This is a genomic window from Mesorhizobium sp. dw_380 (assembly GCF_018588885.1).
Classification (GTDB): domain Bacteria; phylum Pseudomonadota; class Alphaproteobacteria; order Rhizobiales; family Rhizobiaceae; genus Mesorhizobium.
Map to the genome: position 1 here is coordinate 170,704 of NZ_JAFFIW010000008.1, position 57,526 is coordinate 228,229.

Below are 57,526 nucleotides of genomic sequence, written 5' to 3' on the forward strand. Positions count from 1 at the left end.
GCATGCTGGCCGAGGGCCTGCTCAACAAGCAGATCGCCTATGAGCTCGGCGTCTCCGAGGCGACGATCAAGGCGCATGTCTCGGCCATCCTGCAGAAGCTCGGCGTCGATAGCCGCACCCAAGCGGTGATCCTTTTGTCCAAGATTGGCAGCGACCCGTTGCAGCCGGCGAGCTGAGTACCCGTTCCCCGGCCTTTTCGGCTATTCAGTTACCGGGCTCGACGAGCAGGTCATTGGACTCCGCCTTAAGCGCTTCCGGGCCAGTGCCGCGATTGGAAGCCCCTGCACTTGAGGCCCGCCGCGCGCGGCCGATGGCAGCGCCAAGGCCGAGCGATGCAATCGCCACCAGCGGAATGCCGGCTATCCAGGGCAGGCGCGGTGCCAGCGCGTAAAGCGCCGTGCCGATCGAGGGCCCAAGCGAGTCCTTGAGGTCGACTGCTACCGAGGAAGCGGCCATGTAGGAAGCCCGCCGCGCGGGTGGCGCCAGCGCATTGACGGCGGTCGGCACCAGCGGCCCGACCAGCATCTGGCCAATCGAGCACAGGCTGACGGCTCCGACCAGCATCATCATCGCAGGCGAGGCGGCCAGCAGCGCGAAGGCGAGTATCGTCGCAAGGCCGGCACCAACCGTCAGCCACAGAGCGGACCGTGCCTCAACCACGCGGCTGACCAGCATCTGCAGGCCGACCGTCAAGGCGGCGGCATAGGCGAACAGCGCGCCCACGCCTGATGGTGTCAGCGTCCCGGCATCATGCGCATAGAGTGGGATGACGGCCTCGATCCAGTTGCCGGCGACCTCGAACAGCACGACCCACAGCAGCAGCTTCGCCAGCCGGCCGTCGCGAAACGCCGGCAGCAGCGCGGACAGGCCCTCTTCCTCGGCTTCCTCGTCCTCAGCGTCGTGGCGATCGTCGCCGGTGGCGCGGCCGACGCCGATCGTCTCGTCCAGGGCGAGCAGCATCACCATCCCGCCCAGCACAAGCACCGTGCCGCCGGCGAGAAAGACGCTGCGCAGCGACAGCAGCGCCAACAGGGCGCCGCAGGCCGGTCCCAGGATCTGCCCAGCGCTTGAACTTACGCGCGCCAGGCCGAACCAGCGGGGATGGGCCGATGGCGACGTCACATCGGCGATCGCGGTCAGGATCGTCGGGTGAAGCACCGACTCGCACATGCCTGTCAAAAGCAGCACGATCGCGGTGGCGGCTACGCCATGTACGAAGAACAGGGCCAGGAAGCCGGCCCCGACGCCGAGCGACGACGCGATCAGCACCGGCCGCCTGCCGACCCGGTCGGCAATGCCGCCGATCAGCGGTGCCGCCAGCAATTCGCCGCCGGCGTAGCAGCCGAACAGCAGGCCGATCGCGCCGACAGGAATGGCGGCCTCGCTGCTGGCCCAGAGCGGAAAGAAAGGCACGAGTGCGCCGTCGGCGAAACCCGCACAGAAAGACAGCAGAAGCCCCAACAGGGCTGGACGCGGGGCAGCCCGCCAGGAGGAGAGAAATGTGTTGATCATGACATTACCTGCGCATGGAGGCGTCGAAAGCCCTGAGATTGCGCGTTGGTTGACGTGAACGCCTACGGCCGCCCGGAGCGACATGGAAAGTTTGAGCCGCGTGGTTGAACCCTGCGCGGCGATGGGGCCGTTCAGCCGAGCCGCACGGACAGCTCGACGTCCTCGCCGAACGGCGTGGACATGTAGCCCGATGACGGCGAGCGCACGCGCTCCAGATATTCGGGCGAAAAATCGGCATTGTCGGCGATGACCAGCGCGCCTGGCCTCAGGCGGCTCTCGACGAGGCTCAGGATCTCCGGGTAGATCGCCTTGGCGCCGTCGAGCAGCAGCAGGTCGATCGTATCTGGCAAATCGGCGCTCAGCGTCTGCAGCGCGTCGCCCTCGCGGATCTCCACCAGGTCGATCAAGCCGCCCTCGGTCAAATTGGCCTTGGCCCGCATCACCTTGGACGGCTCGAACTCGGTGGTGATCAGGCGGCCACCGCCATTGTCCCGCAGTGCTGCCGCCAGATAGAGCGTCGAGATGCCGAACGAGGTGCCGAATTCGATGATGATGCGCGCGCCGCTGCTGCGCGCCAGCATGTAGAGCAGCGTGCCGGTTTCCGGCGAGATCGCGAGCCAGAGGTCCTTCAGCCGTCCGTAGAAATCGACATATTCGGTCTTGCTGCGCAGCAGGCGCGCCCGCTCCTCGTGCGAGAGCGCAGCCATCGCCGGACTGGTCGCCGCATTGGCTTCCTTGAACAGGCGGGCCAGCAGGGGTGCCAGTGGGGTGTTGGTCAGCGTCGTCATGAAAGTCTCCGATCGAAAATGCTGTGTGCTTGTGTTGTGCTGAAAAATACGAATAATCCTTCAGGTTTCCAATTCGCATTGCCGAGCCGAGACATGACGGGACGTCCAAGCCTTTCGATTTCCTCACGAAAACAGCCCAAACAGGCTCGTGCCACCGACCTTGTCGCGGCGATATTGGAAGCTGCTGTTCAGGTTTTGGCGAGCGAAGGCGCGCAGCGTTTCACCACCACGCGCGTGGCCGAAAAGGCTGGCGTCAGCGTCGGCTCGCTCTACCAGTATTTCCCCAACAAGGCCGCGCTCCTGTTCAGGCTGCAAAGCGACGAATGGCGGCAGACGGGTGGCTTGCTGCGCACCATACTCGAGGACGATCGGAAGCCGCCTCTCGAACGGCTGCGTGCCCTTGTCCACGCCTTCATCCGCTCCGAATGCGAAGAGGCCGCCGTGCGCGTGGCGCTCAGCGATGCCGCACCGCTCTATCGCGACGCGCCAGAGGCCCACGAGGCGAAAGCCTCGGGAGAGCGCACCGTCCAGGCATTCCTGCGGGAGGCGCTGCCTGAGGCCCCGGAAGCCGCCCGTGCCCTGGCTGGCGATCTGATCACAACGACGCTCAGCGCGGTGGGAAAGGATTTTTCGGGAAGTCCGCGAACATCAGCCGAGATCAAAACCTATGCCGACGCGATGGCCGATATGTTCTGCGCTTACCTTGAAAGCCTCGGCCATCGCTGACAGGTGTGGCGCCTTGGCGGTTATTCGGCAGCTGACGCCAGTGGCCTGACCCTGGCCATCATCGAGCGCAGCACCGCCGGTTTCAGCGGTTTGTTGATCACCGGAACGTCGAGCTGGCTTGCTGCTGCCCGCACCTCATTGGAACGGTCGGCTGTGACCAGCACAGCCGGCAGGTCGTCGCCATGGGCCGTGCGCAGCGTGGCGATGATGTCGAGACCGGTTTCGCCGTCGAGATGGTAGTCGGCAAGCACGATATCCGGGCGGTGGAGCCTGGCATTCTCCAGATCCCTTGAGCCGGACACCGTGTCGACATTGCATCCCCAGCCTTCGAGCAACAGCCGCATGCCTTCGAGGATGCGGGCGTCGTTGTCGATGCAGAGTACGCGCAGCCCGGCCAGCGAAGCCGCGGCGCGCGAGGGAACCTTGGTTTCGACCTCGCGTCGCGGCTTCTGCACCGCCGCGACGGGCAGGATGACGGAAAAGCGCGTGCCCTTGCCCGGATTGGAAAAGATGCGGATCTCCAGGCGCAGCACCCGGGCGATGCGGTCGACGATGGAGAGACCAAGGCCGAGGCCCTCGGCTTCGCGCGCGCCTTCATCCAGCCGGGTGAATTCGCGAAAGACCGTGTTCAGCTTGTCGCCGGCAATGCCGATGCCGGTGTCGATCACCTGGATTTCCGCCAGTTCGCCGCGCCGCCGCACACCGACCAGGATGCGGCCGTGGCGGGTATATTTAATCGCGTTGGACACGAGGTTCTGGATCAGGCGGCGCAACAGGTTGCGGTCGGTGGCCACCGTCAGCGATGACGGCATGATCGTCAGGCCGAGCTTTTTCTCGGCGGCCATCGGCCGAAAATCATTGCCGATCTGGCGCAGCAATCCATCGAGGTTGAAGGCGGTATCGTCCGGCTTCATCGCGCCGGCATCGAGGCGGGATATGTCGAGCACGGCGCCCAGAATGGTCTCGACCGATTCCAGCGAGGATTCGATGTTGACCGCCGCCTTGCCGGCCGGCCCCTTGCCGGCCTTCTCGATCAGCGAGGAGCAGTAGAGCCGGGCCGCGTTCAACGGCTGCAGGATGTCGTGGCCGGCGGCGGCGAGGAAGCGTGTCTTGCCGAGATTGGCCTCCTCGGCCAGCATCTGCGCCTGCGCCAGTTCCTCGTTGACCCGGGTCAGCTCGATGGTGCGGGTCTTGACGCGCTGTTCCAGCGATTCATTGGCGCGCTTCAGCGCCAGATCCTGCTCGACGCGCCCGGAAATGTCGGCATAGGTGGCGACGATGCCGCCGTCCGGCATCGGGTTGGACCGCAGTTCCAGGATGCGGCCGCTGGTCTTCAGCTCCATCTGCCAGGGGCTGACGAAGCTGGTCAGCCGGTTCAGCATCGCCACGCGCTGGTCGGCAGGGATGTCGCCGCGTTCGGCGAGATGGCGCAGGATCTGGTCGAGCGAGACGCCGACCTGGCCCATCTCGTCGGGCAGGTCGAACAGCGCCCGGTATTGGCGGTTCCAGCAGATCAGGCGGAAATCGCGGTCGAAGACGGTGATGCCCTGCTCCATCTGGTCAAGCGCGATCTGCAGGAGGTCGCGGTTGTGCTGCAGCGCCTCGGTGGCGTCGTCCAGCAGGCGGAAGGCATCGCGGGATTCGCGGTCATGGCGCCGAAACAGCAGCGACAGGATCAGCCGCGCCGACGAGGAGCCGACGGCGCTGGCCAAAAGCTGCTCGGAGAAGCGGATGACGTCCATGCTCGCCTGCTCGTTGCCGAGCAGCGAGGTGCCGTTGCTCTTCTCGAACGACTGGAAGGAGCGCTCCGTGCGCTCGACGCCGAGATAGCGCGCGATCGTGTCCTTGAGGTCGTTGACGGTGATGGCGGTGCGGAAGCGGCGCAAGCTCGGCATCGGACCGGCATCCCTTGGCACGAAGATCGACGCCTGGATGCGCTCCAGCGGCACCGACGCGCGCGACAGCGAACCAAGCACGAAAAACAGCGTGTTGATCGACAGGCTCCACAGCACGCCGTGGTTCAGTGGTTCGGCGACCGTGCCGAACAGGGCTTGCGGCCGCAGCGCCTCGAAGCCGAACAGCCCATGCACGACGATCTCGGTATCGGGCGCGACAAGCGAGGGCAAAAGCAGCGTATAGCCCCAGACGAGAATGCCGGCGACCATGCCAAGCGCTGCACCCCTGCCGTTGGCGCCGCGCCAGATCAGCCCACCGATCAGCGCCGGCGCGAACTGTGCGATGGCCGCGAAGGACATCAGGCCGATCGACGACAGGCGCGCGCTGTTGGTGCTCTCGCGGTAGTAGAGAAAGGCGATGAACAAGAGGATGAAGATCGCTCCGCGCCGCACGTTGAGGATCAGCGTCGACCAATCCTCGTTCTCGGAGGTCGAGGTCTTGAGCAGGCGGCGCACGAACAGCGGGATGACGAGGTCGTTGGAGATCATGATCGACAGCGCCACGCTTTCGACGATCACCATGGCCGTTGCCGCCGACAGGCCGCCGATGAAGGCTGCCATCGCCAAAAGATCATGGCCGCTGAACAGCGGCAGCGACAGCACATAGAGATCGCTGCTGGTCCCGGTGCCGACCAATGACAGGCCGGCAAAAGCGATCGGCAGCACGAAGAGGTTGATCGCCACGAGATAGAGGGGAAACACCCAGGTCGCGGTGCGCAATTCGGCCTCGCCGCGGTTCTCGACGATGGTGACGTAGAACTGCCGCGGCAGCATGATGATGGCAAAGCCGCTGAGGCCGGTCAGTACCAGCCAGGTGGCGAGCGAGGTGTTGTAGCCCATCGCCTGCCGCACCTCTGCATTCCTGGCAAGCTTGTCGAACATGTCGCCCGGGCCGCCGAAGATCAGGAAGGTGACCATCAGTCCGATCGCCAGGAAGGCGGCGAGCTTGACCACGGTTTCGACCGCCACCGCCAGCACCAGCCCGTCCTGGTGTTCGGTGGCGTCGGCGTGGCGGGTGCCGAACAGCACGGCAAACAGCGCCAGCAGCATCGCCACGACCAGCGAGATGTCGCTGACGAACGGATCGAAGGAGGGCGGCGATCCCGTATAATGCTCCACCATCAGGCTGACCGAGCCAGAGATCGCCTTCAACTGCAGCGCGATATAGGGCACCGCGCCGATGGTGGCGATCAGCGTGGCGATGGCGGCGACGGTGAAGCTCTTGCCGTAGCGCGCGCCGAGGAAGTCGGCGATCGAGGTGATCTTCTCGGTTTTGGCCAGCCGCACGATGCGGTTGAGCAGGGGAAAACCGAACACGAACACCAGCACCGGGCCGGTATAGATGCCGAGGAATTCGAGGCCGCGCTCGGACGAGAGACCGACCGAGCCGAAGAAGGTCCAGGAGGTGCAATAGATGGCCAGGCTGAGCGCATAGATGAACGGCCGTGCCCGGCCCGGGCCGGAAATGGCCGAGCGGCGGTCACCCAGGCTGGCGATGGCGAACAGCAACGTCACATAGGCGATCGCGATGATGACGATGAACAAGCCCTGCACGCTTGGTATTTCCTCCTTTGCCGTCTTTTTATCCGGCTTGTGCGAACGCAATCACAGCTTGAGCCCTAAGTCCATTGCGGCTTTGGCAGCATGGATCGCAGCCACGAGAACCCCGGAGCAAAGGCTAGGTGCCGGGCAACATGCCGCCAGGGAAGGAGAAGCGGTAGTTTTCCCCGTTTTGCCGATGTTGCAACCGCAGGTTTTTGTTATGTTGTCGCTGGTCGATGTCGCAAGGACGGACGGCAGCACGGCCGGTCATGACGAGGAGGGTCGAATGCTGAAAGAATTCCAGGAATTCATTTCCAAGGGCAACGTGATGGACTTGGCCGTCGGCGTCATCATCGGCGCTGCCTTTGGCAAGATCGTCGATTCCCTTGTCAACGACATCATCATGCCGATCGTCGGCGCGATTTTCGGCGGCCTGGACTTCAACAACTATTTCATCGGGCTTTCCTCAGCCGTCAACGCCACCTCTCTGGCGGACGCCAAGAAGCAAGGCGCTGTTTTTGCATATGGCAGCTTCATCACGGTGGTGCTGAACTTCATCATTCTCGCCTTCATCATCTTCCTGATGGTCAAGGCGGTGAACAACCTGCGCAGGCGGCTCGAGGCCGAGAAGCCCGCGCCTGCCGCCGCACCGCCGCCTGCCGACGTGCAGCTTCTGACCGAAATCCGCGATCTGCTCGCGAAGAAATAATTCGGCCAGGCATCGCTGGACCAAAACCCCGGTCGTTCGCGGCCGGGGTTTTCTGTTTTCGCATCTGGTAAAGAGCTGCAACCCTCAAGAGAAAGCGGATCTGTCCATGAGCCTGATCGAGACCTTGCGCGCTGAAGCCCGTGCGGCGCCCGAAAGCGGCATTGTCGCCGTCGTCAATTACGGGCGGCTGCGCGAAGGCATGATCCCGCTCTGGGCCGGAGAGGGCGACCTGCCGACGCCGGCCTTTATCACCGATGCCGCGTCCAAGGCGCTGGCCGGCGGCGAGACGTTCTACACCTGGCAGAGGGGTATCCCCGATCTCAGGCAGGCTTTGGCACGTTATTACGCCAGGCATTTCGCCAAGACCTTCCCCGAGGAGCATTTCATCGTCACCGGATCCGGCATGCATGCCATCCAGTTGGCGCTCGACGCGCTTGCAGGAGCCGGCGACGAAGTGATCTATTTGTCTCCTGCCTGGCCGAACTTCGACGCGGCCGCCGCGATTGCGGGAGCCGTTCCGGTGGCGGTCACGCTCGATCATTCCGGTAATGGCTGGTCCTGCGACGTCGAGAAGATCGCGGCGGCGATCACGCCGCGCACCAAGGCGCTGTTCATCAACACGCCGTCGAACCCGACCGGCTGGACCGCCGATCACGAGACCTTGCGGGCGATCCTCGATCTCGCTCGCGCCAAAAACCTTTGGATCATCGCCGACGAGATCTATTCGCTATTCCACTATAGTCATGGCCGCGCGCCATCCTTCCTCGACATCGCGGCAGCGGAAGACCGCATCCTGTTCGTCAACTCTTTTTCCAAGAATTGGGCGATGACCGGCTGGCGCGTCGGCTGGATCAAGACGCATCCGAGCTTGCAGCAGGTGTTCGAGAACCTGATCCAGTATTCGAATTCGGGTGTCGCCCAGTTCATGCAGCGCGGCGCGGTGGCCGCGCTTGACGAGGGCGATGCCTTCGTCGCCGAACAGGTGGAGCGGGCAAGAAAGGCGCGAGACCTGGTCTGCGGCATTCTCGGCGCCACCGGCCGCGCCCGGTTCACGGTGCCGCAGGGCGCCTTCTATCTGTTCTTCACCGTCGACGGCATCATCGATTCACGCACGGCCGCCTTCGACATCGTCGACAAGGCCAATGTCGGCCTGGCGCCGGGCACCGCTTTCGGCCCCGGCGGCGAGGCCTTCCTCAGGCTGTGCTTCCATCGCCGCCTCGACCAGCTCGAGGAAGCGGCGCACCGGCTAGCGAAATGGATGAAGAGCGTTTGAGCGGGCGGCGGCTTTAGCCGCTCCATGTTAGCCGCCCGACTTGGGCACCAGCAGGGGAATGATCCGGTCGCTCTTGGCCACCGATGGCCGTCCTGCCGAACCGTAGGGAATGCCGAGTGCGTCCCAGGTCTCGACCAGCGCGTCCTGCAATTCGGCGATCAGCGCGTCCGAATGGAACGGCGTCGGCGTGATGCGCAGCCGCTCCGTGCCGCGCGGCACGGTCGGGTAGTTGATCGGCTGGATGTAGATGCCGTGCACGCCAAGCAGGCGGTCGCTCGCCATCTTGCAGAGTTCCGGGTCGCCAACCAGCACCGGCACGATATGGGTGGGCGATTCCATCACCGGCAGGCCGGCGGCCGACAAGATCTGCTTGGTCCGGCTCGCTTGCTGCTGCTGGGCGTCGCGCTCGGCCTGCGAGCGCTTGAGATGGCGGATCGAGGTGGTGGCAGCGGCGGCGATCGCCGGCGGCAGCGCGGTGGTGAAGATGAAGCCCGGTGCGTAAGACCGCACCGCGTCGATGACCGCACTGGTGCCGGTGATATAGCCGCCCAGCGTGCCGAACGCCTTGGCCAGCGTGCCTTCGATGATGTCGATGCGGTCGGCGAGGCCCTCGCGCTCGGTGATGCCGCCGCCGCGCGGTCCGTACATGCCGACGGCATGGACCTCGTCGATATAGGTCATGGCGTTGTAGCGCTCGGCGAGTTCGACGATCTCTCTGATCGGCGCGATGTCGCCATCCATCGAATAGACGCTTTCGAAGACGATCAGCTTGGCGCGTTCGCGGCCGGCCGCCTGCAGCAGGCTTTCCAGATGGGCGACGTCATTGTGGCGGAAGATTTTCTTCTCGGCGCCCGAGCGCCGCACGCCTTCGATCATCGAGGCATGGTTCAGCTCGTCCGAAATGATCAGGCAATTGGGCAAAAGCCGCGCAATGGTCGAGATCGAGGCTTCGTTGGAGACGAAGCCGGAGGTGAAGACGAGGCCCGCTTCCTTGCCGTGCAGATCGGCAAGCTCATGCTCGAGCTCGACCAGCGGGTTCGAGGTGCCGGAAATGTTGCGGGTGCCGCCGGCGCCCGAACCCATCCGGCCGGCCGCGTTCTGGAACGCGGCGATGACGTCGGGATGCTGGCCCATGCCGAGATAATCGTTGGAGCACCAGACGGTGATTTCCTCGGCGCGGCCATTGGCGCGCCAGATGGCGCGCGGAAACTTGCCCGCGATGCGCTCAAGGTCGGCGAAGACACGATAGCGACGCTCCGCATGGAGCTGGTCGATCGCTTCTTCGAAGAACCGCTGGTAGTTCATGTCGGCTTCCCAATTTTGCGCGGGATCATAATCATTGCCCTATTGGTCGTCCACCGGGCCATTTTGGTCAAAATGCCACGCCCCGCACCTGTTTCTAACGGTGGCGGATCGTGGCCTATTCCCACTTCACGATACGCTCTGTGGATCACTTTTGTTTCAGCACGATGCCACATCACGTGAACGCCGGTAACCAGGGTTGTAATGGCCCAGCGGCGAGGTTTCCAGTAAGGCGGGGGTGAGACAGTTTCCGATAAATCTTGGAAAAAGCGAGGACGTGCATGACGGTTCTAGTGACAGGCGGCGCCGGCTATATCGGCAGCCATATGGTCTGGGAATTGCTGGATGCGGGCGAGAGCGTGGTCGTTCTCGACCGCCTGTCCACCGGCTTCGAATGGGCGGTGGCGCCGGAGGCAAGGCTGGTCGTCGGCGATGTCGCCGACAAGGAATTGGTCGGCGGCGTCATCAGGGACAATCATGTCGACGCGATCATCCATTTCGCCGGCTCCATCGTGGTTCCGGAATCGGTAGCCGACCCGCTCGGCTACTACGAGAACAACACCTGCAAGACCCGCACGCTGATCGAGACCGCGGTGCGCGAGGGCGTGCCCAATTTCATCTTTTCCTCGACCGCCGCCGTCTATGGCGGCGCCGGGCTGGAGCCGGTACGCGAAGATGCCCGCCTGGCACCCGAATCGCCCTATGGCCTGTCCAAGCTGATGAGCGAATGGATGCTGCGCGATGCCGCGATCGCGCACGGACTTCGCTACACCGCCCTGCGCTATTTCAACGTCGCCGGCGCCGATCCGAAGGGCCGTACCGGCCAGTCGACGCCGGGCGCCACCCATCTGATCAAGGTTGCCTGCGAGACGGCGCTCGGCAAGCGCCCGTTCATGCAGGTGTTCGGCACCGATTACCCGACGCCGGACGGGACCTGCATGCGCGACTACATCCATGTCAGCGACCTGGCGGCGGCGCATCGCCTCGCCCTGCAACGGCTGCGCGCCGGCGGCGCCAGCCTCGTCGCCAATTGCGGCTACAGCCATGGCTATTCGGTGCTCGAGGTCATCGACAGCGTGCGGCGCGCCTTCGGTCATGACTTCGAGGTCAAGATGGGCGACCGGCGTCCCGGCGATGCGGCGGCGGTGGTCGCCAATTCGGATCTCGCTCGCGCCGAACTCGGCTGGACCCCGCAGCGCGACGATCTCGACCAGATCGTTGCCGATGCGCTGGCCTGGGAACGCATCCTGACCGGCAAGAACTCCGCGCGCGGCTGAGCGGGGTTACCCGAGGGCTCGCAAGGCGTGCGGCGAAGCGCTATGGAAGGCGTTCGCGGTGAAGCGTGAAGGCGCTGGCCGCGGAGAGCTTTTGGGGGATGGCATGAAGATAACGGTGCTCGGGGCCGGCGTTGTCGGAACGGCGGCCGCCTATTATCTGGCCGCGGACGGCCATGAGGTCACCGTGATCGAGCGCCATGCGGCGCCGGCGCGCGGCACCAGCCAGTCGAATGCCGGCCTGGTGTCGCCGGGCGACGCCACCGCCTGGGCCTCGCCGGCGGCGCTGAAGACCTTTTTGCGCGGGCTCTACAATCATGATCTCGGCATTAAGGTGCGGCTGCGCTTCGATCCTTATTTCCTTGCCTGGAGTTTGCGCTTCCTGCGTCAGTGCACGAAAGAGCGCCTGCGCGCCAACAGCCAGGTCAAGCTGCGCCTGGCACTTTATTCGCGCGACTGCATCAACGCCATCTCCGCCGACACCGGCATTCATTATGACGAGCGCAAGAAGGGCATCCTCTATTTCTTCCGCTCGCAGCACAGCCTCGACACCGGCACCGACAATTACCGCTATCTGGCCGAGCATGGCTTGCCGATCGAGATCGTCGGCCGCGACCGGCTGGTCGAGCTTGAACCGGGCCTTGCCGGCGTGAGGGAAAAGATTGCCGGCGGCGTCTATTCGCCGATCGACCAGACCGGTGACTCCCGTCAGTTCGTCGAAAGGCTCGCCGCTCAAGCCGCCGAAAAGCTCGGTGTGAAGTTCCTCTACGGCACGACGGTCGAGGGCCTCGACATCGAGGGCGACCGGGTGCGCGCGGTAATGACCTCGGCCGGACCGATTGCCGGCGATGCCGTGGTCATCTCGATGGGGCCGGAAAGCGGCCTGCTCGGCCGCCGCTACGGAATCGACCTGCCCGTCTACCCGGTGAAGGGTTACACCGCGACTATACCCCTGGAGGATGAGAGCAAGGGGCCAACCATGGGCGGCGCCGACGAGGACCAGCTGATCGCCTATTCCAGGCTGGGCAACCGGCTGCGGCTCGCTTCGACCGCCGAATTCACCGGCTTCGACCGCACGCATAGGCCGAGCGACTTCGCCGCCATGTTCAGAACCGGCAAGGATCTGTTCCCCGGTGCCTTCGACGAGAAGAAAGCCGAACTCTGGGCCGGCCTGCGGCCGATGATGCCGAACTCCGTGCCGGTCATCGGCCAGGCGCGCTACAAAAACCTCTATCTCGACACCGGCCATGGCCATGTCGGCTGGACCATGGCCTGCGGCTCGGGAAAATTCCTCGCCGACCTCGTCGCCGGGCGAAAGCCGGAGATCGATCCGCAAGGGCTGGTCTACGTCAACTGAAGGAGCACTAATCGTCGTGTTGGCACCGAGTCCATTCGCCCTGCACCCATTCGGCAAGCCATCCGCGCTCAAGCTGGCCGATCTGTGCCAGGTTGTCCTGCCTGGCGGTCAGATGGCTGAGACCGACGACCTCGAAATCCCCGCAGTCTGCGGGGTGATCATGTTCGCCGCACGTCAGTTGCCACTCACCATCGGAATGATGAATGACCAGCGTCACTGGCCTCTCCGATCGAAAGACGTGCCCACATACAATTGCTCTGGTTTCCGACATCGAGACCCGTCACTGCACCAGTTTGACAAATATTTGACGACGATATGGACGATGCATCCGACTGACAGATGCAGCAACCCTGAGTGAAAAATGTCCGGTCCGCAAGTCGCCATCGACCTTGGCCGCATCGAGCGCAACGCCCGCACTATCGTCGACCGCTGCGGCCTGTCGGGCATCAAGGTGTTTGGCGTCACCAAGGGTACTTGCGGCATGCCGCAGGTGGCGCGCGCCATGCTGCGCGGCGGTGTCACCGGCATCGCCGAATCGCGCTTCGAGAACATCCGCCGGCTGCGCGACAGCGGCATCAACGCGCCGATCATGCTGCTGCGCAGCCCGCCGATGGCGCGTGTCGAGGAAGTGGTGCGCACCGTCGACATCAGCCTGCAGTCGGAACTGGCCACCATTCGCGAAATCGCCCGCATCGCCGAGCGCATGGGCCGCGTCCACGACATCATGCTGATGATCGATCTCGGCGATCTCCGGGAAGGTATCTGGCCGAACGACCTGATCCCCACGGTCGAGCAGATCCTGGCACTCAAGGGCGTCCGCATTGCCGGCATCGGCACCAATCTCGGCTGCTTCGGCGCCATCATGCCGACGCCGGAAAACCTTGGACAGCTCGTCGCCCATGCCTACAAGACCGAGCGTCTGTCCGGCAAAAGCCTCGACTGGATCTCGGGTGGCGCCTCGTCGTCGCTGCCGCTGCTGCTCGACGGCAAGCTGCCCGCCGGCATCAACAATCTCAGGGTCGGCGAGGCGATCCTGCAAGGCGGCGTCGAGACCTTCCGCGATGCGCCATGGGCTGAACTCGAACCGGATGCCTGCCGGCTGACCAGCGATATCATCGAGGTCAAGCTCAAGCCGTCACGGCCGATCGGCGAGTCCGGCTACGACGCTTTCGGCAACCAGCCGGTCTTCCCGGACGAGGGCGACAGGCTGCGCGCCATCGCCAATATTGGCCGCGAGGACGTGCTGGTCGAAGGGCTTACGCCGATCGCCAAGGGGGTGCGGGTGCTCGGCGCCTCCAGCGACCATCTCCTGCTCGACGTTCAGGACGCCGATCCGCCGCCCGCCGTCGGCGATCGCGTCGCCTTCCGCATGAGCTATGGCGCCATGCTGCTGGCGATGACCTCGGAATATGTCGAAAAAGCCCCGATGCACGACGTCGCGGATTTTTCCGGCCGCAAGATGGTATCAATCTCGGCAGAACGGGAAGCCACTGGCATCCTGGCCCGGGAGGGCACAGGCGCGCGGCTGGAGGCGATGGGTTTCGACGTCGTCGAACTGGCCGATATTGAGCGGCCGCCCTCGGGACTGATCCGGCTCGCCGCCGGCGCCGACCGCCGCATCGCGCACAAGGCGCTGACCGCAACGGCGCGCGCGACCCATTCCTTCGGCCTGATCTGGATCGATTCCATCGCCGCCCTGCTGCCCGAGGATGAGGACGGCATCGACCTGCCGGAGGGCTCGGTGCTGGCACGCAGCCTCGGCCTCGACCACAAGGCGGGCGCGCTGCAGCCGCAGCTGTCGCCGGAAAATGTCGTCATTGTCGGCCTGCGCCATGCTGATCCGGCCGAGGCGAGGGTGCTGAAGGATTCGCGTGTCTCGGCCTTCACCATGACCGACATTGACGCCATGGGCATGCGCGACCTGATGCATGAGGCGATCCGCATCGCCACTTCGGGCACGCAAGGTTTTCACGTCAGCTATTCGCCGACAGCCACCGAATTCGCCGGCTGGGCAGCCGGCTCAGGCGGGCTGACGGTACGCGAAACGCACCAGGCGATGGAGGCGATCGCGCTCTCCGGCGGTCTGCTGTCGATGGATGTCTCGGGCCTGACCGCGGATCTTGAGCCTCGGATCGGTACCGACTTGATCAACTTTGTCATGTCGGCCTTCGGCAAGCGGATCCTCTGATCAGCCCTGCGCTTCGATCGCCACGCTCCAGGCGCTGGCATAGTCCGCCCAGGCCCCGTCGGTCGGCGGTTCAACGCGCTCGCCCTTGCCGTGCGCCGAGACCTGATCCGATGCGAGGAGTGCGGCGCCGATGCTGGTGCCGGTGGCGGCCTCCGAGGCGACGACGGCACGTGCGGTCGCTGCTGCCAGCATGCCGACAAACAAACGGTTGCGGGCGAAAGGCCCTTCGACAATGGTCGGGCCGTCGGCGCCGATCAGGTCGAGGCAGATCGCCGTCATCAGCGCCAGATAGAACGAGACGGCGGCAAAGCGCTGGCCGTCGTTGATGCCGTCGTCGTCAAGCCATGTCGCGGCATGGTGCGGAAACGGTCCCGACCCGCGCTGGGTCGAGGGCAGCAGCATTGTCTTTCGCGTCAGTACGGTACTGATGTCGTCTTCGGTCCAGTTCTCCGGCTGGCCTTCTGTCAGCAACGAAAATTCGCGGCCACCCATGAAGCGGGCCGAGGGAACGGGATCACCGAGCGCGTTGACATTGACCAACGTGTCGCGCGCCGGGTCGAGCGTGACCGCCTTACCGCCGACCGCCATCGACACCACCCAGGTGCCGGTCGAGACGACCGAGAAGGGTGGCGCGTCGGACAGGAGATGCGGCAGCAGCGAGGCGTTGGAATCGTGCAGCCCGCAAAAGACAGGGATTCGCGGATCGAGGCCTGTGTGCGCCGCAAGCGCGGGCAGGATCGGGCCAAGGCGGTCCCTGGCCGGCCGCACCGGCGCCATCAGGCCGCGCCATTCCATATCGTCGACCAGCGATGAGAAATCCGCTTTCCACGGGTCCCACAGATCGGTGTGGCAGCCGAGCGAGGTCACCTCGTTGGCGGTGACCCCGGTCAGGCGCAGCGCCCAGTATTGCGGGTACATCAGCATCGCGGCGGCCTTGGCGAACTCCATCGGGAAGCTCTTCTGCTGCCAGAAGAACTGCGCGCCGAGATTGAGGCCGAGCGGCAGGCGCGGCGTGCCGGTCTCGGCAAAGGGCGGCCGGATTGCGTCATAGTCCGCCGCCAGCCTGTCGGGGCCATCGAACTCATAGTCGAGCACCGGCAGCACCAGTTCGCCCGCGGCATCGACCAGCGCGCCCGTCGCGCCGTGGGTGGTGATCGATATGGCGTCGATGCGCTGTTCGCGGTTGAGGCCGGCAAGACTATCGAGGATGAACGCCCACAGTCCCTCGACATCGTGATGCGGGTAGGGCGCCTGCCGCACCGGCGCATTCGCCATGCGGCGCAGCGCAACCTCGCTCAGCGTCAAGAGGTCGACCAGCGCCACCTTGGCGTTGGTCTTGCCGATGTCGATGACGGCAATGTGGCGCGGGGCACTCATGCCATGTGGAACACGGTTTCCAGCGGCTCGGCCACCGGCTCGTTGTCCGGCTTGGTCTCCATAAGGTCGGCCATGTCTGCCCACCAGCGCTGCATCACCGGATGCCCCGGCAATTCGTCCATGCCGTGGTCGTCGCGCCGCCACAGCACGCCAAACAGGATGTTGGTTTCCGCATCGAGATGGATCGAGTAGTCGGACACGCCGGCCTGCTTAAGCAGCGCGACCAGAGAAGGCCAGATCTCGTCGTGGCGATTCTTGTACTCGGCTTTCATGCCGGGCCTGAGCTTCATCCTGAATGCGTATTTCTCTGCCATCAGCGTCCTCCGCGCAGCCGTCGCCAGACGATCGGCAGGGCGATGACAATGATCAGCAGCAGGCCGATGAAGATCGACATGACGATGCCGGGCACGTTGAGCAGGCCGAGCCCGAAGGTCACCAGCCCCATGATGAAGGCGGCGAGCACGACGCCGACAATGCTGCCGGCACCGCCCAAAATGCTGACGCCGCCGAGCACCACCATGGTGATGACTTCCAGCTCGTAGCCCTGCGCGATCGACGGCCGCGTCGAGCCCAGCCGCGAGGTGATCAGCACCGAGGCGATGCCCGACATCAGCCCGGTCAGGCAGAACAGGATGAATTTGATGCGGCCGACGCGCACGCCGGAAAACTGTGCAGCGACCGGATTGTTGCCGATGGCAAAGACACGGCGGCCGAAACTCGTGCGATGCAGCAGGAACCAGTAGACGACGGCCGCGACGAGGAAGAGCACCAGTTCGAACGACACCACCCACCAGACATAGCCTTGGCCGAAGAAAGCGAAGCTTTCGGGATAGCCCTTATAGGCTTGGTCGCCGAGGATGATGAAGGCGGTGCCGCGAAACAGGCTCATCGTGCCGATTGTGACGACGATGGAGGGCAGGCCAAGCCTTGTCACCAGCAGCCCGTTGAAGGCACCGCAGCCGAGCCCGACGACGATGCCGATCAGCACCAGCACCGGCGTGCCGGCGCCGGCCTGCACGGCCATACCCATCATGGTCGAGGCCAGCGCGATGATCGCGGCCACCGACAGGTCGATCTCGCCCGATATGATCAGCAGCGCCATGGCAAAGGCGATCAGACCCTTCTCGGTGAAATTGAAGGTCAGGTCTGACAGCGAATAGGGGTCGAGGAAATAGGGAGAAGCGAAGCTGTTGATGGCGAAGATAGCGATAGCCACCACGACCAGCAGCGCTTCCCAGGAAAAGATCGCCGAAGAGAGCGGCTTGTCGAGCCGGTCGGGGATACGGCGCGGGGCTGGGATGTCGGTCATGCCGCTTCCGCCTTTCTCAGGATAATGCGGCCCTGCTGGCGTTCGCCGCGCGCGTTGAGCACGACGGCGAGGATGATGGCGCTGCCCGAAATCGCCATCTGCCAGAAAGGCGAGATGTTGATCACCGGCAGCGCGTTGGAGATGATGCCGAGGAACAGCGCCCCTAACACCGCGCCACCGACCGATCCGATGCCGCCGGCGATCGAGATGCCGCCAATGACGCAGGCGGCGATGATGTTGAGCTCGTAGCCGTTGGCGACCTCGACCGAGGCGATCACGTAGCGCGAGATCCAGAGGTAGCCGCAAAGCCCGCCGATCATGCCGGAGATGCAGAAGACGAGGAATTTCGTGCGGCCAACATCGATGCCGGCATAGACCGACGCGGTCGGGTTGACGCCGATGGCATAGATCGAGCGGCCGAGCGCGGTCCGTGTCATCACAACGAAGAACAGCCCGATGACCAGGATGGCGATCCAGGACAGCACCGGGATGCCAAGGAAGGCGGCGCGCTGGAAGCCGATGAACTCAGGGCTCATCTTGTCGGCATTGACCCACGCGCCCCCTGACAGGACGAAAGTGGCGCCGCGATAGATGGTGAGCGTGCCCAAAGTCACCACGATCGATGGGATGTTCAGCCGCCACACCAAAAGGCCATTGATGGCGCCGAGCACCAGCCCGACGGCCAGCGCGATGACGATCAGCAGCGGGATCGGGATCGCCGGGTGCGCGGCGTTGAGCATCGCCACCACCATGCCGGTGAAGCAGAGGTTCGACGCCATCGACAGGTCGATCGACCGGGTGAGGATGATGACCATCTGGCCGAGCGCCAGGATCATCAGGATCGAGGTGTCGTTGAACACCTGGCGCAGATTGCCCGGATCGGCAAAGGCCGGGAAACGGGTCGAGATCAGCCCGATCAAAACGACGATCGCCGCAAGCAGCCAGATTTCGCGGTGTTTCAGGAAAGCCTTCATGCCGCGATCCCCGCTGCCGTCCGGACCAGCGTCTCGGCATCCAGGCCCTTGTTGTCATAGACCGCCGCGATGAGGCCCTCGCGCATGACGACGACGCGGTCGGACATGCCGAGGATTTCGGGCAATTCCGACGACACCATGATCACCGAAAGGCCTTGCGCCACCAACTCGGCCATGAAGCCGTGCACGGCGGCCTTGGAGCCGATGTCGATGCCCTTGGTCGGCTCATCCAGAATGATCACCTTGGGCGCGGTCGCCAGCCATTTGGCGATAACGATCTTCTGCTGGTTGCCGCCCGACAGCGTGCCGACGTCCTGGCTGAGCGAAGAGGCGCGCAGGTCCAACCGCTCGGTGTAGGAACGGGCAAGTGAAAACTCCTCCGCCAGCCGCAGCAGGCCTGACTTGGAGGTGCGTTTGAGCGATGGCAGCGAGACGTTCTGGAAGATCGGCAGGCCGATCACCACGCCTTGTTTGCCGCGCTCCTCCGGCACGTAGACGATGCCGGCCTCGATCGAATCCGCCGCCGATTTCGGCACGATCACCTTGCCGTCCAGCGTGATCGTGCCGCCCGAGGTGCGGGTGATGCCTGAAATCGCCTGCATAACCTCGCTGCGTCCGGCGCCGACAAGACCGTAGAAGCCGAGGATTTCGCCCTTGTGCAACTCGAAGCCGATGTCGTTGAACTCGGTCGGGTGTGACAGGCCGGAGACGGAGAGCACCGGCGCGCCGATCTCGGCCTTGCGCTGCGGAAAGATGTGGTCGACCGAGCGGCCGACCATCATGCGTACGATCTGGCTCTGGCCGGCGTCCTTGATCAGGCCTTCGCCGACCATCTCGCCGTCGCGGAACACAGTGTAGCGGTCGGCGATGCGGTAGATCTCGTCGAACTTGTGGCTGATGAACAGGATCGCCTTGCCTTCGCTCTTGAGGAACTCGATCAGCAAAAAGAGCTCTTCGATCTCCTTCATCGAAAGGGCGGCGGTCGGCTCGTCCATGATGACGATCCGCGCGTCGATCGACATGGCGCGCGCCACGGCGACGAGATGCTTGTTGGCGATACCGAGGTCTTTCAGCCGGACGTCGGCGTCGATATGGCCGGCATGCATGGTGTCGAGCACTTCGCGCGCATTTTTGCGCATCGTGCGCCAGTCGATGGTGCCGAAACGCGTGCGCGGCGCATGACCGAGAAAGATGTTCTCGGCGACCGTCAAATCGTCGAACAGCACGGTTTCCTGATGGATCGCCGTGACGCCATGGCCAAAGGCGGCATGCGCGCTGGGCAGAGTGACGGTCTGGCCGTCGATGGTGATCGCACCCTCATCGGGCTGGTAGATGCCGGTCATGATCTTGACCAGCGTCGACTTGCCGGCGCCGTTCTCGCCGATCAGCGCGGTCACCTGGCCCGGATAGAGCGACAGGCTGACATTGTGCAGCGCGCGCACGCCGGGAAAGCTTTTCGAGATGCCGGACAGCGTCAGGCGTGGTGCCGTCTCACCCGACCCCTTGGGGGGAGGGTCGCGAACGATTTGAGCGGGGTGGGGGTTGTCTAGCATATCAAGGTCCTGGTGCATGGAGATGTCGCCACCCCCACCCCGTCTCGCCTGCATCGCGTCGCGAAGCCGGCTCGCCGACCCTCCCCACGAGGGGGAGGGTGGTGCGAGCGTCCGAGATCAATAGATCTTGGAGAACTTCTCGATGTTGGACTTGTCGAACTGGAAGGGCGGGGCCATCGCAGCCGAGTTGCTGTCGTCGAGCGTGACCTTGCCGACGCGGCCGATCGACAGTGTCGCGCCGGGCTTGGCCTCTTCCTTCTTCACCGCCAGGTCATGGGCGAGATAGACGGCGGAGTAGCCGAGGTCGATCGGGTTCCAGAGGGCCACCGCCTGGCTTGCGCCGTTGTCGATGAACTTCTTGAACTCGGACGGCAGCGCGAGGCCGGTGACATTGACCTTGCCGATCAGGTTCTCGTCGGTGACGACCTGGGCGGCGGCGACGACGCCGACGGTGGTCGGCGCAATGATCGCCTTGAGGTTCGGATAGGACTTCAACAGGCCCTTGGCTTCGTCGGTGCTTTTGGCCGAGTCGTCATCGCCATAGACGGTGGCGACCAGCTTGATCTTCGGGAACTTCTCCGGCAGCACCTTCTTGGCCGCATCGATCCAGGCGTTCTGATTGGTCGCGGTCGAGGAGGCCGACAGGATGGCGACGTCGCCGCCCTCAGGCAGATAGTCGGCGGCGAGCTTGATGATCGTTTCGCCGATCAGGCCCGTGTCGGAAGGGTTGAGGTGAAGCTGGCGGCCTTCCTTGGCGACCCCGGAATCCCACGAGATGACGGTGATGCCGCGCTCCATGGCCTTCTTCAGCACCGGCACCAGCGCGTCGGCGTCATTGGCCGAAATCGCGATGGCGTTGACCTTCTGGGCGATCAGCGAATTGACCACTTCGATCTGCGCTTCAGCGGTCGCCTTGGTCGGGCCGGTGTAGATGATGTCGACGTCGCCGAGTTCCTTGGCCGCCTCTTCGGCGCCCTTGTTGGCGGCATCGAAGAAGCCGTTGCCGAGCGACTTCACCACCAGCGCGATCTTGACGTTTTCTGCGTAGGCGGCATTCACGAACATGGCGGCGGAAAACGCCGCTGTAACCATCAATTTCTTCAGAAAGCTCATCGAATTTCCTCCCTTGAGCGTTGCATTCCATCGCCGCTGCGGGCGTGAGTTGACCTCAGGCCTGCAGTGAAGATTCTTCCTTTGCCGATTTGCGGGCGACGATCAGCGTCACCCCCGCGGTCTCCAACATCTTGGCTTCCCGATCCTCGATGCCGTCGTCGGTGATGACGGTGGCGATGCGCGATAGGCCACACAGGATGAGGCTGGAGCGCTTGCGGAATTTCGAGGAATCGACCAGCACCACCAGTTCGTCGGCCTGGTCGATCAGCTTCTGTTCCGCCTGGATCAAGAGAGGGTCGCCTTCCATCAGCCCGAGCGGCCCCAACCCTTGAGCGCCCATGAACATGCGGCGCGCATAGAAATTGCGCGTCACGTCATTGTCGAAGGGCGACAGGATGATGTTCTGCTCGCGGTAGATCGTGCCACCCGACAGCATCACCGTGTTCTTGGAGTGCTTGAGCAGGTGCTCGGCGATGGGGAACGAATTGGTGAAGATCGGCATGCGGCGGCCGGTCAGGAAATGCACCATCTGGAAAGTAGTGGTGCCGCCATTGATGATGATCGGCTCGCCATCCCCACACAATTCGACCGCTTCGCGGGCGATTGCCCGCTTTTGTGATGCGTTGAGCGTTTCGTTGACGGAAAAGGGCCGGCCGGCGAGCCCAATGAACTGCGGCGGAGAGATCGCTTCGGCGCCGCCGCGCACCCGGCGCAGGCGTTTTTGCACGTGAAGAGCCGCTATGTCGCGCCGGATCGTCGCCTCGGAGGACTCCGTCAGGTCGACCATTTCCTGCACCGTCACCACAGGCTTTTCCTGGACGGCGGATAGAATGATCCTATGGCGCTCTTTTTCGTGCATGGTTCCTCCCTGCCTAGCCATCTGGCACTAGAAAACGAGCAGTGTCAATCATTTCCGATCATATAATTTCATTGTGCAGTGCAATATGATCGATATTGATCGTTTGTGATTGACAAGCGGCCTGCTTGCGTAGACATTCCCGACAAAATGGACCGCGCTTTTTTGCGTCCCAGGGAGGATACCTATGCTCGACAAGCGCTCCGGCTCGCGCCTGGCCAATCTTTGGGATGATGCGAAAGCCAAGGGGATGAGCGACCCTGAGCTATTGGTCTATCGTTCGAACACGCTCGGTTCCGACAAGCGCGTCACCAATTATGGCGGCGGCAACACGTCCTCGAAGATCTGGCAGAAGGACCCGCTCAGCGGCGAGAACGTCGAAGTGCTGTGGGTCAAGGGCTCGGGCGGCGACAGCGCCTCGATCAAAACAGATGGCTTTGCCACGCTCTACATGGACAAGCTGCGCGCGCTGAAAGGTCTTTATCGCGGCGTCGAGCACGAGGACGAGATGGTGGGATATCTGCCCCACTGTACCTTCAACCTCAATCCGCGCGCGGCCTCGATCGACACGCCGCTGCATGCCTACGTGCCGAAGCCTTTTGTCGATCACATGCATCCCGATGCCATCATCGCCATCGCCGCAGCGAAGGATTCGAAGGCGCTGACCAAGGAGATCTTTGGCGATACCATCGGCTGGTTGCCGTGGAAGCGTCCTGGCTTCGAATTGGGTCTGTGGCTTGAGAAATTCTGCCTCGAACATCCGGACGCCAAAGGCGTCATCCTCGAAAGCCACGGCTTGTTCACCTGGGGCGACACGCCCAAGGAATGCTACGAAACGACGATCTCGGTGATCAACCAGGCGATCGAATGGTTCGAGCGTCGCTCCGAGGGCGTCGCCATATTCGGTGGCGAAGTGGTGAAGTCGCTCGACGCCGCCGCACGCCGTGCCATCGCGGCAAAACTGATGCCGAAAATCCGCGGCCTGATCTCGGAAAAGAGCCACAAGCTCGGCCATTTCGACGATTCCGCCGCCGTGCTCGAATTCGTCAACTCCAGGGATTTGCGTCCGCTGGCCGCACTCGGCACCTCATGCCCCGACCATTTCCTGCGCACCAAGATCCGGCCGCTGGTCATCGAGTTCGATCCGGCAAAGCCTGATGTCGATGCCGTCATCGCACGCCTCGCCGACGACGTTGCCGCCTATCGTGTGGGCTACCAGGCCTATTACGACAGCTGCAAGCATCCGGACTCGCCGGCCATCCGCGATCCCAATGCCGTGGTCTACCTGATGCCGGGCGTCGGCATGTTCACCTTCGCCGGCGACAAGGCGACGGCGCGCATCTCGGGCGAATTCTACGTCAACGCCATCAATGTCATGCGCGGCGCCTCGACCGTCTCTTCCTATGTCGGCCTGCCGGCGCAGGAAGCCTTCGACATCGAATACTGGCTGCTCGAGGATTTGAAGCTGCAGCGCATGCCGAAGCCGAAGTCGCTTGCCGGCCAGATCGCGCTGGTCACCGGCGGCGCCGGCGGCATCGGCCGCGCGACGGCGAACCGGCTGCTGCGCGAGGGCGCCTGCGTCGTACTGGCCGACATCGATGAAGCAGCGCTCGCCAGCGCCAATGACGAATTGGCCAAGGCCTACGGCAAGGATTTCGTCCGGCCGGTGGTGATCAACGTCACCTCGGAGGATCAGGTGGTCGCCGGCTTTGCCGAAACGGCGGTCGAGTTCGGCGGGATCGACATTCTGGTGTCCAATGCCGGTCTCGCCTCCTCGGCGCCGATCGAGGAAACCACACTGGCGCTGTGGAACAAGAACATGGACATCCTGTCGACCGGCTATTTCCTGGTGTCGCGAGAAGCGTTCCGGCTGTTCCGGGTACAGAAGATCGGCGGCAATGTCGTCTTCGTCGCCTCCAAGAACGGGCTTGCCGCCTCGCCCAACGCCGCCGCCTATTGCACCGCCAAGGCCGCCGAGATCCATCTCGCCCGCTGCCTGGCGCTGGAAGGTGCGGAAGCGCAGATCAGGGTCAACGTCGTCAATCCGGACGCCGTCCTGCGCGGCTCGAAGATCTGGACCGGCGAGTGGAAGGAACAGCGCGCCGCCGCCTACAAGATGTCGACCGACGACCTCGAGGAACATTACCGCTCGCGCTCGATGCTGAAGCGCTCGGTCTTTCCGGAGGACATCGCCGAAGCGATCTATTTCTTCGCTTCCGACATGTCGGCCAAGTCGACCGGCAACATCATCAATGTCGACGCCGGCAACGCGCAGAGCTTTACACGCTGAGCAAATGTCGAAGCGCTTCCCTTCTCCCCGTCACTATACGAGGAGAAGGTGCCGGCAGGCGGATGAGGGGCAGCGCTGACTGAACGCATTTTGGGAGGAACAGCCGTGTCCGAAACCATCATCTCCGCCGACATCGTCGACAAGGACAATGCCGCCCGCAAGGCCAATCTCGAGCGTGATTACGCCTCGCTCGGCGAGCGCCTCGACCGCCGCGGCATCGCCATCGATGCTATCCGGGACAAGGTCGAGAAATTCGCCGTGGCCATCCCCTCCTGGGGCGTCGGCACCGGCGGAACCCGCTTTGCCCGCTTTCCCGGCGCTGGTGAGCCGCGCGACATCTTCGACAAGATCGAGGATTGCGCCGTCATCAAGCAGCTCACCCAGGCGACCCCGACCGTGTCCCTGCACATTCCGTGGGACAAGGCCGATCCGAACCGCCTGAAGCAGGCCGCCTCGCGCTTCGGTTTAGCGTTCGACGCCATGAACTCCAACACCTTCTCGGATGCCAGGGACCAAAAACTCTCCTACAAATTCGGCTCGCTCTCGCATGCCGACGCCGGCACGCGCCGGCAAGCGGTCGAGCACAATCTCGAATGCATCGAGATCGGCAGGACGCTTGGCTCAAAGGCGCTGACGGTGTGGATCGGCGACGGCTCGAACTTTCCGGGCCAGGTCAATTTCGCCAGGGCGTTCGAGCGCTATCTCGACGCCATGAAAGAGGTCTATGCCGGGCTGCCCAGCGACTGGAAGCTGTTCACCGAACACAAGATGTACGAACCGGCCTTCTATTCCACCGTCGTGCAGGACTGGGGCACCAACTACATCATCGCCAAGGAGCTCGGCGATAAGGCTTTCTGCCTGGTCGACCTTGGCCATCACGCGCCCAACGTCAACATCGAGATGATCGTGTCGCGGCTGATCCAGTTCAGGAAACTCGGCGGCTTCCACTTCAACGATTCCAAATATGGCGACGACGATCTCGATGCCGGGTCGATCGATCCTTACCGGCTGTTCCTGGTCTTCAACGAACTGGTCGATGCCGAACTGTCCGGCGCCGAGGGTTTCGATCCGGCCCATATGCTCGACCAGAGCCACAACGTCACCGATCCGATCGAAAGCCTGATGCTGTCGGCGGTCGAGGTGCAGCGCGCCTATGCGCAGGCGCTGCTGGTCGACCGCAAGGCGCTGGAAGGCCATCAGGAGACCAATGACGCGCTGATGGCGACGCAGACGCTGAAGGCAGCCTACCGCACCGATGTCGAGCCGATTCTGGCCATGGCACGGCTCAGGACCGGGGGGGCCATCGACCCGGTCGCTGTCTATCGCGATGCCGGCTATCGCGCGAAGGTGGCGGCGGAGCGGCCGGCGGTCGCCAGCGGCGGCGGCGGGATTGTTTGAAGGCAAGTCGGCGATTGCTTCAAGCAGGCGTTCGATAGCTGTCGGCGTCGGCGCTGCCCCTCATCCGCCTGCCGGCACCTTCTCCCCGTAGAACGGGGAGAAGTTCGCTGGCCGCGACCTTGGCAGCTCTTTTCCTACGCTGACGATTGGCGAAACCGATGAGAGCGCCTCTTCTCCCCGTCACTATACGGGGAGAAGTGCCCGGCAGGGCGATGAGGGGCGGCGCCGACCTGGGATATTTCCGATCCCTCGGACGGCAACCGAAGCGGAGGCCGGATGAGGAGCCGTTAGCTACTTCAATTGTTATTGGACTAATTCGCTCCGACGGTCTTTCCTAAGCATCCCCCCAAGGAGCTCCGCCATGCCTCTCACCCGCCGGACGCTGATCGCCGTCAGCCTTTCGCTCGCTTTTGCCTTAACGCCATCGGCCGCCCTCTTTGCCGCCTCGCCGGCGCCTGCCAAGGGCGAGCACGGCATGGTGGTGACGGCCCAGCATCTTGCCTCGGAAGTCGGTGTCGAGGTGTTGAAGAAAGGCGGCAATGCCGTCGATGCGGCGGTCGCGGTCGGCTATGCGCTGGCCGTCGTCTATCCCAACGCCGGCAATATCGGCGGCGGCGGCTTCATGACCATTCGCTTCAAGGACGGCAAATCGACCTTCCTCGATTTCCGCGAGCGTGCGCCGATGGCGGCGACCAAGACCATGTATCTCGACAAGGACGGCAAGCCGGTAAAGGGCGCGAGCCTCGACGGCTATCTCGCCGTCGGCGTGCCGGGCTCGGTGGCGGGTCTCGAAATGGCGCGTGAAAAGTACGGCCATTTGTCCAGGCAAGATCTGATGGCGCCGGCTATTGGCTATGCCAAGGATGGTTTCGTCCTCAACCAAGGCGATGCCGCGTCTTTTGCCAGCAATGCGGAGCGGCTGGCCAAGGACCCCGCGGCCGCCGCCATTTTCTTGAAACCCGACGGCCAGCCCTATGGCATCGGCGAGCGGCTGGTCCAGTCCGACCTTGCCGCCTCGCTCTCCGCGATTTCCGAGAAAGGCCCTGATGCGTTCTACAAAGGCGCCATCGCTGACGCTATCGTCAAGGCCAGCGGCGCCAAGGGCGGCATCCTGGCCAGGGCCGATTTCGAGCAATATGCGGTGCGCGAACTCAAGCCGGTGACCTGCACCTATCGCGGCTACGAGATAACGTCCTCGCCGCCGCCAAGCTCGGGCGGCGTCATCATCTGCGAAATTCTGAATGTGCTCGAATTCTATCCGCTGTCCTATCTCGGCGCCGGTTCGGCCGAGACGGTGCATGTCATGGTCGAGGCGATGCGCCATGCCTATGTCGACCGCAATTCGGCGCTCGGCGATCCCGATTTCGTCGACAATCCGGTCTCGAAGCTGCTGGACAAGGCCTACGCCAAGGACATCCGCGGCAAGATCGACCCGTTCCGGGCCGGCGTTTCGCAGGATCTGATGCCGAAGGGCTTTGGCGAATCGAAGGAGACGACGCATTATTCGATCATCGACAATGACGGCAATGCTGTCGCCGTCACCTACACGCTGAATGGCTCCTTCGGCGCCGGCGTCGTCGCCGACGGCACCGGCATCCTGCTCAACAACGAGATGGACGATTTTACCCAGAAGCCCGGCGTGCCCAATCTCTATGGCCTGGTCCAGGGCGAGGCCAACGCCATCCAGCCGAAGAAGACGCCGCTGTCATCGATGAGCCCAACCATCGTCGCCAGGGACGGCAAGCCGTTCATGGTCATCGGCAGTCCGGGCGGCTCGCGCATCATCACCATCACGCTGGAAGCCATCGTCAACGTCATCGACCATGGCATGAACATCCAGGAGGCGATCGACGCGCCCCGCATTCACCACCAATGGCTGCCCGACACGGTTTATGTCGAGCCGTTCGGCCTGTCGCCGGACACAGAAAAACTGCTCGCGGGCATGGGCTACCACCTCGATCTCGGTGATTCCACCTGGGGCCAGGCGGCCGGGATTCTGGTCGGCGGCAAGAGCCTGGCGGAAATCGAGAAGGGCGGCGGCGCGCGCTACAACGGCGCCATCGACAGCCGCGCGGCATCGGGTGAGGCGCTCGGATACTGATACCCGGACGGACTTTTGAACGGCCCCTAGCTCACGATCTGGCAGAGGCCATCACGTAACCAGCGTGATGGTCGACGCGATCAGCATCAGGGCAGCGATGCCGACGAACAACGCGTAGATGCGCGGCCGGTCGAGCAGAAGCGCATTTCCCGAAATCCAGGCCGATGTGGCGCCGCCGAGTGCGAAGAGGAACCCGTTGCGATGGCCGAAGGTCATCGACGCGGCCATCAGCCCGCCAATGATCAGGGCGCCGAACACGATGATCACAGCGACCGCGTATTTCTCGAAATCGTTGCTGCCGATCCCAGGTCCGATCGCGTTCAGATTTGGCAGGTCGTCTGGATCGAAGGGGTTGGCCGACCCGTATTCGTCTTGACCGATCGATTCTCGCATCACTCGTTCTCCGCTGACCGGCAACAAACCATCAACACTTGCCGAGTGCAACCCGATCGCACGCCCCTCTCCGTGTTGACCGTCATCTTCAACACGTTCCGGCCCTGCTTGTCACCGCTTTTTCGGGCACCTGGCTCGAATGCAACAGGCGTCCGGGCTCGGATAGCGCGCCACCATCCCGTTCAACATGGACCATCTTCGCGGTGAAAAGATGATGCCGCCGATCAATTCAGCGCGGCACGCCCTGCTTGGCTGCGGCGGGGAGTCGCAGCGCCCGGCATGGGTCCGACAAATTGTTGAGCCCCGGATTTATCTTCAATGTTGACTATGAAAGTCATGTTTCATAGTCAAGCCGTATTGGCCTTTCGAGGCCAGAGTCCGCGGACAGGCATGCCACATTGGAAACAGACCAGGAGATCAGCCCAGCAGGGACGGCCAATCCATCGCGTGCTCGGATGACCCGGCGCGGCGCGCTTGCGCTGTTCGGGCTACCCTTGGCCGCAACCGTGCCATGGGGGGCGCAGGCGAAGCCGCTGCGCATCGTCTGCCTCGATGATGGGCTGGCGGAGACCTTGCTCATGCTCGGCATCACGCCGGTCGCCGTCGCGGACCGCGAGGTTTGGGAGAAGTGGGTGGTCGAGCCGCCACTGCCGCCGCAGGTTGCCGATATCGGCACGATCCTGGAGCCCAACCTCGAATTCCTGCAGCAGCTTCGCCCCGACATCATCCTCTCCATTCCTTATCTCGACGGCATCAAGCCGCTGCTCGAGCGCGTGGCGCCGGTGACGACGATCGGCATCTACACGCCGGAGGGCCAGCCTTATCAGCGCGCCATCGAGGCGACCCGGCAACTGGCGGCACTCGTCGGCAAGGAAAGCGAAGGCGAAGCGCTGATCGCGGCGACAGAGGCGCATTTCTCTGATGTCAGGCAGAGGCTGGCGCCACTTTCGGCGCGGCCGATCTACGTCGTCAACTTCCTCGATCCGCGCAATGTGCGCGTCTATGGCGAAAAGAGCCTGTTTCAGGCGGTGTTCGACCGCATCGGCGTCCGCAACGCCTGGACCGGCGAGACCAATTACTGGGGATTTGCAGCCGTCGGCATCGACGGGCTGGCAACGTCTGATGACGCGCGCCTCGCCTATCTCGAACCCCTGCCCGAAGGGGCGGGCGGCACGCTGACGGACAGCCCGGTCTGGAACGCCATGCCGTTCGTGCGCAACCGCTCGATCATGCGCCTTGCCCCGGTACTGATGTTCGGCACACTGCCTTCGGCGAGCCGTTTCGCCCGGCTGCTGGCCGAGGCGCTGATGGCGGAGCCCGCCGGTGGCTGAGCGGGAGGCAATCTTGTCCGACGACGCCAGCCTCGCCCCCGCTCATGCGTCGTCGTCTGGCATATCAGGCAAATACCCCATAGGCGCGATCCTGCTTTGTGCCGTGCTGCTTGGCGCGGCCGGCGCCGCGACCTTCTCCAACATGATCGTGCAATTGCCGCCGGCACTCTGGCTCGATGCGCTCGCAAGCCCCGACATCGACGACATGCGGCAGGTGCTCGTCCATTACGCGTTTTTGCCCCGGCTTGCTGTCAGCCTTCTCTGTGGCGCGGCCCTCGGGCTGGCCGGAACGGTGCTGCAGCAGGTTCTGCGCAATCCGCTCGCCTCGCCCGAAACCGTGGGCGTTTCGGCCGGCGCCTATCTGGCGCTGGCGCTGGCGACGCTACTTGCGCCGTCGCTGCTTCCCTTCGGTCGCGAATGGGTGGCGCTTGCCGGCGCCTTCACGGCCCTTGCCGCGGTCTTCGCGCTTTCCTGGCACAAGGGCCTGTCGCCGCTTGCGGTCGTGCTGGCCGGGCTTGTCGTCAGCCTCTACGCCGGTGCCATTGGTGCGGCCCTGGTGGTGCTGCGGCATGAATGGCTGGCCAGCCTGTTCATCTGGGGCGCCGGTTCGCTCGGCCAGCAGGAGTGGACGACGACGCTGTGGCTCCTGCCGCGCCTCGGCGCTGCCGCGCTGGCGATCGGCTTGATGGTGCGGCCGCTGACCTTGCTCGGCCTCGACGACGAAGGCGCGCGCAGCCTCGGCGTCCCGCTCGGCGCCTACCGCTTTGCCGGACTGGCGGCTGCGGTCGCCTTGGTCGCTTTTGTCGTCGCCGCCGTCGGCGTCATCGGTTTCGTCGGCCTCGCCGCCGCGACCCTGGCTCGCATCGGTGGCGCCCGCCGGCTCGGCCAGCAGCTGGTGATGGCGCCGCTGATCGGCGGCGCCCTGCTGTGGGCCGCCGATCAAGGCGTGCAGGTCGCGACCGGGCCGCAAGGCGACCTGCTGCCGACCGGCGCGTTGACAGGGCTTCTCGGCGCGCCGCTGCTGCTCTGGCTGCTGCCGCGCCTCGCCCTTGGCGCCGAAACGCTTGCGCTCGGTTCGCAGCGTCTGCCGCGCGCCCGTCGTCCCGGCCTCGTGCTGGCGGCGATCGGCGGTCTCCTGCTTCTGCTGCTCGCGCTGGCCTTGCTTTACGGGCCGGGACCGCATGGCTGGACATTCGCGTCCGGCGACCAACTGCAGCCCTTGCTGTCCTGGCGGCTGCCCAGAGTGTGCGCGGCCCTTGCCGCCGGCGCCATGCTCGCGCTGGGTGGGCTGATAATGCAGCGCCTGACCGGCAATCCGATGGCCAGCCCCGAAGTGCTCGGCATCAGCGCCGGCGCCGCGCTCGGCATGATGATGGCGCTGTTCACGTTCTCCGATGCCGGGCGTCCGGCGCAGACCGCGGCCGCCACCATCGGCGCCTTCGCCGCCCTGCTGGTGACATTGGCGATCGGTCGTCGTGCCGCCTACGCGCCGGAGCGGTTGCTGCTTGCCGGTGTCGCCCTGACGGCGCTGTTCGACGCGCTGATCCTGGTGCTCACCGCGACAGGCGATCCGCGCGCCATGCTTTTGCTCAACTGGCTCACCGGCTCGACCTATGGCGTCGACGCGGGCTCGGCGCTTTTGACCTCGGCGACAGCCTTTTGCCTGTTCCTGGCAGCACCGCTCCTCATGCGCTGGCTGGACATGCTGCCGCTGGGCTCCGCCGCGGTACAAAGCCTTGGCGTCAACCTCGGGGCGACACGGCACCTGGTGCTTTTGATGGTCGCCGCACTCACCGCCGCCTCGACCCTCGTCGTCGGGCCGCTGACCTTCATCGGGCTGATGGCGCCGCACCTTGCCCGCCGCCTCGGCCTGTCGCGCGCGCTGCCGCAGGCGATCGGCGCGGTGCTTGCCGGCGCGCTGATCATGGTCTGCGCCGACTGGATCGGCCGCACCGCCATCTTCCCGCGCCAGATTCCGGCCGGCATCGTCGCCACGCTGATCGGCGGCCCGGTGCTGATGTGGCTCTTGCGCCGCCGCTGATTTTGTCCCCGGAGAGTGCCATGACCGCCCCGAAGGCATCGCCCGCTTTGATCGCCGACACGACCACCCACGATCTTGTTTCCAAGGGCGGGGGCGATCCCTGGCGGGTCTTCATCCATGCCGGCGAGAACCACATGTCGATCCTGCTGGTAACGGTCAATCGGGCAGTGCAGGCGGCGTTTGCGGTGAGGGGAAGGGAAACCGCCCTTTGCTGAACGCATGCTCGGCAAGACGGTTGGCGCGTCGCGCCATCATTCCTGTGAAGGGGAGGCGCTCAATCGACGATAGGGGACGCCATCGAAGCTCGCCGTCACAAAATCCGTGACGGACATCTTGCGCTTGCGTCCGTCGCTGCAGGCGTAAACCGGCCAACCGGCATCGCTGCATTCGCTGGCAGCGCAGAGACGCGCCAGGCAGTTGCCGATAGTCAACCGGAAGCCGCCCTTGCCGGCGAAGCCCTGCAACAAGCTGCCGTCCGCCGAGCGCCATGTCCGCGCACGGAATTCCGCCCGCAAATGCAATGGTTCGAGAGCGACCGCAAGATTGGTTTCGCCGGCACGCCCTGCGAGCTGCAGACGCAAGCGCGCCATTGCAGTCGTGTATGCGGTCACAAGGTCCGATTCGCGAAAATAGGCGATCGCCAGGTTGGAGCGGTCAAGCAGATGAGACATACGCTCGCTTGCCGCGACCGGCGTCAGCAAGGCAACAAAGGCAAGAAAGGCGAAGCAAGCTCGCGACATTTTCCAGCAGCCATATCGATCTCGGCGTGCCGGTTTGCCCCCGGTTGCCCTCCAGTAACATCCCGCCAATCGGCGCCCTGCGCAAGCCGCTTGCTGAAGGCAGTCCATAAGGCGGCCGAGTGTGCATTTCACAAGCCACCAAGTAACAGCGCCTGGAGACGGTGACCCGCGTCTACGAATTTGCGCGGGCGATGGCGAGGTGCAGGCGGCATTGCCGCAAGGAGGAACACCAAGCCAGCGTTCCTCAGCTGGCGCGAGCCGGCGGCAGTTCGAACAAATTGGCGCCGTTCTCCTGGCCGCGCTCGACATAGCCGATGACGCCGAACCATCTGGCGACGTCAGGTCCCTTGAGCCAGCTGCGCGAATGGATGGGAAGGTTGCCGGCGAGCGCCTGGATATGCCGGATATGCCGCCTACAGAAGCGGACGGTTGAGGCCCGGAAGAAGTCCTCCTGCGCCGCAAACAGCGTATCGGCGGCATCGCTGTTCTCATGCCAGGCGATGATCGCCACGGCCTTGTCGCCCTCGACCAGCGCGTGCGCGCGGCCTTCCTTCAAATTCATCATCAGATTGTCGTAGGCGATCTTGCTGTCCTTGCCGGCCGCCGCGTACTCGTCCGACATTCGCTTGGACAGGCCATGAAAGACATCCTCGAGATCCCCGAGCGTCGCTGCACGTGCTCTCATCTCACCTCCTGCAGCCCCATGGGGAAGTTTGCCCTACGGTTGAGGGGTCGCCAAGCAAATTGAATTCGGATGTGCGTCGGTAACAGCAAAGTCGTTTCGCACGGCGGGTCGCATGGTGCCGGCCTGTCAAAATGACGGGGGTCGTCTGGGGATGAACCTATTCGGAAAAATGGTGCCCAGAGGCGGATTGCGCTCGCGCCCTCGTTAACCATTGATTCTTATGCCTTTTTTTGCGTCATGTCCATCCTTTGTTGCACAGGCCTGTGACACAGTCTTGCCTAGGGGGTGACCGAGACTACTTCGGATACGCAAGCACGAGCCGACTGGAATCACCAAATGCTCAAACGGCCCAAGCTAGAAGAACTCCTCTTCGTCGTGGCAAAGATCACCACCCAAGAGGTTCAGATCGGGAGCAGCGGCGACGGTTCGCTAAAGTATCCGAGACATATCGGAACATACATTGAACTTTCAGGTTCGCTTGAGACGCCACTGAAAGGAACCTCACCGATCGCTATCTCGGTCTCTGAGCTTGAGGGCTCTTTGCAAGACGCCGGCTTCAAGCCAGGAATGATTAATTCTGTGAAGCCCGTCGTTCGCTGTTCCATTTGGGTCGATCAAAAGATTGCTGGCCGATTGGTGACGCTCATTGCTGCGAGGCGATTGACTGACTTTTATGCGCATATCGAACCGCCCCGTTACGGGCGGGGCTGGGTGCATAGCTGGTCATTGATGACTGCGCCGGAGGAGGGCTAGGGTCAAACCGAATCACTCTGAACGACTGAGTTCGACTTGTAGCTGACCCTCCTCGAAGGCATCTGGTGCACGTGCACCGCGGCGGGTGTATGTTGCTGATATGAGTTGGGCCGACGCCCCTTCAGCGCTCACGCGAACAAATAGGGTCGGGATCAGCAACGGGAGGAAGTTATGGCAGACGTGACGCCAAGAAATCAGAACTCCGAGCTCGTACGGCGCGGTTATGCGGCGTTCAACGCAGGAGATGTGGACACGCTCACGCAAATGATCGACGAGTCCTGCACTTGGCATAGTCCGGGGAAGAGTTCGTTCGCCGGAGACTACAAGGGCCACGCACCAATTTTTGGCCACTTCGGCCGGTTGGGGAGCGAAACTCAAGGGACCTTCAAATCCAACCTTTTGCAAGTAACGGAGAGTGACGACGGATCGGCGGTCGCCGTCCATCGCGATACCGGGGAGCGGAACGGCAAACGCCTAGATGTGCTCTGTTGCATCGTCTTTGACATCAAGAACGGCAAGGTGATGGACGGCCGGGAATATATCTATGACCTCTACGCGTGGGACACGTTCTGGGCCTAGCATCGCAGGCGACACGGGACCGCCGAGCTTCTTGACGATGGACGCATAGCCCGCCTCCAAAAGGTCAAGGTCCAAGCTGTCGTCGCGCTCGACAGTGCCGTCCGCATTCTGCACGAAGGAGATGGTACTGCGGTGATCGTAATCGCTCGCCCACGCACGGTAGAGCTCGCCAGAAAGGGCCACGGCTTGACGATGCGTGAGTGCGACCGGCCTGTCCTCCCGCAGGGATCGGAAGATTTGCTCCAGATATGCCGCTGCGTCCGCCTGCCGGCTCTTCACCGTGCTGGGGTCGCCGGTCTTCAACGAGAAGCGAATGCTTTCGGTCTTCGGTGTGATGGTGACGAACGCCGTCTCTTCGCCGATCGGAACAGCCAGCTTCATGCCGACCATGCGATCTCGCAGGTCAGCGGGGATGCGCTGAACAAATTGCTGCTTGGAGGAACCTGTTCGCTTCACGGGACGGACCACCCGATAGAGCATAGTTGCACACCTTTGTAACACAGTGAGGCGAGCGCAACATGCTGATTTGGCTTATCTTCTCGATCTTGTTGGGATGACAAGAAAAATGGTGCCCAGAGGCGGATTCGAACCACCGACACGCGGATTTTCAGTCCGCTGCTCTACCAACTGAGCTATCTGGGCCTGTTCCGGCAACCAAATTGCGTTGTCCGGATTTCATGAAGGCGCCCGTGGGCGCCCCTTGAAAGCGCGTGGGTTATAGCACGGGAATTCGGCCTGTCCAGCGCCTAGGTGGCGATTTCAGACAGGAAATGAGATGCCGTGCGACGGGTGCCTTTCCATGCTGCTTTCATCCCGGAATAGCGCCCGGCCCGTGCTGTTTCCGCCCTCGTAGTCCTTGCCCCACGCCACCATAGCGGATTGCCGATAGCGGGACCTGCTTTTTAGCCGGCAATCGAGACGCGACAATGCCGAGATGCGGGCAAGGTGTTCGCATCGCTGGCCAAGCCTCAACCGGCCGTCGCGCTATCTGGCGCCGGCCAGGCCTTTGCGGAAGTCGGAGGGGGTCATGCCGGCCAGCTTGCGGAAGGATTTGTTGAAGGCGCTGAGCGAGCCGAAGCCTGAGTCCATGGCGACGCGCAGCACATTGGCGTCCTGATGCATCAAAAGCGCCTGCGCGTAGCTCAGCCGCAAAAGGTTGACATATTCGTTGAGCGTCATGCCGGTCGATTTCTTGAACAGGCTCATGGCGTATTTGGGATGGATGTCGGCGGCGGCCGCTATGTTCACGCAATCGATGTCATAGAGGAAATTCTCGGCGATGAAATCGCACATGCGCCCGACATTGCGCGACGACTGCTGGTCGAAGGGGCTGCCGGCTTCCTGCCCGGCCGCCGTTCCGGGCACCAGCCGGTAAGGCTCGAACCGTACCCGTTCCAGCCGCAGCAAAAGCTCGTTGACGGCATGCTCGGCCTTGGCCGGGTCGCCCGAGCGGGCATAGCGGTTCCAGCGGTCGAAATTGTCGTTGTCGGATTGATCGGTGGCGCCGGTCACCAGGGTAGCACCCGTCATCAGCCGGTGGCGAATGTCCGCCGGCAGGTGTAGCCGGAAGAAATGCACCAGCGGCAGATGCGCGCCGGCATAGATAGCGTCGTCGCTCAGATCGTCCATCTGGTGCGGCAGGCCACCCCAGAACAGGCACATCTCGCCGGCCGAAAGCGAAATCTCGTGCTCGTTCATGCGGTAGTGCACGCTGCCGCGGACGATGAAATTCACCTCGACCTGGGCATGCCAATGCGGCTTGAGCATCACCAGGGGCGCGGTGTGAAACATCTGCAGCAGCAGCGGCAGGCCTTCCACACTGCTGGCGCCCGGCTGGTAAAACGGCCGTTCCGGCATCTTACTTTCCGCCAATTCCGTATTCCCTTTGTCGGGGACAATCCGTCCGCGCCGCATAGTCTAGCCCGGCTCGCAGAGAGAGCAAATGAAATGGGAGGATTTCAATGCGCATCACACTGTCCTGCGCCGCGCTCGCGCTTGCCCTGGGCTCAGCCCCGGCCTTCGCGCAATCCGGCGAAATCACGATCTGGAGCTGGAACATCGCGGCTTCGTCGCTGAAGTCAACGATTGCCGGCTTCAACAAGCTGCATCCCGACATCAAGGTCACGGTCCAGGATCTCGGCAACCAGCCGACCTACGACAAGTCGATCGCCGGATGTGCTGCCGGCGGCGTCGGCCTGCCCGACATCGTCACCATCGAGAACGGCGAGGCCGAGAATTACTGGAGCCAGTTCCCCGATTGCTTCGTCGACCTGCACACGCTGGGCTATACGGCGGAAGACCAGAAGAAATTCCCCGACTTTAAACGCACCGAGCTCGAGGTCGGCGACAAGGCCTATGCGATGCCCTGGGATTCCGGCCCGGTAGCGGCCTTCTATCGCCGCGACTTCTACGAGAAGGCGGGTGTCGATCCGGCCTCGATCAAGACCTGGGACGATTTCATCGCTGCCGGCAAGAAGATCCAGGCCGCCAATCCGGGCGTCTCGATGACCAATGCCGATTTCAACGGAGATAGCGAATTCTTCCGCATGATTTCCAACGAACAGGGCTGCGCCTATTTCTCCGAGGACGGCCAGTCGATCACGGTCAACCAGCCCAAATGCGTCGACGCCATGACCAAGCTCAAGGAGATGAAGGACGCCGGCATCGTGTCGTCCGCCGACTGGGGCACCAAGATCACCAACAACACGGCGGGCACCGTCGCCACCCAGGTCTATGGCGGCTGGTATGAAGGCACCATCCGCACCGAATCGGCCGGGGAGAACGGCAAATGGGGCGTCTATCTGATGCCGAGCCTCACCGCCGACGGCCCGCGCGCGGCCAATCTCGGCGGGTCGTCGCTGGCCATCACCTCGGCCTCGAAGAACAAGGAGGCGGCCTACGAGTACCTGAAATACACGCTTGGAACCAATGAAGGCCAGATCACGATGCTGAAGGAGTTCGGCCTCGTGCCCTCGCTGGTGTCGGCGCTGAATGACCCCTACGTCTCGCAGGGCCTGCCCTATTGGGGTGGCCAGGCGGTATGGAAGGATATTCTGGGCACCTTGCCCAAGGTCGTCCCCAGCCGTGGCACGCAGTTCCAGAGCGACGCCGAGATCATCGTTCGCGCGGTGCAGACCAAATACCTCGCCGGCGGCTATGCCGACGCCAAGGCTGCGCTCGACGATGCCGCCAGCCAGATCGCGGCGGCGACCGGACTGCCGGTCAAATCATAACCTCCCAGACGGGGTCCGGGCAGGCATGTGCCACCCGGACCCGACCGCGGCCTCATCGCGGGACGTGTGACATGTTGCATGTTCCCGCGGACCGGTGCCCGCTGGTTGCGAGCCACAGCTAGAAACCTCGACAGAAGAAGGAGGAAAAAGATGCGCAACCGCAACGCCACCGCCTATCGTTTCCTCGCCCCCTATCTCCTGATCTTCTCCGTCTTCTGGGTGTGGCCGATCATCTCTTCTTTCATGATCTCGTTCCAGGCGACCCGCACCGTGCCCTGGCGGTTCGCGCCTGGCTTCAACTGGGGCCGGCTGATTGGCGATCCGGCCTTCTTCAACGCGCTGAAGAACACGCTGCTCATCCTCGTCATCCAGGTGCCGGTGATGATCGCGCTGGCGATGGTGATGGCGGTGCTTTTGAATTCGCCGCTCCTGAAGGCGAGGGGACTTTACCGCTTCGCCTTCTTTGCTCCGGTCGTCGTCGGCGAGGTCGCCTATTCGGCGGTGTTCCGGCTGATGTTCAGCCTCGATTTCGGCATCGTCAACAAGCTCCTGAACAGCATCGGGCTGCCCAAGATCGACTGGTTCTCCAATGTCACGCCGGCCATGGCGCTGATCATGATCGCGGTCACCTGGCGCTGGGCCGGGTACAACGCCATCATCCTCCTGGCGGGCATGCAATCCATTCCCGAGGACGTCTACGAGGCGGCGACGCTCGACCGTGTCAGCAAGCTCAAGCAGTTCTTCTACATAACCGTGCCGCTGTTGAAGCCGGTCATCGTATTCTGCACTGTGCTGTCGATCATCGGCACCATGCAGCTCTTCACCGAGCCGTTCCTGATCACCGAGCGCGGCGGACCGGGTGGCGGCACCGAGACGCTTGGCCTGCTGCTCTACCGCCAGGGTTTCCGCTCGCTCAATTTCGGCTACGCCTCGGCCGTCGCCTACACCATGGCGGCGCTGGCGATCGCCATCACGCTGGTGCAGCTGTGGCTGACGAGGGAAAAGCAATGAGTTCGCTCTCCTCCGCTCGCCTGAGACGCAGCATCGCACTGCATCTTTTCCTCACGCCGCTGGCGCTGATCTGGCTGTTTCCGTTGTGGATGATGGTGGTGTTCTCGACCATGCCCGACAACGGCATCTTCAGCCCCGGTATCGAGCTCCTGCCGCACGGCAATTTCCTCGACAATTTCCACAACCTGCAGCGCGACACCGACTTCGTCGGCGCTATTCTCATCTCCGTCTCGGTGGCGGTGACCTACACTGTCCTGTCGGTGCTGTTGACGTCGATGGCCGGCTGGGCGCTGGCGCGCTACAAGTTCTTCGGCAAGGGCGTGGTCGTCGCCATTATCCTCGGCACCATCACGCTGCCCTATGCGGTGGTGCTGATCCCGCAATTCATCATGGTGGCGCGCGACTTCCAACTCGCCAACACCTGGGTGGCGCTCATCGTGCCGCCGCTGTTCAATTCGCTCGGCGTCTTGTTCATGCGCCAGAGTTTTTCCATGATGCCGGACGATTTGTTCGACGCCGCGCGCGTCGAAGGCGTGAAGGAGTGGCGCATTTTCCTGTTCGTCGCGCTGCCGCTGGCGCGGCCGATGCTGGCCGCGCTCGCCATCATCCTGTTCCTCGCCTCCTGGAACAATTACCTCTGGCCGCTTTTGATCAACAGCCAGCCCGGTTCGATGACCGCGCCCGTGGCGCTCGGCACGCTGATCGGCCTGACCAAAGTGTCGTGGGGCGGCATCATGGCGGGTGCCGTGATGCTCACCGTGCCGATGCTGATCGTCTTCGTGCTCCTGCAGCGCCATTTCATCGCCGGCATTGCCGCCGGCGCAGTCAAGTAAGGGGCAGCATGGCACCGGTCACGCTCAACAATGTCGCCAAGCGCTTCGGCGCCTTCGAGGTCGTCCACGGCGCCAACATCGACATCAAGGATGGCGAGTTCGTCGTCTTCGTCGGCCCGTCCGGCTGCGGCAAGTCCACCCTGCTCAGGATGATTGCCGGGCTCGAGGACATCAGCGGCGGCGAGATCGCCATCGGCGGCAAGGTGGTCAACGATGTCGAGCCGGCCGACCGCGGCATTGCCATGGTGTTCCAGTCCTACGCGCTCTATCCGCATATGAGCGTCGAGCAGAATCTTTCTTTCGGCCTGCGCATGACCGGCAATCCCAAGGCCGACACCGACCGGCGGGTGAAGCGCGCGGCCGAAATCCTGCGCATCAGCGAACTGATGGACCGGCGTCCGAAGAAACTCTCCGGCGGCCAGCGCCAGCGCGTCGCCATCGGCCGCGCCATCGTGCGCGAGCCGCAAGTGTTCCTGTTCGACGAACCGCTCTCCAATCTCGACGCCGAGCTTCGCGTCCAGATGCGGGTCGAGATCTCGCGCCTGCACAAGGAACTCGGCACCACCATGGTCTATGTCACGCACGACCAGACCGAGGCGATGACGCTGGCGGACCGGATCGTCGTGCTGCGCGCCGGCCATATCGAGCAGATCGGCCCGCCGCTCGAACTCTACGAAAATCCCGACAATTTGTTCGTGGCGGGGTTTGTCGGTTCGCCGAAGATGAACTTCATCAAGGGCCGGATCGTCGGGCGCGACGCGCGTGGTGTGTTGGTTGAGCTGGCAGGCCAGGAGAAGACCCGTATCACGCAACCGCTGACTGGCACCGCACCCGAGGTCGGCAGCAAGGTCATTGTCGGCGTGCGGCCGGAACATTTCGGCGATGCCGGAGAAGGCGACGCCGACCTCGTTGTCGGCATCGACGTGATCGAGCACCTGGGCGGCACGAGCTTTCTCTATGCCCGGACGGTCCATGGCGAAGACGTGGTGATCCAGCGCGACGCGGCCAAGGTACCCGAAACGCCCGAAATCACCGCTTCCATCCGCAAATCCTACCTGTTCGACGACAAAGGGCTGCGGCTGCGCTGACCGTCCGCCCCTTCCAGCCTTCAAGGAGAATGACAATGACCGCAACCACGCCCATTCGCTGGGGCATTCTCGGCCCGGGCAGCATCGCCCAGGCCTTTGCTGGAGGCGTGGCCGCTTCGCGCACCGGAAGACTGGTCGCCATCGGCGCACGTAATCCCGCCAAGCCGGGCCTCGCCGAGAGTTTCCCCGGCGCCCGCATCGTCGACGGCTACGATGCCCTGCTCGCCGATCCAGACGTCGATGCGGTTTACATTTCCGTCCCGCATCCCGGCCACGCGCAATGGGCGATCCGGGCGGCGGAAGCGGGCAAGCATGTGCTGTGCGAAAAGCCGCTGGCGCTGACCGCCTTCGAGGCCGACGCCATGATCCACGCGGCACGCAAGGCCGGCACCTTTCTCGGCGAAGCCTTCATGTACCGGCTGCATCCGCAGACGCTGAAGCTGGTGGAGTTGATCAAGTCAGGCGTCATCGGCGAGGTCAGGATGATCAAGTCGAGCTTCGGTTTCGCCATGCCGGGCTTCATGCCGGAGCACCGGCTCTACGCCAATGATCTGGCCGGCGGCGGCATTCTCGATGTCGGCGGCTATCCCGTCTCGATGGTCCGGCTGATTGCCGGGGCGGCGGCAGGCCTTCTCTTTGCTGAGCCGGACAAGGTGGTTGGCGCGGCTCATCTTGGCCAGTCCGGCGTCGACGAGTGGGCCTCGGCGCTGCTGCATTTTCCGGGTGGCATCGTCGCCGAGGTCTCCTGCAGCATCTCGCTCAACCAGGACAATGTGCTCAGGATTTTCGGCACCAAAGGCCGCATCGAAGTGCCGGATTTCTGGTTCGCCGGCGGCAACCGCGATGTTGGGCTCGGCCACATCGACGTAATCGGCGCGGACGGGTCGCGCGAGACCGTGACTGTCAACGAAAAGCGCCATGTCTATTCCTTCGAGGTGGACGGTGCCGGCGAGGCCATCCTTGCCGGGCGGCAGGAGTTCGCCTCGCCGGGCATGGACTGGGCCGACAGTCTCGGCACCTTGCGCGTCCTCGACAGATGGCGCGCCGCCGTCGGGCTGGAGTATGAGATCGAAAAGGCGCCGCTGCGCACCAACACCATCTCCGGCCGGCCGCTGCGGTCCGGCGGCACCGCGATCGGCAGGCGCGCCATTCCGGGCCTGGCGAAGCCGGCATCTATAGTGGCGCTCGGCTTCGAGGACTTCCGGACCTTCTCCTCGGGTTCGATCCTGCTCGACGCGTTTTTCGAGGCCGGCGGCAATCTCTTCGACACCGGCTATGTCTACGGCGCCGGCTACACCGAGACGCTGCTTGGCCAGTGGCTGAAGAACCGGGGCGTGCGCGAGCAGTCGGTGGTCATCGCCAAGGGCGCGCATTCGCCGCTCTGCTATCCCGACGTTATCGGCAAGCAGCTGGCCCAGTCGCTCGACCGCCTGCAGACCGACCATGTCGATATCTATTTCATGCACCGCGACAATCCGGACGTGCCTGTCGGCGAGTTCGTCGATGCCATGGATCGTGAGGTGAAGGCCGGCCGCATTCGCGGTCCGTTCGGCGGCTCGAACTGGACGATGCAGCGCATGGACGAGGCGATTGCCTATGCGCAGCGTACCGGCAAGCAGAAGCCTGGCGCGCTCTCCAACAATTTCTCGCTGGCCGAGATGCTGGAGCCGATCTGGGCGGGTTGTGTCACCTCTTCGACCGATGAGTGGAAAGCCTGGCTGACATCTAGGCAAATGCCGAATTTCGCCTGGTCGAGCCAGGGGCGCGGCTTCTTCACCGACCGCGCCGGGCGCGACAGGCGTGACAATGAGGAACTGGTGCGGGTCTGGTATTCGGAGCGCAATTTCGGCCGCCGTGACCGGGCGATCGAGCTCGCCGCCAGACTGGGCAAGAGCCCGATCCATATTGCTCTGGCCTATGTGCTCAATCAGCCTTTCCCGTCGGTTCCGTTGATCGGGCCGCGTACGCTGGGCGAACTCGACGACAGCCTGCAGGCGCTGAACATCGCGCTTTCGCCGGCCGAACTCGAGTGGCTGGATGGCAGCAGTCTCCGGGCTGCCTAGAGCAATTCCAGGAAAAGTGTGAAACGGTTTTCCGTCCGGAATTGCGTCAAAACAAAGAGTTAGAGCGGTTTGCCGTTTCCATTAAACGGGGAACTGCTCTAAGCATCCCCGGCGTCAGGTCTCGTCCGACACCCTGATGCCGCCCCTGGCCGGGGTCCGCAAGCTGGCATACATGCCAGTGGTGCGGAACTGGCTGGGTGTCGTGCCGTAGAGGCGGCGGAAGACCTTCGAAAAATAATTCGCGTCCTCGAAGCCGCACAGGATGGCGACTTCCTTCACCGGCAGGAAGTCCGCCTTGGTCAAAAGCTTCGCCGCCCTTTGCAGGCGCTGCTGCAGCACGAACTCGGCGGGCGGCAAGCCTTCGCTCTCGGCAAAGCAGCGCGAGAAATGAGCCCGGCTGAGGCCACTGATCTGGACCAGGTCGGCCACCGGCAGCGGTCTGTCGAGATGGGCGTTGATATGGTCGATGACGGGCTGCATGGCGCTCTGTTTCTCGGCAAAGGCATGGGAGCCGAAGACATCGTCATAGAGCGCCATCGCGGCCTCGTAGGCTATTGCCGAAGCGGCACCCGGTGACGCCGCCCCGTTGATGAGGCGCAGGCTGCAATCGGCAAGGTGGTCGATCGTCGTCGGCTGCAGCCGGAACACCGGACCGGAGACGCTCAGGATCGATTTGTGGATGCGCAGCGCCTCCTCGCCATTCATCGAAATCCAGAAATATTCCCAGCGTTCGTCCCTGGCCAGCCAGTAGCGATGGTTGTGCGGCACTAGCACCAGCAGCGTGTCGTTCTCCTGCAGGCGGTAGTTGCGGTTTTCGTAGCGCAGCCTGCCGGTTCCGCTGATCGTGTGCTGGAGGACGGTGAATGGCGTCTGGCCGCGTTTGCGCCCGTCCCAGTCGTAGATCTCGCCCTCGCGCACTTCATAGCCGGTGCTTGTCGGCATGGCATGCAGGCGCTGGCGGCCGCGCGGCAGCGAGATCGTACGCATCGATTGTCCGTTGGCGATCAAATCTTGCAGCACAAAATTACCCTTGAAAGCATAATCCTTCTCTGGCCGCGCTCGCCAATATGCGCATAATCCCGCCTCGAAGAACGCGAAGAACCCGCGGTCAAGGAGCGGGCGGGAGGAGAAAAGCCGGATTCCGGCTTGATTGGCGCGCATGCCTTGGCATGTCGCCATATCCTCCCTTGTTGCTCCTTGCCTAGCATTCGATCGGATCGAGGTGAAGGTGATGAGTTTCAAAATCGCTATTATCGGCGCCGGCAGCGTCGGTTTCACCAAGAAGCTGTTCACCGACATCCTGTGCGTGCCCGAATTCAAGGACATAGAATTCGCGCTGACCGATCTCAGCGAGCACAATCTCGGGATGATCAAGGCGATCCTCGACAGGATCGTCGAGGCGAACGGATTACCGACCAGGGTGACGGCGACGACGGATCGCCGCAAGGCGCTCGAAGGCGCGCGCTATATCATAAGCTGCGTGCGGGTCGGCGGCTTGGAGGCCTATGCCGACGACATCAGGATCCCGCTGAAATATGGCATCGACCAGTGCGTCGGCGACACGATCTGCGCCGGCGGCATCCTCTATGGCCAGCGCAACATCCCGGTGATCCTCGATTTCTGCAGGGATATCCGCGAGGTCGCCGACACCAACGCCAAGTTCCTCAACTATGCCAATCCGATGGCCATGAACACCTGGGCGGCGATCGAGTACGGCAAGGTCGATACGGTAGGGCTCTGCCATGGTGTCCAGCACGGCGCTGAGCAGATCGCCGAGGTGCTGGGCGCGAAGTCCAGGCACGAACTCGACTATGTCTGTTCCGGCATCAATCACCAGACCTGGTTCATCGATTTGCGGCTGAACGGCCGCAAGATCGGCAAGGACGAACTGGTTGCCGCCTTCGAGGCGCATCCGGTCTATTCCCAGCAGGAAAAGCTGCGCATCGACGTGCTGAAGCGCTTCGGCGTCTATTCCACCGAAAGCAACGGCCATCTTTCCGAATATCTGCCCTGGTACCGCAAGCGTCCCGACGAGATCACGCGCTGGATCGACATGTCCGATTGGATCCACGGCGAGACCGGCGGCTATCTCCGCTATTCCACCGAAACCCGTAACTGGTTCGAGACCGAATATCCGCAATTCCTCGAAGCCGCGTCGAAGCCGATCGATCCGGCCAAGCGTTCCAACGAGCATGCCAGCCACATATTGGAAGCGCTGGAGACCAACCGCGTCTATCGCGGCCATTTCAACGTCAAGAACGACGGCGTGATCACCAACCTGCCGCGGGACGCCATCATCGAGTCGCCCGGCTTCGTCGATCGTTTCGGCATCAACATGGTCGCTGGCATCACCCTGACGGAAGCCTGCGCGGCCACCTGCATGGCCTCGATCAATGTCCAGCGCATGTCGGTGCATGCCGCGATATCAGGCGACATCGACCTGCTGAAGCTCGCCGTGCTGCATGACCCGCTGGTCGGCGCTGTGTCGACGCCGGAGGAAGTCTGGCAGATGGTCGACGAAATGGTCGTCGCCCAGGCGGCCTGGCTGCCGCAATATGCGCACGCGGTTCCGGCGGCGAAAGAACGGCTGTCGAAATCCGCGGTCAAGACCCGCGAATGGGCCGGTGCCGCGCGGCGCAACGTGCGCTCGATCGAGGAGTTGCGCGCCGAAAAGGCGGCGCTGAAGCAGACTGGCTGAAAACCCGGGAGCTGCTGCGGATCCATGGGAGGCAGGTCCGCCGCAGTCAGCCGCTAAGGCAGAAGACAAGCAGCAGAAAAAGTTTGAACACGAGGGAGGAGATAATGAAGAACCTACGCAGCATTGGCATTGCCGCCGGACTGGCGCTGAGCGCCTCCGTTCCGGCGCTTAACGCTTTCGCTTCCGAACCGACGATCTCGCCGACGCCGGCGACCTTTCCGGCCGAGGGCAAGATCAAGTTCGTGGCGCGCGACTCCATCCTGGAGTTCAAGGCTTTGCCGGAATATCACGAGCCGGACTGGGTCACGGAAAAATACGTCAAGGCCGGCAAGCTGCCGCCGGTCAAGGACAGGCTGCCCAAGGAGCCGCTGGTGTTCAAGACGGCCAACATGCCTAACGGCGTTGGCGTCTATGGCGATACGATGCGCCATGTCATCGGCGGGCGGCCGGAAGGCTGGAACTATGGCGCCGGCCAGACGCAGGGTTGGGGCGGCATCGATATCGGGCTTTCCGAGTGTCTGACGCGCACCGCGCCGCTGTTCCAGGTCGAGGCCAAGGACACCGAACCGCTGCCGAACCTCGCCAAAAGCTGGGATTGGTCGAGCGATGGCCACAAGCTGGTCATGCATTTGGTCGAGGGCGCGAAATGGTCCGATGGCGTGCCCTTCAACGCCGACGACGTCATGTTCTACTGGGACGACGAGGTCATCGACCCGAACGTCTCGCCGCTTAATGGCGCGACGCAGGAAACCTTTGGTGTCGGCACGACGCTGAAGAAGATCGACGACTACACCGTCGAGTGGACCTTCAAGGATGCCTTCCCGAAACAGTACCTCTACGCCATGGCCTACGGCACCTTCTGCCCCGGGCCTTCACACATATTGAAGCCGCAGCATCCGAAATATTCGAAGAACACCTACGACCAGTTCAAGAACGCCTTCCCGCCGGAATATATGAACATGCCTGTGATGGGCGCCTGGGTGCCGGTCGAATACCGGCCGGACGACATCATCGTCATGCGCCGTAACCCCTACTACTGGAAGGTCGACGAGAAGGGCAACCAGCTGCCCTATCTCAACGAACTGCAATACAAGCTGTCGACCTGGGCTGACCGCGACGTCCAGGCGGTCGCCGGCTCGGGCGATTTCTCCAACCTGGAGCAGCCGGAAAACTTCGTCGCCTCGCTGAAGCGCGCGGCGGAGGCGAACGCGCCGGCACGCCTGGCCTTCGGCCCGCGGCTCATCGGCTACAATCTGCGCCTGAACTTTTCCGCCAATGGCTGGGGCAACCCGGACGAGCGCGGCCAGGCCATCCGCGAGCTGAACCGCAACGAGGATTTCCGCAAGGCCGTCACCATGGCGCTCGACCGCAAGGCGCTTGGTGACTCCCTGGTCAAGGGGCCGTTCACCGCCATCTATCCCGGCGGCTTCTCGTCTGGCACCAGCTTCTATGACCGCAAGTCCACCGTCTACTATCCCTTCGACCTCAAGGGCGCCAAGGCCGAACTTGCCAAGGCCGGCCTCAAGGATACGGACGGCGATGGTTTCGTGAACTTCCCGGCCGGCACCGCCGGCGGCAAGAATGTCGAGATCGTGATGCTGGTCAACAACGACTACGGCACCGACAAGAGCCTCGCCGAAGGCGTTGTCGGGCAGATGGAGAAGCTCGGGCTCAGGGTGGTGCTCAACGGGCTCAACGGCACGCAGCGCGATGCCGCCAATTACTCCGGCCGTTTCGACTGGCTGATCAGGCGCAACGAAACCGAGCTGACCTCCGTCGTGCAGAACACCGAGCAGCTTGCGCCGGTCGGCCCGAAAACCAGCTGGAACCATCGCGCGCCGGAAAGCGGCGAGGTCGATCTGATGCCATTTGAGAAGGACCTTGTCGATATCGTCAACAAGTTCGTCACGACGCAGGACAACGATCAGCGCGCCGATCTCATGAAGAAGTTCCAGAAGATCTCGACGGAGCATGTCTACAATGTTGGCCTGACGGAATATCCGGGCGCGCTGATCGTCAACAAGCGCTTTTCGAACATTCCGCAGGGCACGCCGATCTACATGTTCAACTGGGCCGAGGATTCGATTGTCCGCGAACGGGTCTTCGTCGCGGCCGACAAACAGGCGAAATACGAACTGTTCCCTGAGGAGCTTCCCGGCAAGCCTGGAGACAAGGGCCCAATGTAGGTTTACCTCCCCTGACTGAGCAACACCCGGCCGCGCTGATGGCGCGGCCGGGACAAACCAACCCCCGAACGCCCCAAGCGGCGCGTCCGGCGAGATGAGGAAGCGGACCGTCCATGTTGCGATTCCTGCTCATGCGCATAGCGTCGGCAATACCGGTCCTTGCCATTTTGAGCCTCGTCACCTTCGCCATCATCCAGGCGCCGCCGGGCGACTATGCCGACTATATCCGCTCGCAGCTGATCAACCAGGGCGGAGCTTCCTTCGCCGAAGCCGACGCGCAGGCCCAGGCCTACCGCGTCGAGCATGGCCTCGACAAGCCGTTGCCCGTCCAGTATCTCAACTGGATCGGCGGCATCGTCACCCGCGGCGATTTCGGCTACAGCCTCTACTACAACAAGCCGGTGGCCGACGTCGTGGGCGAGCGCCTGCCGCGCACGCTCATCCTGGCGCTGGTCTGCCATCTGCTCGCCTCGGTGCTTGGCATCACGTTCGGCATATGGGCGGCGACCCGGCAATACACCTGGATCGACTCGACGCTGTCGGCGATTTCCTTCCTCGGCATGACGGTGCCGCGCTTCCTGATGGCGCTGATCATCGTCTATCTCCTGGTCTTCCAGTTCAACGTGTCGGAGATCGGCTCATTCTTCTCGCCGCAATATGGCGGCGCGCCGTGGTCGTGGGCCAAGTTCGTCGACCTGGTCAAGCATGTCTGGCCGGTGGTGGCGATCGCCACCTTCGGCGGGCTCGCCTACAATATGCGCGTCATGCGCGGCAATCTGCTCGATACGCTCAACGCGCAATATGTCGAGACGGCGAGAGCCAAGGGCCTGACCGGCAGCGCCGTCGTCATGCGCCACGCCGTACCCAATGCGCTGCATCCGCTCGTCATGTATCAGGGCGTGGTGCTGCCCTACATGCTCACCGGCGAGATCGAGACGGCGATCATCTTTGCATTGCCGACCGTCGGCCCGGCGATCGTCGGCTCGATGGCGGTCGGCGATGTCTATGTCACCGCCACCTTCATGATGGTGCTGTCGGCGACGCTGATCGTCGGCAACATCATCGCCGACATCCTGCTCGTCCTGCTCGATCCGCGCATCCGTCAATTCGGGGAGGGCTAGATGCTGGCGCGCGATCCGTCACCCCCACCGCTGCCGGCCGAAGGGCCCATCATCACCAAACCGGCACGCGGCAATGAGAGCTACATGGCGCTTGTCTGGCGCCGGCTGAAGCGCTCCTGGACCGGCATGGCCGGACTTTGGCTCGTCGTACTGCTGCTGGTGATGGCCGTGTTCGCCGAATTCCTGGCGCCGATGGATCCGAAGGCGACCGATGTCGGTTTCGCCCCGCCGCAGCTGCCTTCGTTCCACGACAGGGACGGCAATTTTGTGGCGCGGCCGAGGGTCTATGCGCTGGCCGACTCGGCCGACCTCGATCCGGTCACCTTCCAGCCGATCGTCGGCCCCGACTACGATCATCCGAGGCTGCTCGGCTTCTTCGTCGAAGGCGCACCCTACAAGCTCTTCGGGCTGATCCCGGCAGACCGGCATTTCTTCGCCTCGACGGACGGGCAACCGGTGCATTTCCTCGGCACCGACAAGTTCGGACGCGACGTGCTGTCGCGCGCCATCCACGGCTCGCGCGTGTCGCTGATGATCGCACTGACGGTCGTCTTCATCATCACCGTCATCGGCACCACCGTCGGCATGGTTTCCGGCTATTTCGGCGGCAAGTTCGATGTCTGGATGCAGCGCTTCGTCGAACTGGTGCTCGCCTTCCCGCAACTGCCGCTCTACCTGGCGCTGACGACGCTGATCCCGGTCACCGCCCCTACCAACGTCTTCCTCGCCTTCGTCATCATCGTCATGTCGGCGTTGGGCTGGGCGCAGATGTCGCGAGAGGTGCGCGGCAAGACGCTGGCGCTGGCGCGCATCGAATATGTGCGCGCCGCCATGGCGGTCGGTGCCACCGACCGGCGCATCATCCTGCAGCACATTTTCCCAAACGTGATGAGCCATGTCATCGTCGCGGTGACGCTGGCGATCCCGACGGTGGTGCTGCTCGAATCCTTCCTTGGCTTCCTCGGCTTCGCGGTGAAGCCGCCGCTGATCTCGTGGGGGCTGATGCTGCAGGACACCGCGACCTACTCCGTCATCGGCACTTATCCCTGGATACTGTCGCCGGTCGGTTTCGTGCTCGTCACCGTCTTTGCCTTCAACGCGCTGGGCGACGGCCTGCGCGACGCCGTCGATCCGTATTGAGGGGCCAGGAATGACGATCGCGCTCGCCGAATCCTTCGCACCCACCGTCCGTTATGACCATGACGGACGCCAGGACCAGCCCATCATCGACGCCCGCAATATCGAGGTCGCCTTTAAGGTCGAGCATGGCGTCGTTGAAGCGGTCAAGGACATCTCGTTCCAGCTCTACCGTGGCGAGACGATCGCGATCGTCGGCGAATCCGGCTCCGGCAAGTCGGTGACGGCGCGCACCGTCATGGGGCTGCTGTCGCGGCGAGCCACCGTCTCGCCGAAATCCAGCGTCTGTTACGATGGTCAGAACATCCTGAAATTCCCCGAAAGTGCCCGCCGCAAGCTGCGCGGCAACCGCATCTCGATGATCTTCCAGGAGCCGATGAGCTCGCTCAACCCGATCTATACGGTCGGCAGCCAGATCGTCGAGGCGATCCGGGTACACCGCAAAGTGGGCCGCAGGCAAGCTTGGGCGCGGGCGCTCGAACTCTTGCAGCACGTCCAGATCCCCGATCCCGCGGCGCGGCTCAAGCAATATCCGCATCAGCTCTCCGGCGGCCAGCGTCAGCGCGTGATGATCGCCATGGCGCTGGCCAACAATCCCGACGTGCTGATCGCCGACGAGCCGACGACCGCGCTCGACGTCACCGTCCAGGCGCAGATCCTCAACCTGATCCGCAATCTGCAGAAGGAATTGCGCATGGCGGTGATCCTGATCACCCATGACCTCACGGTCGTGCGCAAATTCTCCGACTACGTCTATGTCATGCAGCATGGCGAGATGTGCGAGCACAACGTCACCGAGCGTCTCTTCGCGGCTCCGCAGCATCCCTATACGCAGCGGCTGCTCGCCTCCGAACCGCGCGGGCGTCCGCAACCGCTGCCGGAGGGCTGCGGCACCATTCTCGAGGCGAACGGCGTGCGCGTCTGCTTCATGCTGCGCCACGGCACCTTCCTGAAGCCGGACTGGCGCGAATTGGTCGCCGTCGACGACCTCGACCTCAAACTTTGCCGTCACGAGACGCTGGGGCTGGTCGGCGAATCCGGTTCCGGCAAAACCACCTTCGGCCAGGCATTGCTGAGATTGACCGACACCAAGCGCGGCGAAATCCGCTTCGACGGCCAGCCGATCCAAAGCCTGTCGCGCAATGAGATGCGGCCGCTGCGCTCGCGCATGCAGGTTGTCTTCCAGGATCCGTTCTCTTCGCTCAACCCGCGCATGACGATCGGCCAGATCATCGAGGAAGGGCTGGTCGTCAACGGCATCGGCGCGACGCGGCGCGAGCGGGTCGACCGGGTGCGCGAGGCGCTGGTCAGCGCCGGCATGCCGGGCGATATCCTGTCGCGATTCCCGCACGAATTCTCCGGCGGCCAACGCCAACGCGTCGCAATTGCCCGCGCCATCGCGCTCGAACCCGAGTTTATCCTGCTCGACGAGCCGACATCGGCGCTAGATCTGTCCGTCCAGGCGCAGATCATCGATTTGCTGCGCAAGCTGCAGGATGAGCGCGGCCTGAGCTACCTCTTCATTTCGCACGACCTCAAGGTGGTGCGGGCGCTCTGCCATCGCGTCATCGTCATGCAGCACGGCAAGATCGTCGAGCAGGGGCCTGTGGACGAGGTCCTTTCCCATCCCAAGACCGCCTACACCGAACGGCTCGTCAGAGCCGCTTTCGACGTGGCCTGAACATATGCCGGAGGTTAGCGTGGCAAGACATCCCAAGATCACTTTCATCGGCGCCGGCTCGACGGTGTTCATGAAGAACATCGTCGGCGACGTGCTGCAGCGGCCAGCGCTTTCGGGCGCGACGATCGCGCTCATGGACATCAACCCGCAGCGGCTCGAAGAAAGCGCCGTCGTCGTCAACAAGCTGATCGCGACGCTCGGCGTCAAGGCCAAGGCCGAGACCTATTCCGACCAGCGCAAGGCACTTGCCGGCGCCGACTTCGTCGTCGTCGCCTTCCAGATCGGCGGCTATGAGCCCTGCACCGTCACCGACTTCGAAGTGCCGAAGAAATACGGCCTGCGCCAGACCATTGCCGACACGCTCGGCGTCGGCGGCATCATGCGGGGGCTCAGAACCGTGCCGCATCTGTGGAAGATCTGCGAGGACATGCTCGCCGTCTGCCCCGAGGCGATCATGCTGCAATACGTCAACCCGATGGCGATCAACACCTGGGCGATATCGGAGAAATATCCTGACATCAGGCAGATCGGCCTCTGCCATTCGGTGCAGGGCACGGCGATGGAGCTGGCGCATGATCTCGATCTTCCTTACGACGAGATCCGCTATCGCTCGGCCGGCATCAACCACATGGCCTTCTATCTCAGCTTCGAGCATCGCCAGCCGGACGGTTCCTACCGCGACCTCTATCCCGACCTCGTGCGCGCCTATCGCGAAGGCCGCGCGCCCAAGCCAGGCTGGAATCCGCGCTGCCCCAACAAGGTGCGCTACGAGATGCTGACCAGGCTGGGCTATTTCGTTACAGAAAGCTCGGAGCATTTCGCCGAATACACGCCCTATTTCATCAAGGACGGTCGCCCAGACCTGATCGAGAAGTACGGCATTCCGCTCGATGAATACCCCAAACGCTGCATCGAACAGATCGAGCACTGGAAGGACCAGGCGCAAGCCTATCGCTCGGCCGACCGCATCGAGGTCGAGCAGTCCCGGGAATACGCCTCCTCGATCATGAATTCAGTCTGGACCGGCGAGCCGTCGGTGATCTACGGCAATGTCCGCAACAATGGCTGCATCACCTCGCTGCCCCGCGATTGCGCCGCCGAGGTGCCGTGCCTGGTCGATGCCTCCGGCATCCAGCCGACCTATATCGGCGATCTGCCGCCGCAGCTGACCGCGCTGATCCGCACCAACATCAACGTCCAGGAACTGACGGTGCGGGCGCTGATGAGCGAGAACCGCGAACACATCTATCACGCGGCGATGATGGATCCGCACACCGCGGCCGAGCTCGATCTCGATCAGATCTGGTCACTGGTCGACGATCTGCTCGCCGCCCATGGCGACTGGCTGCCGGCCTGGGCGCGTGTGACGCACAAGACCGAAGCGGCCTGACCAATGCATGTCGCCCAATAGTGGTCCCGGGTTGGGACAGCGACATGCATAAAGGCTGCGCTTATTTCGGCTCGTCGGCGTCGGGCTCGTCCTCGTCGTCACGGGCCTTGATGACATAGGTGCCCTTCAGCCAGCGGTTGAGGTCGATGTCCTTGCAGCGTTTCGAGCAGAACGGATAGGTGTCGCGCGCCGACGGCTTGCCGCATTCGGGGCAAGGGCGTTTGGGCCGCAACGGCGTTACCTTGTCGTCGACGCTCATGACCGTGCGGACAGCCAGCTCTGATGGATCTTGAAGCCCTCGCCGGCAAGCAGCGCCACCGTCTCATAGAGCGGCAGGCCGACGACGTTGGTGTAGGAGCCGACGAGCTTGACGACAAAGGCGCCGGCAAGACCCTGGACGGCGTAGCCGCCGGCCTTGCCGCGCCATTCGCCCGAGGCCACATAGGCCTCGATTTCCTCGCGCGGCAGCCGCTTGAAACGCACCCGCGTCTCTACCAGCCGCTGGCGCAGCTTGCCGCTCGGCGTGATCAGGCAGATGCCGGAATAGACCCGGTGCGAGCGGCCGGACAACAGCCCGAGGCAGTTTGCGGCGTCGTCGAGCGTCTCGGCCTTGGGCAGGATACGCCGCCCGACCGCGACCACCGTGTCGGCGGCCAGCACGAAGCCAGGCCCATAGTCCGTCTCGGTCTTCAGCGACGCGAATGCCTTCTCGGCCTTTTCCTTCGACAGCCGCTTGGCCAGTGAGCGCGGATGCTCGGCACGCAGCGGCGTTTCGTCGACATCGGCTGGAAGGATGCGGTCCGGCTCGATGCCGGCCTGCTGCAGGAGTTCGATGCGGCGCGGCGAACCCGAGGCAAGCACCAGCTTATGCAAAATGCTCATCGCTGTACCGGCCGAGCCTTGATCTTACTTGAAACGGTAGGTGATGCGGCCCTTGGTCAGGTCGTATGGCGTCATCTCGACCAGAACCTTGTCGCCGGTCAGCACGCGGATGCGGTTCTTGCGCATGCGGCCGGCCGTATGGGCGATGATCTCGTGTTCGTTTTCGAGTTTCACCCGGAACATCGCGTTGGGCAACAATTCCGTCACGACACCCGGAAACTCGAGGACTTCTTCCTTCGGCATTCGATACCTTTGCTTGGATGGCAGTTCCAGCGCCCCCGGCTGGAATTTCGGCGGAACCTATATGATAATCGTGCGCTTGTGAACACGCTTAATCCGCAGGTCCCGGAGCGGCGAACCGGCGGCCGATCCGGGCTTTCAGCCGCTCGCGTACGTCGCGGTAGCTGGCCATGATCTGCTCGCGCGTGCCGCCGGCACCGGTCGGGTCCGGCATCGGCCAGTATTCGACCTCGACGGCGAGCGAGCGGGTGAGTTCCAGCGCGGCATGATGCGCCTCCGGCGCCAGCGTGACGATCAGGTCGAAATAGTCGTCCTCGAGATCGTCGAGCGTCCTTGGATGACGCTCGCCCAGCGTGAGGCCGTCCTCGGCCAGCACGGCGTCGACGAAGGGGTCGCGCTCGCCGGCGCGCACACCGGCGGAAGCGACGAAGATGGTGGTGGGCAGCATCCGGCGCGCCAGTTGCTCGGCCATCGGCGAGCGCACGGCATTCATGCCGCACAGGAACAGGATCGAGCGGGGCAGGGCGCCGGGTGCCAGGGCTAGCCCCGCCAGTGCAGCACGCAGACCAGCGTGAACAGCCGGCGCGCCGTGTCGAAGTCGATGTCGATCTTGCCGGAAAGCCGGTCCATCAGCGTCTGCGAGCCCTCATTGTGCAAGCCGCGCCGGCCCATGTCGATCGCCTCGATATGGCTCGGCGTCGAGGAGCGGATCGCGTCGTAATAGCTTTCGCAGATCATGTAGTAATCTTTGACGATGCGCCGCAGCGGCGTCAGCGACAGGATGTGGGTGACCACCGCGGCGCCGTCCTGGCGCGCCACGGCGAAGACCAGGCGCTGCTCGGCCAGCGACAATTTCAGCCGGTAAGGGCCCGTGCCGCTATCGTTGACGGGCTGAAAGCTGTTCTCCTCGATCAGGTCGAAGATCGCTACCGCCCGCTCATGCTCGACATCGGGCGTCGAACGGCCGATCGATTCATCGAGTTCGACATCGATCAGTTTTGCGCGGGTTTGATCGGAGCCCGTCATATCAGCCTATATGTTCAGCCGGATCGTGACGGAGCGGCCATGCGCGTCGAGCCCTTCCGCCTTGGCCAGCGCGACCGCCGCCGGCGCCAGCATGCGCAACTGCTCTGGCCCGAGCTTCAGGATCGAGGTGCGCTTGACGAAGTCGAGCACCGACAGGCCCGACGAGAAACGCGCTGATCGCGCCGTCGGCAGCACGTGGTTGGAGCCGCCGACATAGTCGCCGATCGCTTCCGGCGTGTGGCGGCCGAGAAAGACGGCACCGGCATTGCGCATTCGCGACAGGAAGCCTTCGGCATCGTCGATGGCGAGCTCGACATGTTCGGCGGCGATGCGGTCGACCAGCGGCAGCGAGGCCTCGATGGTCGGGACCAGGATCACCGCGCCGAAATCACGCCAGCTCGCGGCGGCCGTCTCGGCGCGCGGCAGGCTCCGCAACTGGCGTTCGACCGCCTCTTCGACCGCCTTGCCGAAGGCCGGATCGTCGGTGATCAGGATCGACTGCGCCGACACATCATGTTCCGCCTGGGCGAGCAGATCGGCCGCGATCCAGTCCGGATTGTTGTTGCCGTCGGCCACCACGAGCACTTCCGACGGCCCGGCGATCATGTCGATGCCGACCGTGCCGAACACCTGCCGCTTGGCCGCCGCCACATAGGCATTGCCGGGACCGACGACCTTGGCCACCGGCCGGATCGTTTCGGTGCCGTAGGCAAGGGCTGATATCGCCTGGGCGCCGCCGACGCGGTAGATCTCGGAAACGCCTGCTATATCGGCCGCCACCAGCACCAGCGGCGGTATGGCGCCGCCGGTGGCCGGCACGCAGATCGCGATGCGTTCGACGCCGGCAACCTTGGCCGGTATGGCATTCATCAGCACCGAGCTTGGATAGCTCGCCGTGCCGCCCGGCACATAGAGCCCGACGGCCTCGATCGCCGTCCAGCGCCAGCCGAGCTCGACGCCGGCGGCATCCGTGTAGCGATTGTCCTTCGGAAGCTGCTGCTCATGATAGGCGCGGATGCGGTCGCGCGCGAATTCAAGCGCCTTGATCGTCTGCGCGTCGGCGCCATCATAGGCGCTGGCGATTTCGTCCTTCGAGACGGCGATGCCGACGCTTTTGAGGTCGGCGCGGTCGAATCGGCTGGAATAGTCGATCAGCGCCGCATCGCCCTCGGCGCGGACCCGCGCGATGATCTCGCGCACCGCGGCCTCGACATCGGCGGACACCTCCCGCTTGGTCAGGAGGAAGGCGGCGAAGCACTGTTCGAAATCGGCGTCGGACTGGCGAAGCGTGATGGCCATCGGACGCTCAAGCCTTGTGGATGGGGCGTGACGTGGCTTCCCACGCGCCGCCGATATCAGCAAGGCGGGCCTCGATGCACTCGACATCGAGCATGATGGTGCCGCCGCCCGAAAAGATCAGCTCGACGATGCCGGCCGGTTTGCTGATTTCGATGAAGCTGATCGCCAGCAGGGAGAGGATTTCGGCCGGTTTGTCGCGGGCAATGCCGTTGGTCTTGGCGCCGAGCACCCGGTCGAAATGCAGCACGGCCTGCCGCCGCTCATTATGCTGGCGAAACAGGCCGGATTTCGCCTCCCAGACGAAACGGTTCATGGTCAGCACGAAACGCTTGGCCGACGGCAGGTATTCGAGATCCGAAACCTTCATCACGGCGTCCTGGACATGGGCCGAGACGATACTCAGGTCCTGATCGTCGAGCGCGATAAGCTTGAGGGCAGTCATGCGGATTTCGCACCTGAAAGTTGACGGTTCAGCCTTCTGTTAGGCGGTCTTGGCGATCCGTGCAACCACGCCAATAGCTGCAGGTTTGCGCCGCCCCTCATCGCCCTGCCGGGCACTTCTCCCCGTATAGCGACGGGGAGAAGGACAGCCTCGTTAAGGATTTCGCCAATATCCCGTGACAGAAAAGGAGCGGACGTCGCGGGTAGTCCCTTCTCCCCGTCACTATACGGGGAGAAGATGCCGGCAGGCAGATGAGGGGCGGCGCCGACTTCGACATTGCCGTTCCAACATTAGTCGAAAACTATCTATGCCCGAAGCTGCTGCCGCCCGATCGCTAAGCCGAAATCCGCTCGATCACCGCGCCGCAGTTGGACAGCTTTTCCTCCAGCCGCTCGAAACCGCGGTCGAGATGGTAGACGCGGTTGACCGTGGTCTCGCCTTCGGCCGCGAGGCCGGCGATGACCAGCGAAACGGAAGCGCGAAGATCGGTGGCCATGACCGGCGCGCCTTTCAGCTTTGCCACGCCGTCGACGATCGCCGTTTGGCCCGAAAGCGTGATGTGGGCGCCGAGCCGGGCCAGTTCCTGAACGTGCATGAAGCGGTTTTCGAAGATCGTCTCGGTGATGCGCGACTTGCCCTTGGCCATGGTCATCAGACCCATGAACTGCGCCTGCAGATCGGTCGGGAAGGCCGGGAAGGGCGCCGTCGTCACGTCGACCGGCGAAATGCCGGCGCCGTTGCGCTTGACGCGGATGCCGGAATTGGTCTGCGTGATCTCGGCCCCCGTCTGCGAAATCACGTCGAGCGCGGTCTGCAGCAGCTCGGGACGTGCGCCTTCGAGCACGACGTCGCCGCCGGTCATGGCGACGGCCATCGCATAGGTACCGGTCTCGATGCGGTCGGGGATGACGCGCACGCGGGCGCCCGAAAGCGCTTCGACGCCGTCGATGGTGATGACAGGCGTGCCGGCACCGGAGATCCTGGCGCCCATGGCGTTGAGGCATTCGGCGAGGTTGACGATTTCGGGCTCGCAGGCGGCGTTTTCGAGCACCGTCTCACCCTTGGCGAGCGAGGCCG

The 57,526-nt window shown here is 63.5% G+C and carries 52 protein-coding genes and 1 tRNA gene (2 of these 53 running past the window's edge); 26 read left to right on the forward strand and 27 right to left on the reverse strand.

What is annotated here, in order from left to right; genetic code table 11:
- Positions 1–176, forward strand: partial view of a response regulator transcription factor gene (locus JT360_RS10940; protein ID WP_214471598.1) — the 3' end only. Its footprint begins 484 nt before the window's first position; the window shows 176 of its 660 coding nt (coding positions 485–660); its start codon lies off the left edge, out of view; its stop codon occupies positions 174–176.
- Positions 177–204: 28 nt separating this feature from the next.
- Here the strand turns inward: JT360_RS10940 and JT360_RS10945 are convergent, their stop codons facing one another.
- Positions 205–1,512, reverse strand: coding sequence for an MDR family MFS transporter (locus JT360_RS10945; protein WP_250888716.1), 1,308 nt, complete (start codon positions 1,510–1,512; stop codon positions 205–207).
- Positions 1,513–1,643: 131 nt separating this feature from the next.
- The gene (locus JT360_RS10950) at positions 1,644–2,300 is read right to left on the reverse strand and encodes an O-methyltransferase (RefSeq protein ID WP_214471599.1); all 657 of its coding nucleotides are present in this window, start codon (positions 2,298–2,300) and stop codon (positions 1,644–1,646) included.
- A gap of 93 nt (positions 2,301–2,393) precedes the next feature.
- Here JT360_RS10950 and JT360_RS10955 point away from each other — a divergent pair, with 93 nt between their 5' ends.
- Positions 2,394–3,026, forward strand: coding sequence for a TetR/AcrR family transcriptional regulator (locus tag JT360_RS10955; RefSeq protein WP_214471601.1), 633 nt, complete (start codon positions 2,394–2,396; stop codon positions 3,024–3,026).
- Positions 3,027–3,046: 20 nt separating this feature from the next.
- Here JT360_RS10955 and JT360_RS10960 read toward each other — a convergent pair whose 3' ends face one another.
- Positions 3,047–6,535, reverse strand: coding sequence for a PAS domain-containing hybrid sensor histidine kinase/response regulator (locus tag JT360_RS10960; protein WP_214471602.1), 3,489 nt, complete (start codon positions 6,533–6,535; stop codon positions 3,047–3,049).
- Positions 6,536–6,809: 274 nt separating this feature from the next.
- On the opposite strand from JT360_RS10960, the gene mscL reads away from it, so the two are divergent.
- Positions 6,810–7,232 (forward strand): large conductance mechanosensitive channel protein MscL, encoded by a 423-nt coding sequence (gene mscL / locus JT360_RS10965; protein ID WP_214471686.1) that lies wholly within the window; start codon positions 6,810–6,812, stop codon positions 7,230–7,232.
- A 106-nt stretch (positions 7,233–7,338) separates the two neighbouring features.
- Entirely contained in the window at positions 7,339–8,505 is a 1,167-nt protein-coding gene (locus tag JT360_RS10970; protein ID WP_214471604.1) for a pyridoxal phosphate-dependent aminotransferase, read from the forward strand.
- A 27-nt stretch (positions 8,506–8,532) separates the two neighbouring features.
- Here JT360_RS10970 and hemA read toward each other — a convergent pair whose 3' ends face one another.
- Entirely contained in the window at positions 8,533–9,810 is a 1,278-nt protein-coding gene (gene hemA / locus JT360_RS10975) for a 5-aminolevulinate synthase (RefSeq protein ID WP_214471606.1), read from the reverse strand.
- Positions 9,811–10,088: 278 nt separating this feature from the next.
- Here hemA and galE point away from each other — a divergent pair, with 278 nt between their 5' ends.
- Both galE and JT360_RS10985 read left to right on the forward strand, forming a co-directional pair.
- Positions 10,089–11,084, forward strand: a complete 996-nt coding sequence (gene galE, locus JT360_RS10980; RefSeq protein ID WP_214471607.1) for a UDP-glucose 4-epimerase GalE — start codon at positions 10,089–10,091, stop codon at positions 11,082–11,084.
- A 103-nt stretch (positions 11,085–11,187) separates the two neighbouring features.
- A complete protein-coding gene (locus tag JT360_RS10985) occupies positions 11,188–12,438 on the forward strand; it encodes a D-amino acid dehydrogenase (RefSeq protein WP_214471608.1) in 1,251 nt (416 codons plus the stop codon).
- 7 nt (positions 12,439–12,445) lie between these two features.
- Here the strand turns inward: JT360_RS10985 and JT360_RS10990 are convergent, their stop codons facing one another.
- Positions 12,446–12,655: a hypothetical protein gene (locus JT360_RS10990; RefSeq protein WP_214471609.1), complete on the reverse strand. Its 210-nt coding sequence runs from the start codon at positions 12,653–12,655 to the stop codon at positions 12,446–12,448.
- A 144-nt stretch (positions 12,656–12,799) separates the two neighbouring features.
- Here JT360_RS10990 and JT360_RS10995 point away from each other — a divergent pair, with 144 nt between their 5' ends.
- Positions 12,800–14,626 carry an alanine racemase gene (locus JT360_RS10995; RefSeq protein WP_214471610.1) on the forward strand — a complete coding sequence of 609 codons (1,827 nt, stop codon included), beginning with the start codon at positions 12,800–12,802 and terminating at the stop codon, positions 14,624–14,626.
- On the opposite strand, the gene JT360_RS11000 is transcribed toward JT360_RS10995, so the two are convergent.
- The 7 genes from JT360_RS11000 to JT360_RS11030 all read right to left on the reverse strand — a co-directional run bounded on the left by JT360_RS11000 (position 14,627) and on the right by JT360_RS11030 (position 21,811).
- Positions 14,627–16,003, reverse strand: coding sequence for an FGGY-family carbohydrate kinase (locus JT360_RS11000; RefSeq protein ID WP_214471611.1), 1,377 nt, complete (start codon positions 16,001–16,003; stop codon positions 14,627–14,629).
- A complete protein-coding gene (gene rhaM / locus JT360_RS11005) occupies positions 16,000–16,317 on the reverse strand; it encodes an L-rhamnose mutarotase (RefSeq protein WP_214471612.1) in 318 nt (105 codons plus the stop codon). The genes JT360_RS11000 and rhaM overlap by 4 nt, the downstream gene beginning before the upstream one ends.
- Positions 16,317–17,312 carry an ABC transporter permease gene (locus JT360_RS11010; protein WP_214471614.1) on the reverse strand — a complete coding sequence of 332 codons (996 nt, stop codon included), beginning with the start codon at positions 17,310–17,312 and terminating at the stop codon, positions 16,317–16,319. Before JT360_RS11010 ends, rhaM begins: the two co-directional genes overlap by 1 nt.
- A complete protein-coding gene (locus JT360_RS11015; RefSeq protein WP_214471616.1) occupies positions 17,309–18,286 on the reverse strand; it encodes an ABC transporter permease in 978 nt (325 codons plus the stop codon). The genes JT360_RS11010 and JT360_RS11015 overlap by 4 nt, the downstream gene beginning before the upstream one ends.
- Entirely contained in the window at positions 18,283–19,839 is a 1,557-nt protein-coding gene (locus JT360_RS11020; protein WP_214471617.1) for a sugar ABC transporter ATP-binding protein, read from the reverse strand. The genes JT360_RS11015 and JT360_RS11020 overlap by 4 nt, the downstream gene beginning before the upstream one ends.
- A gap of 117 nt (positions 19,840–19,956) precedes the next feature.
- Positions 19,957–20,952, reverse strand: coding sequence for a rhamnose ABC transporter substrate-binding protein (gene rhaS, locus JT360_RS11025; protein WP_214471619.1), 996 nt, complete (start codon positions 20,950–20,952; stop codon positions 19,957–19,959).
- Between the two features lie 55 nt (positions 20,953–21,007).
- Positions 21,008–21,811, reverse strand: coding sequence for a DeoR/GlpR family DNA-binding transcription regulator (locus tag JT360_RS11030; protein WP_214471621.1), 804 nt, complete (start codon positions 21,809–21,811; stop codon positions 21,008–21,010).
- 184 nt (positions 21,812–21,995) lie between these two features.
- On the opposite strand from JT360_RS11030, the gene JT360_RS11035 reads away from it, so the two are divergent.
- The 3 genes from JT360_RS11035 (at position 21,996) to ggt (ending at position 27,597) form a co-directional block, all read left to right on the forward strand.
- The gene (locus tag JT360_RS11035) at positions 21,996–24,098 is read left to right on the forward strand and encodes a bifunctional rhamnulose-1-phosphate aldolase/short-chain dehydrogenase (RefSeq protein ID WP_214471622.1); all 2,103 of its coding nucleotides are present in this window, start codon (positions 21,996–21,998) and stop codon (positions 24,096–24,098) included.
- Positions 24,099–24,203: 105 nt separating this feature from the next.
- The gene (gene rhaI / locus JT360_RS11040; protein ID WP_214471624.1) at positions 24,204–25,496 is read left to right on the forward strand and encodes an L-rhamnose catabolism isomerase; all 1,293 of its coding nucleotides are present in this window, start codon (positions 24,204–24,206) and stop codon (positions 25,494–25,496) included.
- A 361-nt stretch (positions 25,497–25,857) separates the two neighbouring features.
- Entirely contained in the window at positions 25,858–27,597 is a 1,740-nt protein-coding gene (ggt, locus tag JT360_RS11045) for a gamma-glutamyltransferase (RefSeq protein ID WP_214471625.1), read from the forward strand.
- A gap of 51 nt (positions 27,598–27,648) precedes the next feature.
- On the opposite strand, the gene JT360_RS11050 is transcribed toward ggt, so the two are convergent.
- Positions 27,649–27,990 (reverse strand): hypothetical protein, encoded by a 342-nt coding sequence (locus tag JT360_RS11050; protein ID WP_250888719.1) that lies wholly within the window; start codon positions 27,988–27,990, stop codon positions 27,649–27,651.
- A gap of 455 nt (positions 27,991–28,445) precedes the next feature.
- On the opposite strand from JT360_RS11050, the gene JT360_RS11055 reads away from it, so the two are divergent.
- Genes JT360_RS11055 through JT360_RS33540 form a run of 3 tightly spaced genes read left to right on the forward strand, consistent with a single transcriptional unit; the run spans position 28,446 to position 31,577 of the window.
- On the forward strand, positions 28,446–29,321 hold the full coding sequence (locus JT360_RS11055; protein ID WP_214471626.1) for an ABC transporter substrate-binding protein: 876 nt from the start codon (positions 28,446–28,448) through the stop codon (positions 29,319–29,321).
- A gap of 13 nt (positions 29,322–29,334) precedes the next feature.
- Positions 29,335–31,362 (forward strand): Fe(3+)-hydroxamate ABC transporter permease FhuB, encoded by a 2,028-nt coding sequence (gene fhuB, locus JT360_RS11060; protein WP_250888720.1) that lies wholly within the window; start codon positions 29,335–29,337, stop codon positions 31,360–31,362.
- 20 nt (positions 31,363–31,382) lie between these two features.
- Positions 31,383–31,577 (forward strand): hypothetical protein, encoded by a 195-nt coding sequence (locus JT360_RS33540; RefSeq protein ID WP_250888721.1) that lies wholly within the window; start codon positions 31,383–31,385, stop codon positions 31,575–31,577.
- Positions 31,578–31,613: 36 nt separating this feature from the next.
- Here the strand turns inward: JT360_RS33540 and JT360_RS11070 are convergent, their stop codons facing one another.
- Together JT360_RS11070 and JT360_RS11075 are read right to left on the reverse strand one after the other, a co-directional pair.
- Positions 31,614–32,063 carry a hypothetical protein gene (locus JT360_RS11070; protein ID WP_250888722.1) on the reverse strand — a complete coding sequence of 150 codons (450 nt, stop codon included), beginning with the start codon at positions 32,061–32,063 and terminating at the stop codon, positions 31,614–31,616.
- A 283-nt stretch (positions 32,064–32,346) separates the two neighbouring features.
- Complete coding sequence (locus JT360_RS11075) at positions 32,347–32,787, reverse strand: hypothetical protein (protein WP_214471628.1); 441 nt, start codon at positions 32,785–32,787, stop codon at positions 32,347–32,349.
- A 336-nt stretch (positions 32,788–33,123) separates the two neighbouring features.
- Here JT360_RS11075 and JT360_RS11080 point away from each other — a divergent pair, with 336 nt between their 5' ends.
- Positions 33,124–33,540 (forward strand): hypothetical protein, encoded by a 417-nt coding sequence (locus JT360_RS11080; protein WP_214471629.1) that lies wholly within the window; start codon positions 33,124–33,126, stop codon positions 33,538–33,540.
- A gap of 264 nt (positions 33,541–33,804) precedes the next feature.
- Positions 33,805–34,119 carry a nuclear transport factor 2 family protein gene (locus JT360_RS34055; RefSeq protein WP_352127126.1) on the forward strand — a complete coding sequence of 105 codons (315 nt, stop codon included), beginning with the start codon at positions 33,805–33,807 and terminating at the stop codon, positions 34,117–34,119.
- On the opposite strand, the gene JT360_RS11090 is transcribed toward JT360_RS34055, so the two are convergent.
- The 3 genes from JT360_RS11090 to JT360_RS11100 form a co-directional block, all read right to left on the reverse strand.
- The gene (locus JT360_RS11090; protein WP_214471632.1) at positions 34,015–34,599 is read right to left on the reverse strand and encodes a DUF6538 domain-containing protein; all 585 of its coding nucleotides are present in this window, start codon (positions 34,597–34,599) and stop codon (positions 34,015–34,017) included. The two genes, JT360_RS34055 and JT360_RS11090, sit on opposite strands and share 105 nt — an antisense overlap.
- An 86-nt stretch (positions 34,600–34,685) precedes the next feature.
- A tRNA-Phe gene (locus JT360_RS11095) sits at positions 34,686–34,761 on the reverse strand.
- Positions 34,762–35,103: 342 nt separating this feature from the next.
- The gene (locus JT360_RS11100; RefSeq protein WP_214471633.1) at positions 35,104–35,976 is read right to left on the reverse strand and encodes a helix-turn-helix domain-containing protein; all 873 of its coding nucleotides are present in this window, start codon (positions 35,974–35,976) and stop codon (positions 35,104–35,106) included.
- Between the two features lie 104 nt (positions 35,977–36,080).
- Here JT360_RS11100 and JT360_RS11105 point away from each other — a divergent pair, with 104 nt between their 5' ends.
- From JT360_RS11105 to JT360_RS11125, 5 genes are all read left to right on the forward strand, one after another.
- Positions 36,081–37,352 (forward strand): ABC transporter substrate-binding protein, encoded by a 1,272-nt coding sequence (locus JT360_RS11105; RefSeq protein ID WP_214471634.1) that lies wholly within the window; start codon positions 36,081–36,083, stop codon positions 37,350–37,352.
- 150 nt (positions 37,353–37,502) lie between these two features.
- Positions 37,503–38,363, forward strand: coding sequence for a carbohydrate ABC transporter permease (locus JT360_RS11110; RefSeq protein ID WP_214471635.1), 861 nt, complete (start codon positions 37,503–37,505; stop codon positions 38,361–38,363).
- Positions 38,360–39,196 (forward strand): carbohydrate ABC transporter permease, encoded by an 837-nt coding sequence (locus JT360_RS11115; protein WP_214471636.1) that lies wholly within the window; start codon positions 38,360–38,362, stop codon positions 39,194–39,196. Before JT360_RS11110 ends, JT360_RS11115 begins: the two co-directional genes overlap by 4 nt.
- 8 nt (positions 39,197–39,204) lie before the next feature.
- On the forward strand, positions 39,205–40,284 hold the full coding sequence (locus tag JT360_RS11120; RefSeq protein WP_214471637.1) for an ABC transporter ATP-binding protein: 1,080 nt from the start codon (positions 39,205–39,207) through the stop codon (positions 40,282–40,284).
- A gap of 35 nt (positions 40,285–40,319) precedes the next feature.
- Positions 40,320–42,347 (forward strand): aldo/keto reductase, encoded by a 2,028-nt coding sequence (locus JT360_RS11125; RefSeq protein ID WP_214471640.1) that lies wholly within the window; start codon positions 40,320–40,322, stop codon positions 42,345–42,347.
- A gap of 114 nt (positions 42,348–42,461) precedes the next feature.
- Here the strand turns inward: JT360_RS11125 and JT360_RS11130 are convergent, their stop codons facing one another.
- Entirely contained in the window at positions 42,462–43,334 is an 873-nt protein-coding gene (locus tag JT360_RS11130) for an AraC family transcriptional regulator (protein ID WP_250888723.1), read from the reverse strand.
- 244 nt (positions 43,335–43,578) lie between these two features.
- Between JT360_RS11130 and JT360_RS11135 the strand changes: the two genes are divergently transcribed.
- The 6 genes from JT360_RS11135 (at position 43,579) to JT360_RS11160 (ending at position 52,560) form a co-directional block, all read left to right on the forward strand.
- Complete coding sequence (locus JT360_RS11135) at positions 43,579–45,045, forward strand: alpha-glucosidase/alpha-galactosidase (RefSeq protein WP_214471644.1); 1,467 nt, start codon at positions 43,579–43,581, stop codon at positions 45,043–45,045.
- Positions 45,046–45,149: 104 nt separating this feature from the next.
- Positions 45,150–47,231, forward strand: coding sequence for an ABC transporter substrate-binding protein (locus JT360_RS11140; protein ID WP_214471645.1), 2,082 nt, complete (start codon positions 45,150–45,152; stop codon positions 47,229–47,231).
- Between the two features lie 113 nt (positions 47,232–47,344).
- Positions 47,345–48,352: an ABC transporter permease gene (locus JT360_RS11145; protein WP_214471646.1), complete on the forward strand. Its 1,008-nt coding sequence runs from the start codon at positions 47,345–47,347 to the stop codon at positions 48,350–48,352.
- Complete coding sequence (locus tag JT360_RS11150; protein ID WP_214471647.1) at positions 48,353–49,492, forward strand: ABC transporter permease; 1,140 nt, start codon at positions 48,353–48,355, stop codon at positions 49,490–49,492.
- A gap of 10 nt (positions 49,493–49,502) precedes the next feature.
- Positions 49,503–51,170, forward strand: a complete 1,668-nt coding sequence (locus tag JT360_RS11155; protein ID WP_214471648.1) for an ABC transporter ATP-binding protein — start codon at positions 49,503–49,505, stop codon at positions 51,168–51,170.
- A gap of 19 nt (positions 51,171–51,189) precedes the next feature.
- Positions 51,190–52,560, forward strand: a complete 1,371-nt coding sequence (locus JT360_RS11160; RefSeq protein ID WP_214471649.1) for an alpha-glucosidase/alpha-galactosidase — start codon at positions 51,190–51,192, stop codon at positions 52,558–52,560.
- 61 nt (positions 52,561–52,621) lie between these two features.
- Here JT360_RS11160 and yacG read toward each other — a convergent pair whose 3' ends face one another.
- The 8 genes from yacG to murA all read right to left on the reverse strand — a co-directional run.
- The gene (yacG, locus tag JT360_RS11165) at positions 52,622–52,819 is read right to left on the reverse strand and encodes a DNA gyrase inhibitor YacG (RefSeq protein WP_214471651.1); all 198 of its coding nucleotides are present in this window, start codon (positions 52,817–52,819) and stop codon (positions 52,622–52,624) included.
- Positions 52,816–53,442: a Maf-like protein gene (locus JT360_RS11170; RefSeq protein WP_214471653.1), complete on the reverse strand. Its 627-nt coding sequence runs from the start codon at positions 53,440–53,442 to the stop codon at positions 52,816–52,818. Before JT360_RS11170 ends, yacG begins: the two co-directional genes overlap by 4 nt.
- Before the next feature lie 24 nt (positions 53,443–53,466).
- Entirely contained in the window at positions 53,467–53,685 is a 219-nt protein-coding gene (gene infA / locus JT360_RS11175) for a translation initiation factor IF-1 (protein WP_006200926.1), read from the reverse strand.
- Positions 53,686–53,773: 88 nt separating this feature from the next.
- Positions 53,774–54,235: an arsenate-mycothiol transferase ArsC gene (locus JT360_RS11180; protein ID WP_214471691.1), complete on the reverse strand. Its 462-nt coding sequence runs from the start codon at positions 54,233–54,235 to the stop codon at positions 53,774–53,776.
- Positions 54,223–54,708 (reverse strand): UPF0262 family protein, encoded by a 486-nt coding sequence (locus JT360_RS11185; RefSeq protein WP_214471655.1) that lies wholly within the window; start codon positions 54,706–54,708, stop codon positions 54,223–54,225. The genes JT360_RS11180 and JT360_RS11185 overlap by 13 nt, the downstream gene beginning before the upstream one ends.
- A gap of 6 nt (positions 54,709–54,714) precedes the next feature.
- The gene (gene hisD, locus JT360_RS11190) at positions 54,715–56,007 is read right to left on the reverse strand and encodes a histidinol dehydrogenase (protein ID WP_214471656.1); all 1,293 of its coding nucleotides are present in this window, start codon (positions 56,005–56,007) and stop codon (positions 54,715–54,717) included.
- A 7-nt stretch (positions 56,008–56,014) separates the two neighbouring features.
- Positions 56,015–56,449 carry a DUF2948 family protein gene (locus tag JT360_RS11195; RefSeq protein WP_214471658.1) on the reverse strand — a complete coding sequence of 145 codons (435 nt, stop codon included), beginning with the start codon at positions 56,447–56,449 and terminating at the stop codon, positions 56,015–56,017.
- Between the two features lie 334 nt (positions 56,450–56,783).
- Positions 56,784–57,526, reverse strand: partial view of a UDP-N-acetylglucosamine 1-carboxyvinyltransferase gene (gene murA, locus JT360_RS11200; RefSeq protein WP_214471660.1) — the 3' portion only. It continues 550 nt past the right edge of the window; the window shows 743 of its 1,293 coding nt (coding positions 551–1,293); its start codon lies off the right edge, out of view — the gene reads right to left on this strand; the stop codon is at positions 56,784–56,786.

Coding starts and splice junctions, on each gene's coding strand:
- JT360_RS10945 (WP_250888716.1), bottom strand. CDS start 1,512: ATGATCAACACATTTCTCTCCTCCTGGCGGGCTGCCCCGCGTCCAGCC.
- JT360_RS10950 (WP_214471599.1), bottom strand. CDS start 2,300: ATGACGACGCTGACCAACACCCCACTGGCACCCCTGCTGGCCCGCCTG.
- JT360_RS10955 (WP_214471601.1), top strand. CDS start 2,394: ATGACGGGACGTCCAAGCCTTTCGATTTCCTCACGAAAACAGCCCAAA.
- mscL (WP_214471686.1), top strand. CDS start 6,810: ATGCTGAAAGAATTCCAGGAATTCATTTCCAAGGGCAACGTGATGGAC.
- JT360_RS10970 (WP_214471604.1), top strand. CDS start 7,339: ATGAGCCTGATCGAGACCTTGCGCGCTGAAGCCCGTGCGGCGCCCGAA.
- hemA (WP_214471606.1), bottom strand. CDS start 9,810: ATGAACTACCAGCGGTTCTTCGAAGAAGCGATCGACCAGCTCCATGCG.
- galE (WP_214471607.1), top strand. CDS start 10,089: ATGACGGTTCTAGTGACAGGCGGCGCCGGCTATATCGGCAGCCATATG.
- JT360_RS10985 (WP_214471608.1), top strand. CDS start 11,188: ATGAAGATAACGGTGCTCGGGGCCGGCGTTGTCGGAACGGCGGCCGCC.
- JT360_RS10995 (WP_214471610.1), top strand. CDS start 12,800: ATGTCCGGTCCGCAAGTCGCCATCGACCTTGGCCGCATCGAGCGCAAC.
- JT360_RS11000 (WP_214471611.1), bottom strand. CDS start 16,003: ATGAGTGCCCCGCGCCACATTGCCGTCATCGACATCGGCAAGACCAAC.
- rhaM (WP_214471612.1), bottom strand. CDS start 16,317: ATGGCAGAGAAATACGCATTCAGGATGAAGCTCAGGCCCGGCATGAAA.
- JT360_RS11010 (WP_214471614.1), bottom strand. CDS start 17,312: ATGACCGACATCCCAGCCCCGCGCCGTATCCCCGACCGGCTCGACAAG.
- JT360_RS11015 (WP_214471616.1), bottom strand. CDS start 18,286: ATGAAGGCTTTCCTGAAACACCGCGAAATCTGGCTGCTTGCGGCGATC.
- JT360_RS11020 (WP_214471617.1), bottom strand. CDS start 19,839: ATGCTAGACAACCCCCACCCCGCTCAAATCGTTCGCGACCCTCCCCCC.
- rhaS (WP_214471619.1), bottom strand. CDS start 20,952: ATGAGCTTTCTGAAGAAATTGATGGTTACAGCGGCGTTTTCCGCCGCC.
- JT360_RS11030 (WP_214471621.1), bottom strand. CDS start 21,811: ATGCACGAAAAAGAGCGCCATAGGATCATTCTATCCGCCGTCCAGGAA.
- JT360_RS11035 (WP_214471622.1), top strand. CDS start 21,996: ATGCTCGACAAGCGCTCCGGCTCGCGCCTGGCCAATCTTTGGGATGAT.
- ggt (WP_214471625.1), top strand. CDS start 25,858: ATGCCTCTCACCCGCCGGACGCTGATCGCCGTCAGCCTTTCGCTCGCT.
- JT360_RS11050 (WP_250888719.1), bottom strand. CDS start 27,990: ATGCGAGAATCGATCGGTCAAGACGAATACGGGTCGGCCAACCCCTTC.
- JT360_RS11055 (WP_214471626.1), top strand. CDS start 28,446: ATGACCCGGCGCGGCGCGCTTGCGCTGTTCGGGCTACCCTTGGCCGCA.
- JT360_RS33540 (WP_250888721.1), top strand. CDS start 31,383: ATGACCGCCCCGAAGGCATCGCCCGCTTTGATCGCCGACACGACCACC.
- JT360_RS11075 (WP_214471628.1), bottom strand. CDS start 32,787: ATGAGAGCACGTGCAGCGACGCTCGGGGATCTCGAGGATGTCTTTCAT.
- JT360_RS11080 (WP_214471629.1), top strand. CDS start 33,124: ATGCTCAAACGGCCCAAGCTAGAAGAACTCCTCTTCGTCGTGGCAAAG.
- JT360_RS34055 (WP_352127126.1), top strand. CDS start 33,805: ATGATCGACGAGTCCTGCACTTGGCATAGTCCGGGGAAGAGTTCGTTC.
- JT360_RS11090 (WP_214471632.1), bottom strand. CDS start 34,599: ATGCTCTATCGGGTGGTCCGTCCCGTGAAGCGAACAGGTTCCTCCAAG.
- JT360_RS11100 (WP_214471633.1), bottom strand. CDS start 35,976: ATGCCGGAACGGCCGTTTTACCAGCCGGGCGCCAGCAGTGTGGAAGGC.
- JT360_RS11105 (WP_214471634.1), top strand. CDS start 36,081: ATGCGCATCACACTGTCCTGCGCCGCGCTCGCGCTTGCCCTGGGCTCA.
- JT360_RS11110 (WP_214471635.1), top strand. CDS start 37,503: ATGCGCAACCGCAACGCCACCGCCTATCGTTTCCTCGCCCCCTATCTC.
- JT360_RS11115 (WP_214471636.1), top strand. CDS start 38,360: ATGAGTTCGCTCTCCTCCGCTCGCCTGAGACGCAGCATCGCACTGCAT.
- JT360_RS11120 (WP_214471637.1), top strand. CDS start 39,205: ATGGCACCGGTCACGCTCAACAATGTCGCCAAGCGCTTCGGCGCCTTC.
- JT360_RS11125 (WP_214471640.1), top strand. CDS start 40,320: ATGACCGCAACCACGCCCATTCGCTGGGGCATTCTCGGCCCGGGCAGC.
- JT360_RS11130 (WP_250888723.1), bottom strand. CDS start 43,334: ATGCGTACGATCTCGCTGCCGCGCGGCCGCCAGCGCCTGCATGCCATG.
- JT360_RS11135 (WP_214471644.1), top strand. CDS start 43,579: ATGAGTTTCAAAATCGCTATTATCGGCGCCGGCAGCGTCGGTTTCACC.
- JT360_RS11140 (WP_214471645.1), top strand. CDS start 45,150: ATGAAGAACCTACGCAGCATTGGCATTGCCGCCGGACTGGCGCTGAGC.
- JT360_RS11145 (WP_214471646.1), top strand. CDS start 47,345: ATGTTGCGATTCCTGCTCATGCGCATAGCGTCGGCAATACCGGTCCTT.
- JT360_RS11150 (WP_214471647.1), top strand. CDS start 48,353: ATGCTGGCGCGCGATCCGTCACCCCCACCGCTGCCGGCCGAAGGGCCC.
- JT360_RS11155 (WP_214471648.1), top strand. CDS start 49,503: ATGACGATCGCGCTCGCCGAATCCTTCGCACCCACCGTCCGTTATGAC.
- yacG (WP_214471651.1), bottom strand. CDS start 52,819: ATGAGCGTCGACGACAAGGTAACGCCGTTGCGGCCCAAACGCCCTTGC.
- JT360_RS11170 (WP_214471653.1), bottom strand. CDS start 53,442: ATGAGCATTTTGCATAAGCTGGTGCTTGCCTCGGGTTCGCCGCGCCGC.
- infA (WP_006200926.1), bottom strand. CDS start 53,685: ATGCCGAAGGAAGAAGTCCTCGAGTTTCCGGGTGTCGTGACGGAATTG.
- JT360_RS11185 (WP_214471655.1), bottom strand. CDS start 54,708: ATGACGGGCTCCGATCAAACCCGCGCAAAACTGATCGATGTCGAACTC.
- hisD (WP_214471656.1), bottom strand. CDS start 56,007: ATGGCCATCACGCTTCGCCAGTCCGACGCCGATTTCGAACAGTGCTTC.
- JT360_RS11195 (WP_214471658.1), bottom strand. CDS start 56,449: ATGACTGCCCTCAAGCTTATCGCGCTCGACGATCAGGACCTGAGTATC.